Source organism: Amycolatopsis sp. 505, assembly GCF_031625235.1.
GTDB lineage: Bacteria > Actinomycetota > Actinomycetes > Mycobacteriales > Pseudonocardiaceae > Amycolatopsis.
This window is the reverse complement of the sequence record NZ_JACKQP010000005.1, coordinates 1-56,599: the sequence shown is the minus strand read 5'-3', so window position 1 is coordinate 56,599 and position 56,599 is coordinate 1. Positions and strand designations below refer to the sequence as shown.

Genomic DNA, 56,599 nt, shown 5'->3' with positions numbered 1-56,599 from the left:
GCTGACGCACGACGAGATCGAAGCGCTGATGCCGCCGACGCTGACCGCGCTGACCCCGAACACCATCACCACGCTCGAGGGCCTGCACGCCGAGTGCGCCGCGACGCGCGAGCGCGGATACGCCGCCGAGGTCGAGGAAGGCACGCTGGGCGTCCGGTGCGTCGCCGCGGTGATCCCCTACCGCATCCCGGGCACCGACGCGATCAGCTGCTCGATGCCCATCGCCCAGGTGAGCGACGACGACGCCCGCCGCGTCGGCGAGCTGCTCGCCGAGACCACCGCCGAGCTCGGCCAGCAGCTGCGCCGGGCCGGCATCCGTTAACCCTTCTGTGTGAGAGGAACCCCATGACGGACCAGCGTGTGCTCATCACCGGGTCGGCGGGTGTCGTCGGCACCCTGATGCGCCCCCGCCTGCGGCGCCCGGGCCGGGTGCTGCGCCTGCTCGACCTGGCCCCGCAGACGGCTTCGGACGAGTCCGAAGAGGTCGTGACGGCGTCGGTGACCGACCCGACGGCGATGGCGGCGGCGTGCGAAGGCGTCGACGCGCTGATCCACCTGGGCGGGCACAGCCGCGAGAACTCGTGGGAGGCCACCCTCGACGTCAACATCAACGGGACCCAGACGGTCCTGGAGACGGCGCGCGCGGCCGGGATCACCCGCGTGATCCTGGCGTCGAGCAACCACGCGGTCGGCTTCCGCAGGGTGGATTCCGACCTCCCGGCGGACTCGTCCCCGCGCCCGGACACGTATTACGGCGTCTCGAAGGCGGCGATCGAGGCACTGGGGAGCCTGTACCACTCCCGGTTCGGCATGGACGTGATCGTGATCCGCATCGGCTCGTGCTTCGAGACGCCGTTGCCGCTGGGTCCCCGAGGCTTGACGACCTGGCTGTCCCCGGACGACGGCGCGCGCCTGTTCGAGGCCTGCCTCTCGGCGCCTTCCCCGGGCTACCGCCTGATCTGGGGCGTCTCGGACAACACGCGTCGCATTTACTCGCTCGAGGAGGCGGAAGCCTTGGGCTACAAGTCGTTGGACGACGCGGAGGTGTACGCGGACCAGCTGGCGGACAAGCCGGCACCGACCGGCCCGGCGGCCGAGTACGTCGGAGGCCCGTTCTGCACGGCGCCCCTGGGAGTGTTCAACCCGCTCTGACACCCGCTCTCAATGCACCAGCGTGGCCGGCACCGACGGCGCCATCGCCATCCGGCCCGTCGTGTGCTGGTACCGGCGCACGATGTCACGACACCGGGATCGGCACCCGACCCGCCGTTCGGCCTGCAACAGCCGGTTGCGCCGCGGCGGCGGGAACGCGGCGGCGAGGCGGGCTAGCATCACCGAGCCCCGGCGGCGAACCTTCGGTGAGTTCCGACGGCCGACCTTCGGTGAGCCCCGACGGCCCACCTTCGGCGAGTCCCGACGGCCAACCCCCGGCGAGTTCCGACGGCGGCCCCTCCGCGAGCCCGAGCAGCGAGTGTTCGCCGGCGCCACCGGGCCCCGGCCGCGCCCCTTCGGCGAGCGCGAGCCGCAAGTGCTCACCGCCGGGCCCTTCGGTGAGCGCGAGCAGCAGGTGTTCGCTGCCGACCCGCGCGTGCCCGAACTCCCGGGCCAGCGCGCACGCCCGGTTCATCGCCCGCCCCACTGCGGGGTGGTCCCCCTGGAACATCAGTCCTCCCGGCCGCGGTGCTTGCGGTGCACGGTCTGCTTGGTGACGCCGAGCCGCTCGGCGATGTCCTGCCACGACCAGCCGGCCCGCCTCCAGTTGCTCGGCCAGGCGCCGCAGCCGGGCGACCGCCCGCAACGCGATGTCGGGGTCGGCGCTGCGCACCGTGTGCCGCCCCTTGGTACTAGTACCTTCGCGGCTTCCCCCACCTCGAAACCGCCGCCAGGGTTACCGCATGATCTTGAAATCCCGCCGCGCCCGGAAGTGGGCGATCGTCGTGGCGAGCGTGCTGGTCGTCGTGCTCGCCGGGGCGGTCACGCTGTTCGAGGTGTCGAAGTCGCCGACCTTCCAGTTCTTCGGCACCCTCGTGGACCGCGTCGACACCACCGAGAAGGTCGTCGCCCTCACCTTCGACGACGGACCCGATCCCGCGGGGACGAAGACGATCCTCGACACGCTGCACAGCCGTCAGGTGCCCGCGACCTTCTTCCTCATCGGCCGGGACATGGCCGCGCACCCGGACCTCGCCCGGGACATCGCCGCCGCCGGGCACGAGCTCGGCAACCACAGCTTCCGCCACGACCGGATGATCGGCGTGACGCCGTCATGGGTCGCCGACGAGGTCGAAGCCACCGACGCCCTCATCCGCGCGGCCGGGTACTCCGGCGAGATCCTCTTCCGGCCCCCGAACGGCAAGAAGCTCTTCGCCCTGCCGCACTACCTGTCCGAGCACCACCGCACGACGATCACCTGGGACGTCGCACCGGACTCCGACGGCACCCCGGACACCGCCACCGTGGAACGGGCCGTCGTCGACCAGGTCCGGCTGGGCTCGATCGTGCTGCTGCACGCCATGTACGCCTCGCGTGAGCAGACGCGCCGGGCCATCGGGCCGATCCTCGACCAGCTCAAGCAGCGCGGCTTCCGGTTCGTGACCGTGTCGCAGCTGCTGGCAGCCCGACACTGACCACCCACTCGCCGTCCCGCGGGCCGTGGGCCAGCGCTCCCCCGGCCGCCGCGGCCTGCTCGGCGAGCCCGGCCAGCCCGTAGCCGGCACCCACCCGAGGCGTCCCCTTCAGCGCGTTGCGCGCGGTGATCGTCACCCGCGCCCCCACCTCGACGTCGAACCGCAGCCGGACGCCGGGACCGTTGTGGCGCAGGGCGTTCACCGCGGTTTCGGCGATGAACCGCTCGGCGAGCTCCCGCACCGGGGGCGGCAGCGCGGGCAGCACCGGGTCGCGGTCGAGGACCAGCCCCGCGGTGCGCAGGCGGGCCAGCACCTCGGCGAGGTCGGGGGCGCGTTCGGCGTCGTCGCGCAGGTCGTCCAGGGTGCGGCGGACGAGCGTCAGCGCGCCACGGCCGGCGGCCAGGAGCGTGTCGAGGCGGGCTCGGTCGGCGTCGGTCAGGTCGCCGACGGCGCGCAGCGTCTCGGCCTGCACGAGCATGACGGCGGTGGTCTGGGCGAGCGTGTCGTGCAGCCGCCGGGCCGCGCGCTCGGCCCGGTCGGCGAGCGCGCGACGGCGTTCGGCACCCAGCAGCCAGGCCACCGCGCTGATCGTGACGACGAGGAGCGTGCCGTCGAGCGGGCCCTTCGCCGGGTACACCGCCGCGCCGGTGGCGAGCGCCGCCGCGGCCGCGAGCCACCGCTGCGGTGTGCTGTGGAGGGCGAGCAGCACCGGCACGTACATCGTGTTGCGCGGCTGCTCGAGCAGCAGGTGCCCGGCCGTCGCGAGGGTCACCACCACGAGCACGAGGGCCGGCGCGCGGCGCGACCACAGCAGCGGGACGAGCTGGGCGGCGCTGAGCCCGGCGGCGAGCCACCCCTGCTGCGGCGTCCACGCCCCGCTGGCGAAGAACACCGCGGCGACGGCCGCCGTCGTGACAAGAGACTGACGCATGGGCCGACAGTAGAGTGCGGGCATGATCCGGGTGCAGGTCGTCGACGACCACGCGCTGGTGCGCGAGGGCATCGCGCTGATCCTGGACGCGCAGCCGGACCTCGAGGTGGTCGCACGGTACGCGAGCGGCCCGGAGCTGCTGGCGTCGGCGGTACCCGCCGACGTCGTGCTGCTCGACCTGTACCTGCCGGGGATGGACGGCCTCGAAGTCCTGCGCCGGCTCGGTCCCGCGGCGCCTCGGGTCCTGATGCTGACGACGGTCGGCCGGCCACGGGAGATCCGCGAAGCCCTGAGTTCGGGCGCGGCGGGCTTCGTGCTGAAGGACGCTTCGGGCGACGAGCTCGCGGCGGCCGTCCGGGCCGCCCACCACGGCGTGACGGCTTTGAGCCCGGCGGCGGCATCGGCGTTGAGCGGCGGCGGTGCGCTGACACCGCGGGAGCGCGACGTGCTGGAGCTGCTCGGCGAGGGACTGTCCAACAAGGACATAGCGGCCCGGCTGCGGCTGGCGGAGCGGACGGTGAAGGTCCACGTCGGCAACGTGCTGGCCAAGCTCGGCGTGACCAGCCGCACCCAGGCGGCGCTGGTGGCCAGGGATCGCTGAGTGGGCTGCCGGACGTCTCCGCCGGGCGAACGCCTGACTTGTACGGCCCGTGTACGGGCCCGGCCTAGCGTCGCGGGCCATGTCGAACCAGTGGAAACTGCTTTCGCTCGGCGTGTTCGCCGTCCTCACGGCCGGCACGGTCACCCCCACCGCCGCCGCAGCGGCGCCGGCCACCTACTACATCGACCAGGCCCTCGGCAACGACAACGCCGCCGGGACGCAGGCCGCGCCCTGGAAGTCGCTCGCCAAGGTCGCCGCCACCGAGCTGAAACCCGGCGAAACCGTGCTGCTGCGCCGCGGCCGGACCTGGACCGGCGGGCTCAGCGTCTTCGGCAAGGGGTCGGCCACCGCGCCCGTGACCATCGGGGCCTACGGGGACGGCGCCCGCCCGATCGTCCAGGGCAACGAAGAAGCCTGCATCAACCTGCCCGGCGACTACCTCACCGTGCGGGACCTCCAGATCGGGGTCGCGGCCGACGCCGGGCGCTGCTCGTGGGCCGGCGTCGAGGTCGGCGGTGACCACGACAAGGTCCTCTCGAACTACATCACCGGTGCCGGCGCGGGCGTCTACATCGCGCCGAGCGCCGACGCTACCGAGGTCACCCAGAACGACCTCGTCGACAACAACCACATGACCGTCGTGACCCCCGGCGGCAACGACGACTCCGGCGCGTTCGCGATCCTGGTGCAGGGCAACGGTTCCGACATCGGCTGGAACCGGATCAGCGGGTCCATCGCGGTGAGCGACGACTTCGGTGGCCTCGACGGCGCCGCGGTCGAGGTCTTCTGGGGCTCCGGCAACGTCATCCACCACAACATTTCCGAAGACAACGAGTCCTTCACCGAGCTCGGCACCGACGCGGACGACCCGGACGGCGTGTCCCGCAACAACGTCTACGAGTACAACGCCGTCTTCGGCGCCAAGACGCGCGGCGGCATCGTGACGCGCGGCGCCCAGGACGGCAACGGCCCGGTGACCGGCACGGTCTTCCGCAACAACTCCGTCCGGCTGAGCAACGCCGAATCCGAAGGGTTCGTCTGCTACGGCGGCTGCACCGACCAGACGCTGAAGCTGACCCAGAACGTCATCCAGGCCGCCATGAAGATCGGGTACGCCGACACCGGCTGGACCGCGACCGACCACAACGTCTTCTTCGGCGGACAGCGGCAGTTCACCCCCGGCGCCACGGACAAGGTCGCCGACCCGAAGTTCACCTCCGCGACGAACCTGGCCCTCAAGACCGGCAGCCCGGCCATCGGGCTCGGCGTCGAGAAGTACGCGGACATCGACGTCGACGGCACCGCGATCGGCACCCGGATCGACGCGGGCGCCTACCAGTTCACCCCGTGACGTACCGGGTCAGCATCGCGACCATCTCGTCCTCCAGCCGCCGGGCGTCGACCGGGTCGGGCTCGGCCAAAAGGTCGTGGACGGCCAGCTCGACCGTCGCGATGACCAGGCGGGCCGCCGTGGCGGTGTCGGCGACGCGGACCTCGGGGTGGCCCTCGAGCAGGGCCTGGGTGTGGCCGACCATGTCCTGCTTCACCCGGCCGATCCGCTCCAGCAGCTCGTTGGACCGCGGGGCGTGCTCCAGCAGCATGCGCAGCAGGTGGGGGTCGTCGCGGTGGGCCTCGACGGCGAGCCGGACGAAGACGCGGAAGACCTCCTCGATCGGCTCGGGCAGCGGGCCGGTCAGCACCTTCGCCGCGGCCGCCGTGCCGCCGTCGAGGTGCCGGGTCAGCAGCTCGGCGAGGATCGCGTCCTTGTTCGGGAAGTACTGGTACAGCGAGCCGATCGAGATGCCGGCGCGCTCGGCGATGCGGTTGGTGGTGCCGGCGGCGTAGCCGTGGTCGCCGAAAACGTGAGCAGCCGCGGTCAGGATCCGCTGCCGGGTCAGCTCGGCGCGCACCTGCCGCGGCTGTTTACGTGGCTGGATGCGGCGCTGGTCCGACGGCACGGAATCCTCCGGGAAAGCGAGTAGTCAAGATCTGAACATTTGCTCATAATTGTGCCATGACCAGCACAAACACGCTGCCCCGCGTCTCCGGCGCCGAGGTGCGGGCCCGGCTGGGCGAGCCCGAGGCGATGATCAAGGCCAAGATCGGCGGCCACATCGACCGGCACGCCCGCCGCTTCATCGCGCACTCGCCGTTCCTGACGCTGGCCACCGCGGACGCCGCGGGCCGCGCCGACTGCTCGCCCCGCGGCGACTACCCCGGCTTCGTCAAAGTCCTCGACGAGCACACCCTGGCCCTGCCCGACCGGCCCGGCAACAAGATCGCCGACTCCTTCCGCAACATCGCCGAGAACGACGGCGTCGGCCTGCTGTTCTTCGTCCCGGGCATGCGGGAAACCCTGCGGGTCAACGGAAGCGCGTACGTCACCGACGACCCGGACGTCCTCGCCCGGATGCGCACCGAGGCCAAGGCGCCGGAGCTGGCGATCGTCGTCGACGTCGCCGAGGTGTACTTCCACTGCGGCCGCGCGCTGATCCGGTCGCGCCTGTGGGACCCGGCGAGCCAGGCGCTCGCGGCGGAGCTGCCGTCGGCGGGCGAGATCGCCGGCGAGAAGATGAACGTCGACCCGGCGCTGCTCGACCAGCTCCTCGAAGCGGGATACCGGAAGCTGTACTGACATGCAGAAGACGACCCTGGAGCGCATCGAGCGCGTGACCGAAGACGTCGTTTCGCTGGTCCTGCGCGGCGACGAAGGCCCACTGGCGCCGTGGGAACCGGGCGCGCACATCGACCTGGAGCTGCCGAACTGGCTGACGCGGCAGTACTCGCTGTGCGGCGACCCCGGTGACCTCTCGGCCTACCGCATCGCCGTCCGCCACGACCCGCTGAGCCGCGGCGGCTCGGAGTACGTCCACCTGTTCCTGCAACCGGGGCGGACGCTGACGGTTTCCCTGCCCCGCAACCACTTCCCGCTGCGGCCCGCGCCGGAGTACCTGTTCGTGGCGGGCGGGATCGGGATCACGCCGATCCTGCCGATGCTGCGGTCCGCCGTCGCCTCCGGGGCCGCGGTGACGCTGGCGTACGCGGGCCGTCCGTTCGCCGCCGAACTCTCGTCGCGGTACGGAGACCGCGTACGGCTCGGCCGTCCGGACCTCGCGGCGCTGGCCGAGGAGTTCCCGGCGGCGGAGGTGTACTGCTGCGGCCCGGCGTCGATGGTGGACGCGGCCGAGGCGGTGTTCCCCGCGGTGCACACCGAGCGGTTCGAGCCCACCCGGCGGGCGTTCGGGCCGGACACCCCGTTCGAGGTCGGGTGCGCCCGGTCCGGGGGCACGATCCAGGTCCCGGCGGACGAATCGCTGCTGGACGCGCTGAACCACGCCGGGCGGCCGGTGCCGTCCGCGTGCCGGGAGGGCGTCTGCGGCAGTTGCGAAGTGCGGGTCGTGGCGGGCGAACCCGAGCACCGCGACGACATCGGCGCGGCGGCGGGCCGGATGTACCCGTGCGTGTCCCGCGCGCTGTCCCCGCGGCTCGTGCTGGACGTCTGATGATCCCGAAGGTGCGCCGCCCCCGGACGCGGCGGATGATCACCCTGGAAGTCCGTGCGACCGCCGCACCCAGCCCGGCGTTCCGCACCATCACCCTCGGCGGTCCCGGGCTGGCGGAGTTCGAGCCGGCCGGCGACGACCAGGCGGTGCGGCTGTTCTTCCCGCGCGTGGGTCAGGATCGGCTCCGCATGCCCACGCTGGACAACGAGGGCTGGATGGCCGAACTGCTCGTGCTGCCGAAGTCCCGCCGCCCATGGGTCCGCAACTACACGATCCGGCGGGCCAGGCTCGGCGAGATCGACATCGAGTTCGCCCTCCACGACGGCGACGCTCCCGCGGCCGACTGGGCGCGCCGGGTGCGCCCGGGCGATCCGGCCGGCGTCTTCGACCTCGGCGTCAGCTACCTGCCGCCGCCCGGGGTGCCGTGGCAGCTGCTGGCCGGGGACGAGAGCGCGCTGCCCGCGATCCTGGCGATCCTCGAGCACGCCGGGGACGACCTCGTGGCGGAGGTGTTCCTGGAAGTGCCCTCCCCGGCGGACGTGCGCGAGATCGAGGCACCGCCCGGGGTGCGGGTGCACTGGCTGCCCCGCGCGGAGCCCGGCCGGCGTCCGGGCGCGCTCGCCCTGGAGACGATCCGGGACGCCGTCCTGCCGTCCGGGCCCGCCTACGCGTGGGTCGCCGGGGAGGCCGAGCTGGCCACGGGCGTGCGCCGCCACCTGGTACGGGACCGCGGCTGGCCGAAGGCGGACATCGCATTCCTCGGTTACTGGCGCCACGGCCGCGCGGCGCCCGGCTGAGCCACCGGCCACACGACACGCGTGATTCAAGGGTCAGCACGCGTGATTCAAAAGTCAGCACGCGTGATTGGAGGGTCGACACGGCGAACCGGCCGGCGCAGCTCGTGTCGACCCTTCAATCACGCGTGTCGACCTCCTGATCACGCGTGTCGACCTCCTGATCACGCGTGTCGGCTGTTCCGTCACGGGGTGGTGGTCACCTTGGTGAGGGTCACCGGGGTCCGGGGCGGGCCGCTGCCGTCGCCGATGCCGGGTTTGGCCGGGTCGATTCCGGCTCGGGCGATGGTGTCGAGGGTTTCCAGGCCCACGTCGTCGATGCTGCCGAAGACCGTGTACTCGGGCGGGATGTCGATGTCGCCGAAGACCAAGAAGAACTGGGAGCCGCCGGAGTCCGGGGCCGCGGTCTTCGCCATCGCGAGGACGCCGCGGCCGTACGTCAGGCCGGGGAACAGCTCGTCGCGGATCGTGTAGCCCGGGCCGCCGGTGCCGTCGCCGACCGGGTCGCCGCACTGCAGCATCTGCAGCCCGGTGGTGACCGACAGGCGGTGGCACGACGTGCCGTCGTAGAAGCCCTGCCGGGCCAGGCTCAGGAAGTTGACCACCGTGCACGGCGCCAGCGCGCGGTCCAGCGTGAGCCCGATGTCGCCCGCGGTCGTCGCCAGCCGCACGTCGACCGTGCCCGAAGACGGCGCCGGGCCGTCGGGCGGCAGCGCCACCTTCCTCGGGGCCGGTGAGCCGGTGTCCGGGGTGAACGCGCAGGTCACCGGGTCGGCCAGCGGCTTGACCCGCTTCGGCATCGGCGCCCGGCCGCCGGGGATCGCGCCCGGCGTCCCGGGCGCGGCCGCCGAAGTCGAAGTCGACGGCGACGGCGACGGCGACGGCGACGGCGTCGTGGTCCGGAACGCGCCGCCGGCCTGGCCGTCCGGCTCGCGCAGGAACCCCGGGTAGCCCCAGGCCAGGAAGGCCAGCGCCATCACCACGACGATCACGACCGACCCGGTGATCACCACGATCGCCAACGTCGACGACCGCTTCGGCGGCACCGGGGGCTGCCACGGCGGACAACCGTACGGCGGCCCGGGTCTGCCGTCCGGCTCGCTCATCCACGCTCCCCTCGTCGGAGAGCACACCCTACTGCCGTCGGGACCGGGCGGAACGCCGATCAGGGCAGGCCCCACGGCGCGCTCGGCCCGCCCGGCGCCACCGGCCGGACGCCGAAGTCGGGCCGATCCCCCTTCCGGTACACGAACGCGTCCTCACCGCGCCCGAGCTCGACCTGGACGTCCCCGCCGGCCAGCCGCCGCCAGCGACGCGCCCGGCCGCGCGCGTCGGTCACCACGAGCTCGCCGTCGATGCCCGGCCGCAGCACGCACGGCGCCCCGGCCTCGCTGTGCACCTTCAGCCAGCGCGTCTTCCCGCCGGTGCGGGACGCGCTGAGCAGGAACGCGCCTTCGGTGCGGAAGTCGCGCAGGGCGACGTCGCCCCAGGCCGCCGGCACCGCCGGGAACAGCCGCAGCACGCCACCCCAGCTCTGCACCAGCATGTCCTGGAGGGACTTCGCCGCCGACAGCGGCGTCTCGATGACCGGCCCGGACTCCTTGTACATCGTGTTCGGCTGGATGTACCGCCGCTGCAGCTCGCCGAGGTAGAATGCAGCCTGCTCGCCGCGCAGCATCTGCGCCGAGATCGACGCCGCCCCGGTGAACGTGTAGCCCTGCAGCGCGCCCTCGAAGCCGACCCAGTGGTTCAGCGACGTCTCGATGATCGCCCGGTGCTCCGGCTGCTCCCAGGTGACGTCGTAGAGCGGGTAGATCTGCAGGAGGTGCGAGTAGTGCCGGTGCGACTTCGCGAACGGCACCCCGGCGCCGATCATGTAGCCGTTGCCGTCGGCCGGGTAGCCGACGAGGTTCGCCAGCACGTCCCGCCAGCGCGGCGCCAGCGGATCGCCGGGCACGTGCTGCAGCAGCGTCTTGCAGCCCCAGCGGATCAGCGAGAGGTCGTAGTTGCAGTCGGGGGCGTTGACGCCGTACTCGGGCGAGAACGTGGGCGGCAGGTGGAGCTTGCCGTCCGGCCCGGGCGCGAGGAAGTGCAGGTAGTAGTTGATCGCCCTGCGCAGCAACGGAATCAGGGTCTCCCGGAGCAGGGCATGATCGAGAGTGTGCCGGTAGGACAGCCACACGTTGTGCAGCGCCCAGGTGAGGTTGCCGACCTCCGGCGTCGGCGTGTCCTGCCCGGGGATCCCGACCGGGAACCCGCTGGTCGCGTTCGAAACGCCGTTGAGCAGCGTCATGTCCGTCGTCCGCGGGATCCCGGCCGAGTCGGCTTGATACGGAGAAGCGACCTGCGAAGTCAGGTTGGCCCGGTACTTGTCCAGCGCGTAGCTGACGGCGTCGAGCTCCAGGTGGTTGGAGCCGTGGATCAGCCAGTACTCGAGCTGGACGTTCAGGTTCCACCACGTCGCCGGCCACGGCGTGTTCTCCAGCCACGGCCCGGACGTCGCCATCACCGGCGCCTCCCGCCGCGCCGCCGAAGCCACCTTGTACAACTGGATCCAGTAGAAGCTCTGGAGCCGGGTGTCCGGAATGGACAGGAAACTCCGCCGGTAGTAGTCGTGCCACCAGCGCCGGTGGTCCTGGGTCAGCGCGGCGAACGGAAGCGCCCGGCGGACCGTGCCCAGCGCCCGCGCGGCCGACGTCTTTTCGGGGTGCGACCACGCCACCGACGTGTACAGCGTGCGGGCGCCGCCGCGCGTGACCTCCCGCCAGGCCGTCACGTGCTCGCCGCCGGCCAGCAGCGGCTGGACGGCCAGCCGCGCGTCGCCGCTGCCCGACAGCTGCACCGGCGGGTTCGCGGTGTACCCGGCGGGCGGGGGCTTGTTCCACACCGGATCGGCCCGCGGGCTGACCGCGGCCGCCGGGTGGAACACCCACTTGAACCCGCGCTCCCCTTCCGACGGGCGGATTTCGACGGCCAGCAGTGACTGTCCGGTGTGGACGATCGCCCGCAGGCTCAGGCTGCCGGCGGACGTCGTGATCGTGCCGGTCAGCTCGGCGTTCCACAGGTCCATCCGCCAGTCGATCGCGGTGATCGCGCCGGCCGGTTCGAGCGTGAAGTACCCGATCGGCAGCCGGGCCAGGCCGAACAGCGAGCCGAACTCCGGGCGGTGGTCCTGCACCTGGCTGTGCTGGACGTTGAACCGGATCGCGTTCTGCCCCGGCTCGGCGTAGATGCCGGAGCCGAGAAAGCCGTTGCCCAGGAACGGGCCCTCGTACCAGGTCTTCGGCAGCCGCCGCCAGTACAGGTCCGCGGTGCCCAGGAACCCGGCCCAGCCGAAGTCGTCGCCGCCGGGTGCCGCGTCGGCGAATCCCGGGGTCAAGCCGGCGGCGGCGATCCCGGCGAGCGCCCCACCGAGCACAGTCCTGCGGGTGATGTCCATTCGACCTCCTCGTCGAAGAGCGGTTCAGCTCGGCAGGCCCCACGCGGGTGCGGGGCCGAGCGCGGGGACGTCCCGCGGCCCGGAGTCCGGCCGCCCGCCCCGCGGGGTGACGACGGCGGTGCCGCCGCGGCGCAGCCCGATCGCGATCCGCCCGGGCCCGGCCGCGCGCCACGGCAGCCGGCGCCCGCGCTCGTCGCGGACGTCGACGTCCCCGGCGACGCCGTGCTGCAGGACCAGGGGCTCGCCGGCTTCGCTGTGCACGCGGACGAATTCGGTCGTGCCGTCACGGCGGGAAGCGTCCACGAGGAACGCGCCTTCCGCGCGCAGGCCGGCGATCGAGGCGTCCCGCCAGGTCGCCGAAACCGACGGGAAGACCTTCAGCACCCCGCCGGAGCCCTGCATCAGCATGTCCACCACGGACTGTGCGGCGGTGATCGGGCTTTCGATCGCGAAGTTGGAGCCCTCGCGGTACATCGTGTTCGCGGTCAGCTCGGTGTCGGCGACGATGTTCCGGTCGAGGAAGAACTTCAGGTACCGCAAGGCTTCCTCGGGCGCGTCCATCACCGACTTCATCGACGACGCGGCCGCGTAGCTGTAGCCGTGCCAGGCGGATTGGTCGGCCGCCCAGTGGGTGAAGGTGCGCGTCATGAGGTCGCGGTCGCCGGGTGCGTCCCAGACCTTCTCGCGCAGCGGGTACAGCCACAACAGGTGCGAGAAGTGCCGGTGGGACGCGGCCAGCGGGACGCCGTCACCGATCAGCACGCCGTCGGCCGGATCTTCGTGGTACGGCACGAGCTTCGCGCTGATCTCCCGCCAGATCGGCACGCGCGGTTCGTCGAGGCACAGGATCCGGGCGGTGTCGACGAGCGTCCGGGCCGCCCACCGGATGAGCGACAGGTCGTAGGTGCAGTCGGGCGCGTCGGCGTACTCCGGCGAGCGGGTCAGCGGCAGGTGCAGCGCCCCGTCCGGGCCGGTGACCAGGAAGTGGCGGTAGAAGTTCAGCGCCTTGGCCAGCGTCGGGTACAGGACGTCGCGCAGCACGCGCTTGTCCATGTGGTGCCGGTAGGCCAGCCAGACGTTGTGCAGGCCCCACAACAGGTTCCCGGTCTGGTCGGTCTTGGACGTCGTCCCGGGGACGCCGACCGAGCGCGTGCCGCCGGGCCGCAGCCGCCAGTCGCCCGGGTGCGAAAGAGCGTAGGTGTCGCCGTCGCGGTACGCGGGCGGGACGGACACCTCGAGGTTCGCGTGGTCGCGCCGGAACGTCTCGGTCACGGCGTCGAGTTCGGGGTGGTTGGTGCTGTTGACGATCGGGTAGGTGACCTGGACGTTGAGGTTCCACCAGACGGCGGTCCAGCTGTTGCCGACCTCGGGGAACCACGGCCCCCACTCGGAGACGACCGGCCCGCCGGCCCGGGTGGCGGCGGCGATCTTGTACAGCTGGATCCAGTAGAACCGCTGCACCTGCTTGTCCGGCACCGAAACGAAGCTGCGCCGGTGGTAGTCGTTCCACCAGCGGCGATGGCGGGCGAGCAGCGCGTCCGGGCGGGCGGCAAGCGCTTTCTGCACGGCGTTGCGCGCGTCCGCGGTGTGCGTGGTGCCCGGGAAGCTGTAGGCGACCGTGGCGGCGAGGAGCCGTTTCGTGCCGATCGCGCGTTCCTGCCACGCGGTGGTGTACCCGCCCCCGGCCAGCATGGGCTGCGCGCAGAAGCCGGCACCGAGCTCGGGCGCGGGGTTGGCGACGTACTCGGGCGGCTTGCGGACGGTCCGGGTGGTGGCGGATTCGAGCGGCTGGAACGCCCAGGCGGCGGCGGCTTCCCCGGCGCTGGGCGTCAGCGAGACGAGCAGCACGCCGAGGTCGTTGTGCACGACGGCGGAGAAGGCGACCGAGCCCTGAGTGGTGGTGATGGTGCCGCCGAGCTCGGCGTTGTAGAGGTCGAGCGTCCAGTCGACGGCGGTGATCGCGCCGGCGAGGGTCAGCGTGAGGTACCCGATGGGCAGGCGGGACAGCCCGATGCCGGCCTCCCACTGGATGCGCTGGTCCTGCACCTGGGTGTGGCTCAGCATGAACTTGAGGACCTGCGGGGTCTTGCCGGCGTAGACCTGGACGCCGAGGTAACCGTTGGCGAGGAACGGGCCTTCCTGCCAGTTCTTCGGCAGCCGCCGCCAGACCATCCGCGCATCCCGGGCGACGTCCCGGTACGGGTCGCCGCCGGCGGCGAGCGCGGGCGGGGCCGCGCTCGCCCACAACCCCCCGAAAGCGGTTGCCCCGGCGAGGACCGAGGCAGACCGGAGCACCGTCCGCCTGGACACAGAGTCCATGAAGCATCCTCCGAATTCATACTACGTTTCGGCGAGATCAAGCGGCGGCGTGCGGTCATACTTGCAGAGGGGTGCCCAAAACGCCAGAGGAGTTCACCCGGAAAGCGGCAGAGACATCCGATGAATCAGGGAAGCGGAGGTAGCGCCGGCGTGTACAGCCAGCGGGTGAAGAACGCGCCCAGCGACCGCCCGGCGTGGGCCTCGGCCGCCGCCACGAAGGCTTCCGTCGTGACCAGGCCGTGGCGGTGCTCCTCGGCCCACGACTTCAGCAGCGCGAAGAACGCCGGGTCCCCGATCTCCGCCCGCAGCGCGTGCAGCGTCAGGCCGCCGCGCTTGTAGACGCGCTCGTCGAACATCCGGGCCACGCCGGGGTCGGCGATCCGGACGTCCGCGGGCTTGGCCTTGATCCGCGCGTGCCAGCTGCGGGCCAGCGCCGCAGCGGACTGGCCGCCGATCTCCTCCGACCACAGCCACTCCGCGTACGTAGCGAAGCCCTCGTTCAGCCAGATGTGGCGCCAATCCGCCACCGTCAGGCTGTTGCCGAACCACTGGTGGGCCAGCTCGTGCAGCACGAGCCGCTCGTGGGTGCGGCGGCCGTCGACGTGGTTGGCGCCGAAGATGGCCATGCCCTGGGCCTCGATCGGGTCGTCGAGGTCGTCGTCGGTGATCACGATGACGTACTCGGCGAACGGGTACGCGCCGAACAGCCGCTGCAGGAACTCCATCATCCGGCCCTGGCGCGCGAAGTCGCGGTCGAACAGGCGACGCAGCCGCGGGGGTACGGCCGCCCGCTGCGGCACCGTCTCGAAGATCGACTCGACCTGGCCGGTCGCGCGCCCGAGGCCGAGGCTGAGCCGGCGCAGCCCGACCCCCGTGTGGGGGAACCAGCCGCGGCCGGACAGCTCGACCTCGTCGTAGCGGCCGATCTGGACGCTCATCAGGTAGGTCGCCGTCGGCTCGCGCCGCTCGAACACCCACCTCGTCGTGCTCGCCGACGTCGTCCGCTCGGCCAGGGTGCCGGTGACCGCGACCAGGTACGGCGACGCCGTCGTCACGCTCACCCGGTAGGTCGCCTTGTCCGACGGGTGGTCGTTGCACGGGAACCACGACGGCGCGCCGACCGGCTGGCTCGCGACCAGCGCGCCGTCGGTCAGCTCGTCCCAGCCGACGTCGCCCCAGCGGCTGCGCACCGGGCGCGGGTTGCCGACGTAGTGCACCTCCACCGTGAACGTGGTGCCCGCCGGGATCGGCTTCGCCGGCTTGACGTGCAGCTTCGCCCCGCGCTTGAGGTACTTCGCGGCCTTGCCGTCGACCAGCACGCGGTTGATCCGGAACTCGCCGAAGTCGAGGCTGACGCGGGAAAGCGCCTGCGTCGCCTCCGCGGTGATCATCGCCGACGCCGAAAGCCGGTTCGGCGCGACCTTGTAGTCGAGGCTCAGGTCGTAGTGCCGGGTCCGGTACCCGCCGTTGCCGTGGGCGGGAAGGTAGGGGTCACCCGAGGTGTCCGCGCCGGGAGCCGGTGCCGGAGCCTTCGAAATCACCCGTCGCGAACCTTTCGTCGTGCGTGCTGGAACCAGGCTCGCACGGACGGGTGAGTCCGGCGCGCCTGGACCTGCTTTCGTTACTTACCGGGCCACGCGGAGATCGGGTTGCCCAGCCAGCGGGTGTCGGCCGGCACCTCGTCGCCGCGGGTCACCAGCGAACCGGGGCCCACCGTCGTCCGGGCGCCGATGCCCGCGCCCGGCAGCACGATGCCGTGCGGGCCGAGCGTGGCGCCCTCGCCGAGGGTCACCCGGGACATGCTCATGATCCGGTCGTGGAACAGGTGCGTCTGGACGACGCAGCCGCGGTTGATCGTCGCGCCGTCGCCGAGCTCCACGAGGTCGGCCTCGGGCAGCCAGTACGTCTCCAGCCAGACGCCGCGGCCGATCTTGACGCCCATCGTGCGCAGCCACGCGGTCAGCAGGGGGGTGCCGCCGACCGAGCCGATCAGCCACGGCACCGCGAACGCCTCGACGAAGGTGTCGGCCAGCTCGTTGCGCCAGACGAAGGAGCTCCACAGCGGGTGGTCGACCTCGCGGAACTTGCCGACCAGCAGCCACTTCATCACCGTCGCGGTCAACGCCGCCACGATCCCGGCGGCCAGCAGGGCGGGCCCGGCCAGCAGCGCGGCGACGCCGAAGCCGAACGCCGACGCCGTCCACAGGAGGCCGAAGGCGACCACGACGGTCAGCGCGACACCGCACATGACCGGGATGATCCGGCACAGCTCGACCAGCGCCCGCGCCGCCTTGAGGTGCAGCGCCGGGGTGTAGGTGCGGCTCGTGTCGGCCTCGCCGACCGCGCGGCGCACCGGCAGCGGCGGCATCCCGAGGTACGACGAGCCCTTCTTGGCCTTCAACGGTGTCGACGACAGGACGCCGACCAGGCCGCGCTTCGGCACCGAGCGGCCGGGCGCGGTCATTCCCGAGTTGCCGAGGAAGGCCTGCTTGCCGATCCGCGCCGGGGCGACGTGCAGCCAGCCGTGGTTGAGCTCGTAGGTGGCGACCATCGTGTCGTCGGCGAGGAACGCGCCGCTGTCGACCTTGGTCATCTTCGGCAGCGCGAGCACGGTCGACGCCTCGACGTTGCGGCCCACCTTCGCGCCGAGCAGCCGCAGCCACACCGGCGTGAACAGGCTGGCGTACAACGGGAACAGGCCTTCGCGGGCCATGCTCATCAGGCGTTCGGTGGCCCAGACCTGCCAGGCGACGCGGCCGTGCACCGGGTGGTAGCCCTCGACCATGCCGATGCTCAGCGCCCGGACGCCGACAAGCACGAGCAGCATGTAGGCGAGGAAGTACGCGGCCGTCGCGGCCGGCACGAAGACCAGCGCGCGGGTGAACGCGTCGACCAGCGTCGGCGCACCGGCGATCCCGTAGCCGAGCACGGCGACCCCGGCGAGCGCGGCCACGCCGGGCAGGAAGCCCAGCGCCAGGGAGGTCGCGCCGTAGACCGCGGCCCAGAAGTGCGAGCGCGGCGGACGGCTCGACGGCCACTTCAGCGCGTCCCGCTCGTCCTTGCCGACGCGGGTGGCGGGCGAACCGGCCCAGCGCTGCCCGGCCGGCACGGCGCCGCGGACGGTCGACCCGGCCGCGATCTCCGCGCCCTTGCCGATGCGGGCACCCGGGAAGAGCGTGCTGCGCGCACCGACGCGGGCTTCCGCGCCGACGCGGACCTTGCCGATGTGCACGACGTCGCCGTCGACCCAGTGGCCGGACAGGTCGACCTCGGGCTCGATCGCGGCACCGCGGCCGAGCTTGAGGAAGCCGGTGACCGGCGGCGGCGAGTGCAGGTCGACGTCCTTGCCGATCCGTGCGCCGAGCGCCTTCGCGTACGTCGTCATCCAGGACGCGCCGGCGACGCTGTCCGCGCCGGAGAACTCGGCGAGCTTCTCGGCCGTCCACAGTCGCAAGTGGACACTCCCGCCGCGCGGGTAGGTGCCGGGGCGGACCCCGGACAGCAGCACGCGCGCGCCGCCCGCGGCGATCGCGATCCGGCCCGCCGGGCTGAACAGCACCACCCAGGCCAGGCCGAGCCACGCCCAGCTCAGCGTCGGCGCCCAGGCGAACCCGAGCAGCGACAGGACGTTCGACAGCGCGGCGGACAGGGTCACCCAGCGCAGCCCGACCAGGCCCATCAGCGGGACCATCAGCAGCGTCTGGACGACCCCGGCGCGGCGCTTCGTCGGCGCGATGTCCCGGCGTTCGGTGGCCTGCCCGCTGAGCGCGTCCAGCATCGCGGCCAGCGCGCCCAGCCTGGGGTGGGCGTAGATGTCGGCGACCGACACCTGCGGGTGCCGGGTGCGGATGCGGGCGACCACCTGGGCGGCGGTCAGGCTGCCGCCGCCGTGGGTGAAGAAGTCGGCCTTCGGGCTGTCGACCGACACGCCGAGGATCTCGGCCCAGCCTTCGGCCAGCCACGTCTCGGTCGGGGTCAGCCCGGAAGCCTCCACGGTGGACAGCGGCCACGGGAGGGCGTTGCGGTCGACCTTGCCGGAGGTGCGGGTCGGCAGGTCGTCGACGACGGCGAGCAACGGGACCAGCGCGGCGGGCAGGTGCTCTCGCAGGCGGCTCGCGGCCTGGTCGTGGTCGAAGTCCCCGCCCGCGGGGACGACGTACCCGACGAGGACCTGGTTGCCGGCCTTGGTGCGGCGGATCGCGGCGGCCGCGCCCTGCACACCCGGCAGGGCCTGCAGCGCGGCGTCGACCTCGCCCAGCTCGATGCGGCGGCCGCCGAGCTTGACCTGCTCGTCGAGGCGGCCGAGGAACAGCAGGCCCTCCTCTTCGGCGCGGACCATGTCACCGGAGCGGTAGGCGCGCTGCCAGCCCAGCGACGGCAGCGGCGCGAACTTCTCGGCGTCCTTGGCCGCGTCGAGGTAGCGGGCCAGGCCGACGCCGCCGATGACGAGCTCGCCGGTTTCGCCCATGGCGACCGGCTCGCCCTCGTCGTTGACGACGGCGAGCTGCCAGCCGACGAGCGGCAGGCCGATCCGGACCGGGCCCTCGCCGGTCAGCTGCGCGGCGCACGCGACGACGGTGGCCTCGGTCGGGCCGTAGGTGTTCCAGACTTCGCGGCCTTCGACGGCGACGCGCTCGGCGAGCTCCGGCGGGCACGCCTCGCCGCCGAAGATGAGCAGGCGGACGTCTTCGAGGGCGTCGGCGGGCCACAGCGCAGCCAGCGTCGGCACGGTCGAGACGACGGTGATGCGCTGCGCGACCAGCCACGGGCCGAGGTCGACGCCGGTGCGGACCAGCGCGCGGGGTGCCGGGACCAGGCAGGCGCCGTGGCGCCAGGCCAGCCACATCTCTTCGCAGGAGGCGTCGAAGGCGACGCTCAGGCCGGCCAGGACGCGGTCGCCGGGGCCGATCGGCTCGTCGGTGAGGAAGAGCTCGGCCTCGGCGTCGACGAACGCGGCGGCGGAGGCGTGCGTGACCGCGACACCCTTGGGCTTGCCGGTGGAGCCGGAGGTGAAGATGATCCAGGCGTCGTCGGCCGGGCCGGGACGGCCTTCGCGGCCACCGGGCGTGGAGTGCACGTTGATCGTGCCGTCGGTGGCGACCGCCGCGACCTGGGCTTCTTCGAAGACCAGCTCGGCGCGCTCGTCCGGGTCGTCCGCGTCGACCGGCACGTAGGCGGCGCCGACGGACAGGGTGGCGAGGATGGCGATGTACAGCTCGGCGGTGCCGGAGGAGATCCGGATGCCGACGCGGTCGCCGAGGCCGACGCCGTAGCCGCGGAGCCGGCGCCCGTAGGCGTCGATCTCCTCCAGGAGCCGCCGGTAGGTCAGGGTGGTGGTGCCGTCGTCGATCGCGGCGGCGTTCGGGTGCCGCTCCGCGGTGGCGGCGAGGACGTCGAGGAGGGTGCGCTCACCGGCGCCGAGACCGGACCAGAAGAGGGCGCGGTCGGCGACCGGGGCGAGCGTCACCTCGGGGGTGGTACCGGTGGGTTCGATCGTGACGGTCATCGGGCGTTCACCCCGGGCAGGACAAAACCATGGGCGCGCAAGCCCACCACTCACCTTTCGGGAGCCTCAATCGGGCTTGCTCTCCCATTGAGGCGCCCGCAACGACCTTCCACTGTAACGCAAGATGAACGAAAGATATCTGCCGGATCACGCAAGGGTGTCGGACCTCACCCCACCCCGGACGACACGCGCACCCGGCCGGACGACACGCGTACCTGTCCGGACGACACGCCGGATCGCCGAAGATTCGTCGTGTCGTCCATCCAGGTACGCGTGTCGTCCAATCAGGTACGCGTGTCGTCCGAAACGGGTCAGGAAATCACCGGGTTCGGGCGGCTTTTCCGCCGACCTTCGGCTTCGCCTTTTTTTCCCGCACCCGGACATTCACCCGGACGGGGCTGCCGGTGAAGCCGAACTGCTCACGGAACTTGCGTTCGATGAAGCGGCGGTAGCCCGCCTCGAGGAAGCCGGTGGTGAACAGCACCAGCGTCGGCGGGCGGATGCCGGCCTGGGTCGCGAACAGGACCTTCGGCTGCTTGCCCGAGCGGACCGGCGGCGGGGTGGCCGCGATCAGGTCGGACAGCCACGCGTTGAGCTGGCCGGTCGGCACCCGCTGGTCCCACGACTTCAGCGCGGTCCGCAGGGCCGGCGCGAGCTTGCGCACCGAACGGCCGGTCAGCGCCGAGATGTTGACCTTCTCCGCCCACGGCACGCGGACCAGGCCGCGGTCGAGCTCGCGGACCATCGCGTGCCGGCGGTCCTCGTCGACCAGGTCCCACTTGTTGAACGCCAGCACGCAGGCGCGGCCGGCCTCGACGACCATGGTCAGCACCCGCAGGTCCTGCTCCGACAGCGGCTCGGCCGCGTCCAGCAGCACGATCGCGACCTCGGCCGCGTCGATCGCGGTCTTGGTGCGCAGCGACGCGTAGTACTCGGCGCCCGCGGCGAAGTTGACGCGCTTGCGCAGACCCGCCGTGTCGACGAACCGCCAGGTCTCGCCGTCCAGCTCGACCAGCGAGTCGACCGGGTCGACCGTGGTGCCGGCCACCGAGTCGACGACCGACCGCTGCTCCCCGGACAGCTTGTTGAGCAGGCTCGACTTGCCGACGTTCGGCTTGCCGACCAGCGCGACGCGCCGCGGCCCCGACGTCGGGACGCCGCCCTCGCGCGGCGACTCGGGCAGGGCCTTGAGGATGGCGTCGAGCAGGTCGCCGGAGCTGCGGCCGTGCAGCGCGCTGACCGGGTGCGGCTCGCCGAGGCCGAGCGACCAGAGCGACGCGGTGTCGGCGAGCAGCCGGTCGTCGTCGACCTTGTTGGCGGCCAGCAGGACCGGCTTCTTCGAGCGGCGCAGCACCTTGGAGACGGCTTCGTCGGTCGCGGTCGCGCCGACCGAGGCGTCGATGACCAGCAGCACCGCGTCCGCGGTCTGCATGGCCAGCTCGGCCTGGGCGGCGACGGAGGCCTGCAGCCCGGTCGCGTCCGGCTCCCAGCCGCCGGTGTCGACCAGGGTGAACCGGCGGCCACCCCAGTAGGCGTCGTAGGCGACGCGGTCGCGGGTCACGCCCGGCACGTCCTGCACGACGGCTTCGCGCCGGCCGAGGATGCGGTTGACCAGCGTCGACTTGCCCACGTTGGGCCGGCCGACGACGGCGAGCACCGGCTGCCCGAGCGCGGCCTCCTCGGCCGCTTCCGCCGCCTCGATCTGCGCGTCGAGCGCGGCGAATTCGGTCTCGTCGGACCAGGTGCCGTCGACTTCGCCGACGCCGTCGTACTCTTCCATCACTACCCGATTTCCCTTATACCGCGCCGAATCCGTGTTCGGCACGCCAGTCGTCCAAAGTCTTCACGAGCGCCGCGAGCTCACCGCGCAGCTCTTCGGTGCCCTGGTCGAGCCCGGTCTTCCCGGGGCCGACCTTCGGCGTGAACGGCTCGCCCACGAGGATGTCCACCCGTGGCCGGAACCGCCGCTTGCCGTCGGCCGGCTTGAGCGTGCCCCGCGTCGCGACCGGGAGCACGGTCGCGCCGGAGGCCCGGACCAGCCAGGCCGCGCCGCGTTCGGCCGCGCCGACGTCTCCGGCCCCGCGGGTGCCTTCGGGGAAGATCCCGACGACCCCGCCGTCCTTCAGGACGCCGACCGCGGTCAGCAGCGGCTTGCGGTCGATCTCCCCGCGCTTGAGCGGGATCTGCCCGATCGCCAGCAGGAACTTGCCGACGATCCCGCCGAACATCTCCGCCTTGACCAGGAACGCCGAACGCCGCGGAAGCATTCCGAAGATCAGCTGCGGCTCGATCATGGAGCTGTGGTTGGCGATCACGAGCAGCGGCCCGGTGGCGGGGACGCGCTCGCGGCCGTGCACCCGGATGCGGAAGGCCGAGCGCAGATAGTACCGGGCGAAGACCCGCCCGGCGTCGTGGAGCCTGCCGACGGATCCCTCGGGGAGTCCGTCACCGCTCATCGAGCGACCTCGGCGCCGCAGCCTTCGAGGATGCCGCGGTGGCTGGCCAGCTCGCTCAGCGCGACGATCACCTGGTCGATCGACAGTTCGGAGGTGTCGACGTGCACGGCGTCGTCGGCCGCGCGCAGCGGCGAGGCGGCGCGGGTCGAGTCGAGGTGGTCGCGGCGCTCGACGCTGGCCAGGGCGTCGGCGACCGACGACTGCCGCCCGGCGGCGGTGTCCTGGGTGCTGCGGCGCGACGCGCGGACGTCGGCCGAGGCGGTCAGGAAGACCTTGAGCGGCGAGTCCGGCGCGACGACGGTGCCGATGTCCCGGCCTTCGACGACGATCCCGCCGCGGTGCCCGACGACGTCATCGATGATCTGCCGCTGCCGCGCGACCAGCAGTTCGCGCACGTGCGGGACGGCCGAGACCGGCGACACGGCCTTGGTGACCTCCGGCCCGCGGATGTCGGCGGCGACGTCCGCGCCGGCCAGCCGGATCTCGGGCCGGTCGGGGCTGGTGCCGATGGTGAACTCGGCGCGGTCCGCGACCTCGGCGACCGCTTCCGGGTCGGCCGGGTCGACGCCCGCGCGCAGCACGGCGAGGGTGACCATCCGGTACATGGCACCGGTGTCGAGGTAGCCGGCCCCGAGGCGCTGGGCGAGCTTGCGGGCGACGGTGGTCTTCCCGGTCCCCGATGGGCCATCCAGCGCGACCACACCACGTAGGGCTCCCGTCACCGGCACTCTCCTCGCGTTCTCGTCCCGTTCGGCGTCGTCCCCCATTCTGCCGGTCGGGGTGCGGAGGAGATCAGTCGGCCCGCGTGCCGAAGCGCGCCACCACCAGCGCGAGGCGCTCGTCACGGTGGGCGGGTGAGAGCCGGCGCCCCCGGTCCAGCGTCACCAGGCCGTGCAGGGTGCTCCAGAACACCTCGGTCAACGCGCCCGCGTCCTGGTCCCCCGCCGTCGGCTCGACGACGGCGAGCAGTTCCGCGAAGCACGCCTTCATCACCTCCGGCGTGTCGTCCTCGGCGAACCGCAACTCCGAGGCGTGCGTGAACATCGCGTCGTAGAGGCCCGGTTTGCCCTCCGCGAAGGCCACGTACGCCTCCGTCACGCCGCCGAGGCCACCGGGGCGGGCCGCGCCCAGCGTCGCCGCCAGCTCGGTGAAGCCCTCCAGCGCGGCCGCCGCCATGATCGCGTCCTTGCCGCCCGGGAAGTGGCTGTAGAGCACCGGCTGGCTGTACTCGATCAGGCCCGCGAGCCGCCGGGTGGTGACCGCGTCCCAGCCTTCCGCCTCGGCCAGCTCCCTGGCCGCGGCGACGATCCGCTGGCCTCGCTCGGTCCGGTCGCGCACACGCCGTTGTCGCTGGGTCATGGGTCACATGCTAGCACTGCTAGACAAACTAGCGCCGCTAGATTAGCGTTGCTAGAAATCTTAGCGGCGCTAGAAAACCTGGAGAGAAACCCATGCTCATCACCGGCTACGTCCTCACCGCGCTCGTCTCGCTCGGCATCATCTACGTCGGCCTCAACTACCTCTTCGCGCCGGCGAAGATCGCTGCCGGCTTCGGCTTCCCAACCGTCCCCGAGAACGCCGAGACCTTCTTGAACGTCAAGGGCGGCCGCGACATCGGAGCCGGCCTGATCCCCCTGGCCCTGATGATCTACGGCGACGCGCACGCACTCGGCTGGGTCATCCTCACCGCGGCCCTCTGGCCGGTCTTCGACATGCTGCTGATCCTGCGCCACCGGGGCAAGAAGGCCATCGCGTTCGGCGTCCACGGCGTGACCGCCGCGGTGATGGTCGTCGCCGCCCTGCTCCTGCTGCTCGGCTGAAATCCCGCGAATCGGACACCTGGGTTACGGTGGTTGGGTGAACGTCGAAGTAACTCCTCTGCCCGGCATCGGGGTCCGCAAGGACTTCGCCACCCGTACCGGCCGCCGCATCGGCGTCGTCACCCAGCGGGACGGCCACATCGAGCTGATCGTGTCCAAATCGGACGATCCCGATGCCTGCGCCGCCTCGATCCCGCTCACCGCGGACGAGGCCGGCGCGCTGGCCAACCTGCTCGGCGCCCCGCAGCTGGTCGCGCAGCTGACCGAGGAGCACCGCGACCTGCCGGGGATCAGCACCCGGCAGCTGCCGATCAAGCCGTCCGGCCCGTTCGACGGCCGGACGCTCGGCGACACCGCGATGCGCACCCGCACCGGCGTCTCGGTGGTCGCGGTGGCGCGGGCCGGCCAGGTGCACCCGTCGCCGACGCCGGACTTCACGTTCACCGGCGGCGATCTGCTGGTCGCGGTCGGCACGAGCGAGGGCCTGGAAGCCGCCGCCAAGATCCTCAAGTACGGCTGAGCGGCCGATGGACCACACCGCGCTGTCCCTGATCGAACTGGGGGCGGTCTTCTTCGGGCTGGGCGTGCTCGGGCGCCTGGCCGCGAAGATCGGCCTCTCCCCCATCCCGCTCTACCTGCTCGGCGGCCTCTGCTTCGGCCAGGGCGGCCTGATCCCGCTGGGCGACATCGGCGGCTTCACGCACCTGGCCGGCGAAATCGGCGTCGTGCTCCTGCTCCTCCTGCTCGGCCTGGAGTACTCCGCGGCCGAGCTGTTCACCGGGCTCCGCCGGTCCTGGACGGCCGGCCTGCTCGACATCGTCCTCAACGCGGCCCCCGGCGCGGCCGTCGCGCTGCTGCTGGGCTGGGGCCCGGTCGGCGCGATGGTGATGGCGGGCGTCACGTACATCTCGTCGTCCGGGATCGTCGCGAAGGTCCTCGGCGACCTCGGCCGGCTCGGCAACCGCGAGACGCCGGTGGTGCTGTCGATCCTCGTGTTCGAGGACCTCGCGATGGCGCTCTACCTGCCGATCCTCACCGCCGTGCTGGGCGGGGTGTCGCTGCTCGGCGGCCTCGAGGCGGTCGGCATCTCGCTGCTGGTGATCACCGTGGTGCTGGTGGTCGCGCTGAAGTTCGGCCGGTACGTCTCGGCCGCGGTGGACAGCCCGGACCGCGAGGTGTTCCTGCTCAAGGTGCTCGGCGCGGCCCTGCTGGTCGCCGGCCTGGCGTCGGCGATGCAGGTGTCGGCGGCGGTCGGGGCGTTCCTGCTCGGCATCGCGATCTCGGGGTCGACGGCGGAGAACGCGACACGCATGCTGGAGCCGCTGCGCGACCTGTTCGCCGCGGTGTTCTTCGTGGTCTTCGGCCTCAACACGAACCCGGCGTCGATCCCGCCGGTGCTGGGCTGGGCGATCGTGCTGGCGGTGGTGACGACGCTGACGAAGGTCGCCACGGGCTGGTGGGCGGCGCGCCGCCAGGGCATCGGCAAGATGGGCCGGGCCCGGGCCGGGGCGGCGCTGGTCGCCCGGGGCGAGTTCTCGATCGTCATCGCGGGCCTGGCGGTGACGGCGGGAGCGGTCACGGGCGAACTGGCGGCGCTGGCCACGGCGTACGTCCTCCTGATGGCCATCCTCGGCCCGACGGCGGCCCGGGTGGTGGAGCCGATCGTCCGCGCCCTGCAACGCAAAGCGGCCACCAAGGCGGCCCCTGCGGAAGCGAACTGACACCGATGACCGGTCGCGCGAACCGGGGCCGGACCGGCACGCTCACCGGATGGACGAACAAGGCCAGGTCGCGGAAGCTCTCGCTGCCGAGCGGGAATCCCTCCGGCCCGGCTGCCGTGCCGACACGGCCCGGTTCGCGGCTGCTCGCCCCGGACTTCCACGAGTTCGGCAAGTCCGGCGGCGAGTTCGGCCACGAGGAGGCGCTCCGGCTGGTGGCGAACTCGACGGATGCACCGATCACCGTGGAGAACCTGCGGGGATCGCTCGTCGCGGACGGCGTCGTGCTGGTGAAGTACACCTCGGAGCACGCCGGGCGGCGCGCGAACCGCACGTCCCTGTGGCGTCGCGTCGCCGACGGGCACTGGCAGATCTTCCACCACCAGGGCACTCCGGCCGCAGGCTAGCGCAGGTCGGCCCGGCCCGCCGACGGCACGTGCTCGCCACCGCCGGCGGCCGGGTGGGTCGTCGCCGGCGGGACGACGCCCGCCAGCGGCACCGAAGCCGACGTGCGGGCCAGGTCCAGCGTGACGCGGCCCGGCTGGGCGGGTCCGCGGATGAAGCTGCCGTCCGTGCCGCCGATGATCAACGCCAGCGCGTGCCCGCGCGGCACCACATGGTCCGTCGAGGCCAGCCGGAAGGTCATCGTGTAGGCCGTGCCCGGGGTCAGCGGCCGTTCCTGCGAAAGCGATGCGTAGTTCGCCAGGTCCGCCCAGCCGCGGCTGAGGATCGTGTAGTTCACCTTCTTCACGTCCGCGGAAGCGATCCGGTAGCAGGCGTCGTCGCCCGTCGTCGAGGAACCCCAGCAGTTCTCCGCGGTGCCGGTCTTGATCCCCTCGCCGCTGCCGGCGAAGTTGCGGATCGTCGCCGCGCCGAGGTCCACCAGCAGCGCCGACACCCGCGCCGACGACGTGCTCGGCGTTGCCGTCACGGTCACCGAAGTCGTCCCCGACACCTGCACGTCGGACGTCAGCGCCCCGGTCGAGTACGTCAACGCCGCGCTGCCCGGGTTCGTCACCCAGGTGTCCTCGCCCAGGCTCGGGTTGTCGGTGAACGACGCCGTCCCGGACGACGGGGACGTGCCGAGCGTGCCGGACGCCCCCGGCCGCAACGTCGTCGCCACCGCACCGGCCGCCGGGTACGCGCTCTGGTCCGCCCACTGGTCCGGCTGCCGCTCGACGCTGGCCTGCGGCCCGTTCTGGACGCCGTTGTCGATCCCCAGCAGGTAGTGGTCGAACCACCGGTGCAGCAGGTCGACCCAGTCCGCGCGCCGGTAGTCGAACGGGTCGACGTGCCCGGTCTGCGACAGCCAGATCTTCTTCTCGACGTTCAGCCCGGCCCACCACTGTCCGAAGTGGATGGTCTTGACGTTGAGGTCGTTGACGCCGTGGGACAGCAGCACGCTCGCCCGCACGTTGCCCGCCCGCCGCACGTAGTCCCGGTCCGCCCAGAGCGGCCCGTAGTCGCCGTTCGCGGTGGCGCCGGAGGCCAGCGCCTGGTTCTGCGCCGAGCAGTTCTGCCCGCCGTTGCGCGCTTCGACCGTGCGCGCGAGCCCGTCCGGGTTGAAGCCGAAGGTCGCGCCGTCCGAGCGGTAGTAGTCGTACCAGGAGCTGATCGCCGAGATCGGGACGATCGTCTTCAGGCCCGCCACCCCGGTCGCCGCGACGCCGTTGGCGATCGTGCCGTCGTAGGACTTGCCGATCATCCCGACGTTCCCGGTGCTCCAGCTCGCCGGCACCGCGCTGCCGCCGGACTTCGCGCTGTAACCGGTCGCGCGGCCGTTCAGCCAGTCGACGACCTTGCGCGCGGAATCGACGTCCGAAGCGCCGCCGACGTCCGCGCAGCCGGCCGAGCGGTTCGTCCCGGCCAGGTCGACCAGCACGATCGCGTACCCGCGCGGGACGAAGTAGTTGTCGTAGAACAGCGGGAACTTCACCGGCTTCCCGGCGCTGTCGTAGGACTTCAGCTCGCTCTCGTTGCCGCGGCCGCAGCACGAGTAGTACGGGCTGGCGTCCATGATCACCGGAACGCGTGACGTCGCTTCACCCGGCCGGACGATGTCGGCGGCGACCCGATCGGAGCGGCCGTCCCCGTCGCCGTCGCGGCCGATGTCGACCCAGACGGTTTCGCGGATCGCCTTCGCGTAGTCGTAGACCGGCTCGCTCCCCTGCGTGGCCGCGGCGGCGGGCACCACCGCACCGGACAGGAGTACCGCGAGCACCCCGCACACCACTCCGAGTCGCATACCCGTCACGCTAGCGAGTGACCGCGACCGCCCACCACGGCGGAAAGTCGGGCGTACGTTGGAAATCATGACGGAGTCCCTACCCGCCGTGAGCGTCACCGCCGTCGGTGTCGCCGCGCTGCGCGCGTACGAAAGCCGCCGCCCGGACCGCCTGTTCGACGATCCGTACGCGGCCGCGTTCCACGCTGCGGGCAGCGCCCTGCTGCCCGTCGCGCCGGGCGAAACCCCGCAGGGTGGCCTCGGCGCGGTCTTCGCCCGGCAGGTGGCGATCCGCACCCGGTTCTACGACGACTACCTGCTGGCCGCCGGGTGCTCGCAGGTCGTGGTGCTCGCCGCGGGCCTCGACGCCCGCGCTTTCCGGCTCGCCTGGCCGCCGGGGCTGCGGATGTTCGAGCTCGACCTGCCCGAGGTCCTCGCCTTCAAGGACGAGGTGCTGGCCGCCCAGGGCGCCGAACCGTCGTGCGAGCGCGTCGTGGTCCCGGCCGATCTGCGTGGCGACTGGGCGGATGCCCTGCGGACAGCCGGGTTCGACGCGAGCGTTCCGACCGCGTGGCTGGCCGAGGGCCTCCTGGTCTACCTGTCCCGCGAAGACGCCGAAGCGATGCTCTCGACCGTGACCGAGCTGTCCGCGCCGGGCAGCCGGGTGTCGTTCGAGCACCGGTCGGCCGAGACGCGGGACGGCCTGCTCGCCCGGGCCAAGGCGACCCCGGGCGCCGAGCGCGTCACCCGGCTGTGGCACGGCGGCCTCGGCGGTACGGCGCCGGAGTGGCTGCGCGGCCACGGCTGGGAACCGGTCGTCGTCTCCCACGCTGACCTGGCCGCGGAGTACGACCGTCCGGGCGACGAAACACTCGACGGGTTCGTGACCGCCGAATATCAGAGTTCGACGTTGCGGTAGAGCGCCCCGACCTCGGTCTTCGTCAGCCGGCGGATCGAGCCGACGCGCTGGTTGCCGAGCTGGACGTCGCCGACCGCGGTGCGCACCAGCTTCAGCACCGGGTGCCCGGTGTCCTTGAGCAGGCGGCGCACGATGTGCTTCTTGCCCTCGTGGATGACGAGCTCGACCAGCGACTTGCCGGAGTGCATGTCCTTCACGCGGAACTGGTCGACCTTGACGATGCCGTCCGGCAGTTCCCAGCCGCGGCGCAGCTCCTTGCCGAGCCCGCGCGGCACGAGGCCGTCGACCTCGGCGAGGTAGGTCTTGAGCACCCGGTACGACGGGTGCATCAGCCGGTGCCCGAGGTCGCCGTCGTTGGTGAGCAGCAGCAGGCCCTCGGTGTTCTCGTCGAGCCGTCCGACGTGCACGACGCCCGGCGTCTCCTCGTAGCGGCCGCGCAGGTAGTCGCCGACGCAGGGGCGGCCGCGGTCGTCCGACATCGTCGAGTGCACGCCCTTGGGCTTGTTCAGGGCGAGGTAGATGAGGTCGTCGCGCAGGTTCACCCGGGTGCCGTCGACGTGGATGATCGCGTTGTCCGGGTCGACGCGGCGGCCCAGCTCGGTGACGACCTCGCCGTCCACCTCGACCCGGCCGGCGACGATCAGGTCCTCCGCCGCGCGCCGGGAGGCGACCCCGGCCTGCGACAGCACCTTCTGCAGCCGGACGCCGTCGGGGTGTTCACTGGATGTCATCGATGGTGTCCACTTCGGGTAGCAACGGAGCGATCGGCGGCAGGTCGTTCAGTGACGACAGCCCCAGTCGCTCCAGGAACAGCTCGGTCGTCACGTACAGCGTGCCGGTCGTCTCGGGATCGGTCCCCATCTCTTCGATGAGGCCGCGCGCGAGCAGCGTCCGGATCACGCCGTCCACGTTCACGCCGCGCACCGCGGCAACCCGCGCGCGGGTCACCGGCTGCCGGTACGCGATCACGGCGAGGCTCTCCAGCGCGGCCCGGGTCAGCTTCGACCGCTGGCCGTCCAGCAGGAGCTTCTCCACGAACGGGGCATAGACGTCCCTAGTGTAGAACCGCCAGCCTTCGCCGACGCGCCGCAGGTCGATCCCGGACGTCCGGTCGGTGAACTTCTGCGCCATGGTCCGCAGGGCGACGACGATCCGCGCCTTGGGCTGGCCGAGGGTATCGGCGAGAAGCTCTTCGCTGGCCGGCGAGTCGACGATGAGGAGAAGCGCCTCGAGGGCGGCTTCGAGGTCCTCGTCGGAGGTGACGTCCGGCATGGCGTCGGCGTCACCGGCGGCGACGAGGTCGGATTCCGGATCGGCCGGATCGGGCTCGGCGGCCGCTTCGGTCTCGGCGGACGCGGTCCCGGGCTCGGCGGCCGCTTCGGCCTCGGCGGGCGCAGGCTCGCCCGGTTCAGCGGCAGCTTCGGCCTCGGCAGGCGACTCCCCGGCAGGCGCTTCCTCGCGCGGCGCTTCCTCGCGCGGCGCTTCCTCGTGCGGCGCTTCCTCGCGCGGCGCTTCCTCGTGCGGCGCTTCCTCGTGCGGCGCTTCCTCATCGGCGCTCTCCGCGACCAGCGGCTCCACCGGCTCGCCGTCCTCGGTCACCGGCTCGCCGGACAACGCCTCGTCGAGCGCGAGCTCGGCCGCGGCCTGTTCGGGTTCTTCGGCCGCCGGTGGCTGTGGGGCCTCGGCCTGCTCGTTGTTCTCCGGGCTCACCCGTACTCCTCTTCGTCTCCGAACGCGCGGTCCAGCTCGGCCGCCGCGGAGGCTTCTTCCTTCGAGCCGCCCGTCCAGCGGACGTGCAGCTCGGCCAAGGCCTCGCTCTGCTCGAACTGGACCGTCGCCTCGCGGTAGAGCTCCAGCAGCGCCAGGAAGCGCGCCACGATCTCCACCGTGTGGTCGCAGTCGTCGACCAGCTCGCCGAACGTCGCCTGCCCGCGTTCGGCCAGCATCACCCGCAGGATCGCCGCGTGCTCGCGCACCGAGATGCGACCCATGTGGATGTGGGCGATCGACACCGTCGGCGGCGGCTTCGGGCGGAACACCGCCACCGCGATGTCGGCGAACTTCTGCGGCGTCACGCCCAGCATCACCTCGGGCAGCAGCCCGACGAACCGCTCCTCCAGGGCCACCGACCGCGGGTACCGCCGCAGCGCGCCCTGTTCCAGCTCGCCGAACAGCGCCGCCACCTGCTTGTACGCGCGGTACTGCAGCACCCGCGCGAACAGCAGGTCGCGGGCCTCCAGCAGCGCCAGGTCGTCCTCGCTCTCGACCTCGGCCGCGGGCAGCAGCCGCGCCGCCTTCAGGTCCAGCAGCGTGGCCGCGATGACCAGGAACTCCGTGGTCTCGTCGAGGTTCCAGTCGGTCCCCAGCGCGCGCGTGTACGCGATGAAGTCGTCGGTGACCTGGTGCAGCGCCACTTCGGTGACGTCGAGCTGGTGCTGCGAGATCAGCTGCAGCAGCAGGTCGAACGGTCCCTCGAAGTTGGCCAGCCGCACCTTGAACTTCGACGTGCTCAGCTCTTCGGTGTTGACGCCTTCGGGGATCATCCCGCCGTGCACGGTCTGGTGCTCTTCGGGGACCTCCGGAGCCGGTTCCGGCTCGTCCATCAGCCCTCGGTTTCGCCGCCGTCTGATCCGACCACCCGCAGCCGCTGGACCAGCACCGATTCGTCGCCGTTCTGGTCGAAGTCGGCCAGCAGTACCGCCACGGCCTCGCGGACCAGCCGGCCGCGGTCGACGACCAGGTCGTGCTTCGCGCGCAGCGTCAGGCGGGCCTGCTCCATGGCCACCAGCTCGTCCCCGGAGACGTACACGGTGATCTTCGCGTCGTGCTTGGTCCGGCCGGAGCCGTGCGGGGCCGCGCTGCGGGCGAGCTGGTCGGCCCGGCCGTTGCCCGAAGGCTTCGGCTGGGGTTTCTCGACGGGCTCGGGGGGTGCCTGGGCAGGGGGGAGATCGAGGGCGGGACTGGAGGTGATCCTGAAGAGTTCCGACGCTCCGGGCAGGGAGGCGCGCCTGCTCACCGAGCGATCACCTCGCGGGCCAGCTGGCGGTACGCCGCCGCGCCGGCCGACTTGGGCGCCCAGGTCGTGATCGGCTCACCCGCGACCGTCGTCTCGGGGAACCGCACGGTGCGGTTGATGACCGTGTCGAACACGGTCTCGCCGAATGCCTCCACCACGCGAGCCATGACCTCCTTCGAATGCAGGGTTCTCGGGTCGTACATGGTGGCGAGAATCCCGACGATGTCCAGTTTGGGGTTGAGGCGTTCCTGCACCTTCTCGATGGTGTCGATCAGGAGGGCGACGCCTCGCAGACTGAAGAACTCGCACTCCAGCGGGATGATCACGCCGTCCGCGGCGGTCAGCGCGTTCACCGTGAGCAGGCCGAGCGAGGGCTGGCAGTCGACAAGAACATAGTCGTAGTCGTTCATGACCGGACGAAGGACCCGTAACAACGTGTGCTCGCGCCCTACCTCGGCGACGAGCTGGACCTCCGCCGCGGACAGGTCGATGTTGCTCGGCAGCAGGTCAACGCCGTCGACGCGGGTTTTCATCAGCACGTCGGTCGCGCTGACCGAGCGCTCCATGATGGCGTTGTAGACCGTCTGGTCCAGCTCGTGCGGCTGGATGCCGAGGCCGACGGCGAGCGCGCCCTGCGGGTCGAAGTCGACGAGCAGCACCTTCCGCCCGTACTCGGCGAGGGCGGCACCCAGGTTGATGGTCGACGTCGTCTTGCCGACGCCGCCCTTCTGGTTGCACATCGCCATGATCTTGGCCGGGCCGTGCTTGTCCAGCGGCGCCGGATCGGGGTGCTCGCGGATCGGGCGGCCGGTCGGCCCGATGCCCTCGAGCTTGACCTTCTTGCCGTTGCGCTCGGCGGAATCGTCGCCGTCGTGGTCGGTGGGCGTCGCGATGGTGACCTGGCTGAGGTTCGCCGCCGCCGACCCGGCGGACTCGGCCGGGACGGCCGGCTGGTTCGGTGTCGACATGGCGCGAAAGCTCCTTGTTCGTCAGCGTCCGCCGCAGCCTATGCGCGGAGTCGGAGCCCCGGCAAAGCAACGCGCCGGACTCGACGGGGCAATGTCACTCGACCGTCGGTGCAGGCTACGAAGGCTGTTGCCGCTCTATAGGGCCGTCTAGCCCAGTGCCCGCGGGTGCGCGGTCGCGTACACCTCGCGCAGGGTGTTGACCGTGACCAGCGTGTACACCTGGGTCGTCGTCACCGACGCGTGGCCGAGGAGTTCCTGGACGACGCGGACGTCCGCGCCGCCCTCGAGCAGGTGCGTGGCGAAGGAGTGGCGGAGCGTGTGCGGCGAAACCGCGGCCTTGATGCCCGCCCGCTCGGCGGTGTCCTTGAGGACCTGCCACGCGCTCTGCCGCGACAGCCGGCTGCCGCGGGCGTTGAGGAACAGTGCCGCCGTGCCCCGGCCGTGCGCGGCGAGCGCCGGGCGGGCGCGGACGGTGTAGGCGTGCAGCGCGGCGAGCGCGGGACGGCCGATCGGCACCAGCCGCTGCTTGCCGCCCTTGCCGTCGAGCAGCACGGTGCGCTCGGCGGCGTCGACGTCGTCGAGGTCGAGGCCGACCGCCTCGGAAATCCGGGCTCCGGTGGAGTAGAGGACTTCGAGCAGCGCGCGGTCGCGCAGCGGGCGCTCGCCGTCGGGCTGCGGGGTCTCGAGCAGCCGCAGCACGTCGTCGACCGGCAACGCCTTGGGCAGCCGCTTCGCCGGCGTCGGCGGCCGGACCTCGCGGGCCGGGTTGTGCTCGGTGAGTCCTTCGGCGTGCGCGAACTTGTGCAGGCCCCGCACCGCGACCAGGGCCCGGGCGGCCGACGACGCGGCCAGGGGCTGGTGCTCGTCGTCGCCTTCGCGCAGCGCGGCGCCGAAGGCCGTGACGTGGGCGGAGGTGACGTCGGCGATCTTCGCGACGCCCAGTCCGTCCAGGTGCGCGGCGTACCGGCGCAGGTCACGGGCGTAGCTGTCCAGGGTGTTGCGCGCGGTCCCGCGTTCGACGACCAGGTGGTCGAGGTACGCGGCGATCACGCCGTCGGTGCTGCCCGCGGCTGCCACGCCGTCACCTTAGGCCGCCGGGCGCTCGTGACCCGGCAGAAACCCCGTTCGGTTACCTTGGATCCATGGGGTCCGAGGAGCTGCGCATCGGCACCGCCGAGCGTGAGGAAGCAGCGAGACTGCTCGCCGATCACTTCGGCATGGGCCGCATCACGCCGGACGAGTACGAGACGCGCGTGACCGACGCCTACGCGGCGACGACCCTGGGCGAGCTGCGGCCGCTGTTCCGCGACCTGCCGCACCCGCACCCCGGCTTCTTCGGGCCGCCACCGGGCCCCATGCCGATGCCGACGCAGCAGGTGTACGCGCCGCCGCCCTCGATGCCCATGGCGATGCCCTACGGGCCGCCGCCCGTCGTGTACTCGCACCGGTCGAAGACGGTGGCCGGGGTGCTGCAGATCGTGCTGCCCTTCGGCGTCGGCCGGTTCTACACCGGCCAGACCGGCCTGGGCATCGCCCAGCTCTTCGCCACCTTCTGCACCGGCGTCGGCATCTTCTGGCCGATCATCGACGGCATCGTGCTGCTGGTCAACGGCGGGACGGACGCCGAAGGCCGCCGGCTGCGCCCCTGACATGCCGCGAATGACTCATTCGGGACGCGGGAGGTCCCGAATGAGTCATTCGCGACGTCAGGACTGCTTGCGCTTGGCGAACGCCGTCGGGCGGTCCTCCCACGGGGCGTCCGCGGGCCGCGCCGACGCCGCACCGGAGACCACCGCGTGCGCGGCCAGCACCCCGGACACCGTGGCGCCGTTGATCAGCTCGCCCGCCAGGGCCATCCGCACGGCCTCGGCGAGCGGGAACTTGCGGATGACCAGGTCCGCTTCCTCCTCGCCGAGCACCTCACGGTCCACTTCGGACAGTCCACGGGCCAGGAAGACTCGCACGACCTCGTCGGTGAAGCCGGGCGACGCGGCGACATCGACCAGGGTCACCCAGTCGTCCGCGGCCAGGCCGACCTCTTCGACCAGCTCGCGCTTGGCCGTGCCGACCGGGTCCTCGCCGAGGTGGTCGATCAGGCCCGCGGGCAGCTCCCACAGCCGGTGCCCGATCGGGTGCCGGTACTGGTGGATCAGCGTGACCTGCTGGTCCTCGTCCAGCGCGACGATCGCCACCGCGCCGAGGTGCTCGATCACCTCGCGGACCGCGGTGCCGCCGCCCGGCATCACGACGTCGTCGATCCGCAGGCCGACGACGCGTCCGATGTGGACGTCCCGGCTGGAGGCGACGCTGAACTCGTGCTCGCCCGGCGCGGTCACCGGGCCGCCACCGGAGCTTCGGGCAGCTCGACCGGGAGCCGCTCGGCGACCTTGCGGTCCACCACGGCCTTGACGAACGCGCTGAACAGCGGGTGCGGCCGGGTCGGGCGGCTCTTGAGCTCGGGGTGGGCCTGCGTGCCGACGAAGAACGGGTGCTTGTCGGCCGGCAGCTCGACGAACTCGACCAGGTGGTCGTCCGGCGAGGTGCCCGAGAACACCAGACCCGCGTCCGAGAGCTGCTTGCGGTAGGCGTTGTTGACCTCGTAGCGGTGCCGGTGCCGCTCGGAGACCTCGGTGCTGCCGTAGGCCTTCGCGACCTGCGAACCCGGCTTGAGCTTCGCCGGGTAGGCGCCCAGGCGCATGGTGCCGCCCATGTCCCGCTCCCCCGCGACGACGTCGCGCTGGTCGGCCATGGTCGAGATCACCGGGTGCTTGGTGTTTTCGTCGAACTCCGACGACCCGGCGTCGGTGATGCCGGCCAGGTGGCGGGCGGCCTCGATGACCATGCACTGCAGGCCGAGGCACAGGCCGAGCAGCGGGACACCGCGGGTGCGCGCGTACTCGATCGCGCCGACCTTGCCCTCGATGCCGCGGATGCCGAACCCGCCCGGGATCAGCACACCGTCCACATCGGACAGCACGGAGGCGGCGCCGGACGCGGTCTGCGCGTCGTCGGAGGCGACCCAGACGATCTCGACCTTGGCGCGGTGGGCGAACCCGCCCGCACGCAGGGCCTCGGTGACCGACAGGTAGGCGTCCGGCAGGTCGATGTACTTGCCGACGACGGCGATCCGCACGATCTCGCTCGGGTTGTGCACGCGGTCGAGCAGGTCGCCCCACACCGTCCAGTCGACGTCGCGGAACGGCAGGCCGAGGCGGCGGACGACGTAGGCGTCGAGCGCCTCGCCGTGCAGCACCTTCGGGATGTCGTAGATGGACCGCGCGTCCGGGCAGGCGATGACGGCCTCGGTGTCGACGTCGCACATCAGGCCGATCTTGCGCTTGAGGTCCTCGGGGATCTCCCGGTCGGCCCGGCAGACCAGCGCGTCGGGCTGGATACCGATGTTGCGCAGCGCGGCGACCGAGTGTTGGGTCGGCTTCGTCTTCAGCTCACCCGACGGCGCCAGGTACGGCACCAGCGAGACGTGCAGGAAGAAGCAGTGGTCGCGGCCGACGTCGTGGCGGACCTGGCGGCAGGCCTCCAGGAACGGCAGGGACTCGATGTCGCCGACCGTGCCGCCGACCTCGGTGATGACGACGTCCGGCGCCTGGCCGGTCTCGTCGGGCCCGGCGGCCGCGGTGATCCGCGCCTTGATCTCGTCGGTGATGTGCGGGATGACCTGCACGGTGTCGCCGAGGTACTCGCCGCGGCGCTCCTTGGCGATCACCTCGGAGTAGACCTGGCCGGTGGTGACGTTGGCCTTGCCGTCGAGGTCGCGGTCGAGGAACCGCTCGTAGTGCCCGATGTCGAGGTCGGTCTCGGCACCGTCGTCGGTGACGAACACCTCACCGTGCTGGAACGGGTTCATCGTCCCGGGGTCGACGTTGAGATAGGGGTCGAGCTTCTGCATCGTGACGCGAAGCCCGCGCGCGGTAAGGAGCTGACCGAGGCTGGAAGCCGTGAGTCCCTTACCCAGAGAGGAGGCGACGCCTCCGGTGACAAAGACGTACTTGGTTGCCCGTGACTGAAGTCCCACGGGCCGCCAGCATATCCCACCGGTGCGGATCCGCGCGCTGTGACATGCCCGGGACGCCGGATATGACGCCCGCCACCCGCACGGGTGACCACGGGGATCGGCCCGCGGGACCCGGCCGGCGAGCCGTCCGCCGTGGACGGTGAGCCGGCCCCGGAGACCTCGGCCGGGGTGCCCGCGCTCAGCCGGGACCACCCTGGGCGTCGTCGCCGTCGTCGTTCTGGTGGCCACGGCGGGCGTCCCGGTCGAAGATGCCCAAGATCTCGCACGGTCCGCCCTCGGCGCCGATCGCGTGCGGCAGCATCGTGGGGAATTCGGCGGCCTGGTTGGTCTCGAGGCGGAAGCGGCGGTGGCCGAGCATCAGGGTCGCCGTGCCGGACAGGACGACGAGCCATTCGCGGCCCGGGTGGGCGCGCATGCGGGCCGGGTTCTCCGGGGGCGGTTCGGTCATGCGCTGGCGCACCACGCTCATCCCGGGGTCGGCCTTGACGGTCCAGCGCATCCGGCCGTGGGCGCCGTCGATCGTCGGACTGGTGACGACGTCGTCGGTGGCCGTCTCGACGAGCTGGTCCAGGGTGGTGTCCAGGGCGCGGGCGAGGGTGACCAGCTGGTCCAGCGCGAGGCGGCGCTGACCGTTTTCGATGCGGCTCAGCGAGGACTGGCTGAGGTGGGCGCGGGAGGCCAGTTCCTCCAGGGACCAGCCCTGCGCCACCCGCAGGGCACGGATGCGTTTGCGCACGAGGCTGTCCAGGTCGCCATCTTCTTGCGTCATACGCAAGATCGTATGCCTCCGCAGCAAGTGGCGCCTAACGTCGTGGGCGGCTGGTCCGCAACGTCCGGGCCGGCGCACGAGAAAGGCAGGAGGCCTTGGCTGTGACAATTGCTCCACACGCGAGTGACGCCCCCGATGCGCGCCGGCTGCGCTCGATCCTGATCACCGTCTCGATCGCCCTGATGGCGGTGATCGCCTCGGCGACCGGGCTGAACGTCGCGCAGACTCACCTGGCCGTGGAATTCGACGCTTCCCAGAGCACGGTCCTGTGGATCATCAACAGCTACACCCTCGCCCTGGCCGCGCTGCTGCTGCCGCTCGGCGCCCTGGGCGACCGGCTGGGCCGCAAGCCCGTGCTCGTCGCCGGGCTCGGCCTGTTCGGTGTCGCCACCGTGGTCGCCGCCCTGGCCCCGACCGCGGAGGTGCTGCTCGCCGCGCGCGTGGCCGGCGGGATCGGCGCCGCGATGATCATGCCGATCACGCTGGCCGTCATCACCTCCACCTTCCCCGAGGCCCAGCGCGGCAAGGCGATCGGCGTGTGGACCGGCGTCGCCGGGGGCGGCGGCATCCTGGGCATGTTCCTCGCCGCGCTCCTCGTCGACGTCGCCGACTGGCGCTGGCTGTTCGCCCTGCCGGTGGCCTTGATCCTGGTGGCGCTGGCCATGACGGTGCGGTCGGTGCCCGACTCCCGCGAGACCTCGGCCCACCGGTTCGACACCGTCGGCGCCCTCGTCTCCGCGATCGCCGTGACCGGCCTCATCTTCGTCCTGCAGGAGGGCCCCGAACGCGGCTGGACCGCGCCCGCGACCCTGATCAGCCTGACCGCCGGCCTCGTCGCCGCCGTCGGCTTCGTGGCCTGGGAGCTGCGCCGCCGCGACGCCTCGCTGCTGGACGTGCGCCTGTTCCGGGAGCGCGGGCTGTCGGGCGGCTCGCTCACCCTGCTGGTGGTCTTCGGGGTCCAGGCGGGCATCGGCGTGGTCCTCTTCCCGTTCTTCCAGGCCGTGCTCGGCTGGCCGGGCCTGCTGTCGACGGCCGCGATGATGCCCATGGCGCTCGCGATGATGATCGCCTCCGGCCTGGCCGCCAAGCTGGCCGCCGGGATCGGCGCACGCTCGACCATGGTCGTGGGCGTCGCACTGGCCGGCGTCGGGATGGCGCTCATGGCGCTGTTCGTCTCCGTCGGCGGCGGCTACCTCTCCGTCCTGCCCGGCCTGCTCGCCATGGGCGTCGGCATGGGGCTGTCGATGACCCCGTCCACCGAGGCCATCACCGCCTCCCTGCCGCGCGAGAAGCAGGGTGTCGCGTCCGCCCTCAACGACGTCACCCGCGAGTTCGGCACCGCACTCGGCGTCGCCCTGCTCGGCGCGCTCGTGTCCGCCGGCTACCGCAGCGCCATCGACGACCGGCTGCAGGGCATCCCCCGGGAAGCGGCGGACACCGCCCGGGCCGGCGTCGCCAACGCCGTCGAGGCGGCCGGCCGCGCCGGCCCGCACGCACCGGACCTGCTCCGCGCCGCCCACCAGTCCTTCGTCGACGGCTGGCAGCAGGCGATGTGGGCCGGCGCCGCCATCATGGGCGCCCTATTGCTCTACATCGCCTTCCTCGGCCCCAGGAAGACCCCGGTCGCGGACGAGACCGGCCCCGCCGAGGCGGTCGCCGCCGGCGCGCGTGGTCAGGACACCTGAGCCGGCACCTTCGCCGGGCGCAGCCGCGGGCGCCCGGTGAGGGCCCGGCTGCCGGGCAGCCGCCGCAGGGCCTCCACGATCAGCACGGTCAGGACGATCGTCGCCAAGTAGATGATCACGCTCAGCCACGGCGCCCCGAACCGCTCGGCGACGTGCGGGATCGCCGGCCCGAGCAGCGCCAGCGCGAGCGGGTGCACCAGGAAGATGCTGAACGACCGGTTCGCCGCCCACGAGACCACCCGGGCCCCACGGCTGCCCTCCCGGCGGCGCGCCGCCCACCGCGTCGCGAACGCGTAGATCGCCGCGATCACCGTGAGGAACCACGGGATCAGGTACGGCTGGAACGGATCGCTGGCCACCTGCGGGAAGGTTCCATTGTGGACGGTGCGGAAGTAGAACCACTCGGTGCCCGCCAGCACCGCGACGAGCGCGCCGCCGAGCAGCAGCCGGTGCCGGCCCGCCCAGGCGTGCACGGCCTCGAAGTGCATGGCCACCACGGCACCGAACAGCGTGTAGAACTGGTACGGCAGGATCGTGCCGTAGAGGTGGGTGATCGTCTCGTAGCTCACGCCGAACGGCTGGTAGGTCATGAACAGCGTGACGCCGACCTGCACCAGGCCACTGCCGAGCAGCAGCCACTTGTGCTTGCCCTCGGTCGCCCGCAGCAGCTTCATCAGCAGCGGGAACAGCAGGTAGACCTGCATCGTCACCAGCAGGAAGTACAGGTGGTACCAGGCCCCGCCGGTGAGCAGGTCCTCGAGCAGCAGGCGCATCGACGCCTCGAGCGAGCCCGGCTGCTGTTCGCCGGTCACCAGGCCGTACGCCCAGAAGAACATCGACCACGCGAGGTAGGGCGTCGCGACCAGCGGGAGCCGCCGTCGCCAGAAGTCGCCCGCGGTGAACTCGCGGCGGCGGTTCTGGAACACCAGCACGAACCCGGTGAGGGCGAAGAAGGCCTCGCGGGTGAAGTGCAGCGGCGTCTCGACGGCGTTGGCGCCGACGTCCTGCGCGAAGTTCGTCGCGCCCACCACGTGGATGAGGATGACGCAGGCGAACGTGATCAACCGGAACAGGTCGATCTGGTGGAGGTAGGGCGCTTTGCCGCCCGGTCTCGTGGCGCGGGCGGGGGCCTCGAGCGTGGCCTGGGCAGTCGTCATCGTGCCGCCGATCCGGCACCGTCGTCGGCGTGGTTCACGTTGTCAGACTTGCCACCCATTCTGTGAATTTCCCATGAAGGCGCTGGGAAGCGCCTGTTGGCCGGGGCCTCGCGGGATGTCGGATATGCCACTTCGACTCAAGGAGCGAAGGCTCCGCGATCATGTTAATGGGTGAGCTGACTGGTACGCAGCGTGACCTTCGTCATCAAGCTGTGACCTGCGGAAAGAGCGACCGGAGCGTGACTTCCCGGTTGACCCGCACGTGCTCGATCGCGGACGCCTTCGCCCGCTCCGCGTCCCCCGAAGCAATCGCCTCGTACAGCCGGCGGTGTTCGTCGAGCAGCTCGGCCCAGTGCTCGTTCTGGCTCGTGAGCCAGCGCAGCCGGCCCTCCAGGGGCTGCAGCATGGTGGAGAGCAGCGCGTTGCCCGCGATGGCGACGATCTCGTCGTGGAAGCGCGAGTTCAGCACGGTGATCCGGGCCGCGTCGCCACGGGCCGTGGCGCGGGCGGCGTCGGCGAGGACGCGGTCGAGGCGCTTGAGCTCCGCCGCGCCGGCGCGAGCCGCCGCCAGCCCGGCGGCCAATCCCTCGAGGGCCTCGCGGACGTCGAACAGCTCCTCGACGTCGACCCGCGCCAGCTGCCGGACGACCACCCGCCGCGGCGACTGGACGACGAGGAACCCCTCGGCCTCCAGGCTGCGGATGGCCTCGCGCACCGGCACCCTCGACACGCCGAGGTCTTCGGCCAGCTCGCGTTCGACCAGCCTGTCGCCCGGGCGGAGCCGGCCGGTCAGGATCCGTTCGCGCAGCTCCTCGCGCACCCGCTGCCGGGTGGCCGCGAGGGGTTGCCGCTCGTTCACCGCGCCCCTCCTTCAACACCGCCGTAACCGGCCGTAACACGAGTTTATCGGCCGGAGGGTTGACTCGGGCGGACGCCGGGGTGATATTTGGGATTCCAAAGTTTGGTATCCCAAATCGCCGTCGCCGCGCTGTGTCAAACGGGGCTTCGCCCCGGCCGGGGGCTCCGCCACCCGGAACCCCCGAAAGATGCGTAGATCGGAGGGCCCGCATGACCGCCGCCCCACTCACCGAACCTTCACAAGAGACGACCACGCCGCCCGATCCCCGCCTCTGGAACGAAGACCTCGCCCCCGCGAAGGAACGCCGGTGGAAGGTCTACGACATCTTCGCGCTGTGGATGTCCGACGTGCACAACCTCGGCAACTACACCTTCGCGGCCGGTCTGTTCGTGCTCGGCCTGTCGGCCTGGCAGGTGTTCACCGCCCTGCTGTTCGGGTTCATCATCATCTACGTCGGCATGAACCTGATGGGCCGGATCGGCCAGCGCACCGGCGTGCCGTTCCCGGTCGTCGCGCGGATCAGCTTCGGCACCTTCGGCGCCAACCTGCCCGCGCTGATCCGCGCGATCATCGCGATCTTCTGGTACGGCATCCAGACCTACCTCGCGAGCGTGGCCATCACGCTGCTCGTGCTGGCCATCGACCCGGGCCTGAAACCGCTGACCGAACACGGGTTCCTCGGCCTGCACGCGCTCGGCTGGATCTGCTTCGTCGCGCTGTGGGCGGTCCAGGCGCTGATCCTGACCCGCGGCATGGAGTCGGTGCGCAAGTTCCAGGACTGGTGCGGCCCGGCGATCTGGGTCGTGATGATCGCCCTCGCCGTCTGGATCCTCGCCGCCGGGCACTGGAACATCTCCTTCACCAGCAGCCCGAAGCAGCTGTCCACCGGGGAGCAGATCCGGCAGTGGTTCGGCGCGGCCGGGCTCATCCTGGCCACCTACGGCACGCTGATGCTCAACTTCTGCGACTTCTCGCGGTTCGCCCCGGACCAGAAGACGGTGAAGCGCGGCAACTTCTGGGGCCTGCCGATCAACTCGACGGCGTTCGCGCTCCTGTCGGTGATCGTCACCGCGGGCAGCATGCAGGTGTTCGGCGAGGCGATCACCGACCCGGCCGAACTGCTGGCCAAGGTGCACAACACCCCGGTGCTCATCGTCGGCGCGCTGACCTTCGCCGTCGCCACCATGGGCGTCAACATCGTCGCCAACTTCGTCTCCCCCGCCTACGACCTCGCCAACATCTGGCCGAAGCGGATCACCTTCACCATCGGCGGGATGATCAGCGCGGTCGCGGCCCTGTGCGTGCTGCCGTGGAAGCTGTACTCCTCACCGGCCGTGGTCAACTACTTCCTCGGCGGGCTCGGCGCGTTCCTCGGCCCGCTGTTCGGGATCATGATCGTCGACTACTACCTGATCCGGCGCGGCAAGGTCGACGTCGCCCAGCTGTTCGTCGACGGCGGGACCTACCCGCGCGTGAACCCGCGTGCCCTCGTGACGTTCTTCCCGACCGCCGCGCTGGCCGCGGTGATCGCGCTGGTGCCGTACTTCGCGCCGGCCGCGCCGTACTCGTGGTTCATCGGCACGGCGTCGTCGGCGGCGCTGTACTACGCGGTGTCGAGGAAGCATCGATGAGGATCGTCGTCACCAACTGCAACACCACCGAGGCGATGACCAAGGAGATCGAAGCCGGCGCCCGCGCGGCCGCGAGCCCCGGCACCGAGATCCTCGCCAGGACCCCGCGCTGGGGCCCGGAGTCGGCCGAGGGCTGGCTGGACAGCTTCCTGTCCGCCGCGGCCGTGCTGGACCTGTTGCGGGGGCTGGACGAACCGTTCGATGCCGTCGTGCTCGCCGGGTTCGGCGAGCACGGCCGCGAGGGCGCGCGCGAGCTGCTGGACGTCCCGGTCGTCGACATCACCGAGGCGGCCGCGCACCTGGCCTGCCTGCTCGGCCGCCGCTACGGCGTGGTGACCACTTTGGACCGGACGTGCGGGCTGATCGAGGACAGCCTGCACGCCGCCGGGGTCGCGCAGAACTGCGTCACGGTCACCGGCGCCGGGCTCGGCGTGCTGGAGCTGACCGACGAGCGCCGGACGGAGTCGGCGTTGCTCACCGCCGGCCGCCGCGCGCGGGACGCCGGGGCGGAGGTGCTGGTGCTCGGGTGCGCCGGGATGACCGGGCTGGACCGGAAGATCGCGACGATGCTGGACATTCCCGTCATCGACGGCGTCGCCGCCGCGGTCCGGCTCGCGGAATCCCTGGTGGCGCTGGGGTTGCGGACGAGCCGCGCGGGTTCGTACGCGCGGCCGCTGGACAAGCGCCGCACCTGGCCCACGGATTGACACCCGCCTTCCGCGGCCGTCAGAATCCCTGCAGCCGTACCGCCGCCCGGTGACGAGTTGGGGATTTTGCCGTCCCCGGAAGGCGGTCGACGTGCGAAGGGTTCTGTGCGTACTGGCGTTGTCGGTGAGCGTGGTGGTCCCGGTGAGCGGGACGGCGGTGGCCGCGTCGCCGCCGCGTACCATCGTCACCGACGGCGCCAAGCTCGCGAACATCAAGCAGGCGCTCCGCGGCGGCCACGCGACCAAGGCCCAGCGGGACGCGCTGAAGGCCGTGCTGGCCAAGGCGGACACCGCGCTCACCGACGGGCCGTGGTCGGTCATGGACAAGCCGTCCGCGCCGCCGAGCGGTGACAAGCACGACTACATGAGCCAAGCGCCCTACTGGTGGGCGAGCCAGCCGAAGACGCCGGAGAACCCGCAGGGCTGCCCGTACGTCAGCAAGGACGGCCAGCGCAACCCGGAAGCCGACGCGATCACCGACCACACCTACCGGATGTGGGCGTGGGACGCGATGTACTACCTCTCGCTGGCCTGGTACTACACCGGCGACGCCAAGTACGCGAAGCGGGCGGCGCTGGACATCCGGACGTGGTTCCTCGACCCGGCCACGAAGATGAACCCGAACATGACCTACAGCCAGATCGTGCCCTGCCGGAACACCGTCAGCGGCACCGGGATCATCGACTCGACGCAGTCGTTCAGCCAGCTGATGGACGCGTTCGCGCTGCTCGACGGCGGCGCGCCGGGCTGGACCGGAAAGGACCGCTCGGGGATCAAGGCGTGGCTGACGCAGTACCTGAACTGGATGCAGACCAGCCCGCAGGCCAAGCTGGAACTGGCCGCCACCAACAACCACGGCACGTTCCTCGACATGCAGAACGCGACGATCTCGGCGTACCTGGGTCACCCCGACGCGGCACGCAAGATCGTGCTCGACGCCGAGCAGAAGCGATTCGGAGTCCAGTTCGCCGCGGACGGCAGCCAGCCCCTGGAGCTGTCGCGGACGATGTCGTGGCACTACGTCAACTTCAACCTCACGGCGTGGGGCCGGATGGCCGAGGTCGGGAAGAACCTGGGTGTCGACGTCTGGAAGTACCGGGCGGCGAACGGCGTGACCCTGCGGAAGGTGGTCGACCAGCTGATCCCGGGCGCCCTTCAGGGTGCCGCGGCCTGGCCGCACCAGCAGATCGGCGTGTTCGACCAGTCAATCGCGGCGGACATCTTCCACGCGGCGGCCGAGGAGGCCCATGACCCCGACGCGGCGGCGGCGCTCAAGCGGATGCCGTTGCCGGCCGGCGGCGACACGTGGCCGGTGCGGGTGTCCTGCTTCCCGCTGGACCCGCCGCTGCGCTGAGCGTCAGTTGCCGGCCCGTGCGGTGACGCCGGGTGCGGGCGCCTGGGCGTTGCCCGCGACGCCGTAGCGGCCGGCACCGCCGTCGAGCTGTTCCTTCAACGCCAGGATGGTGCTCACCCGCCCGGCCGACGTGTCCGCGTTGTCCACTGTGGACAGGATCGACGTGGCCGAGGTGTCCGCCCGGACCACGCCCAGCGCGCCGGTGCCGTCGGCCGAACCGGCGTCACCGGCGAGCACCGCGCCGGCACCGCTGCGGTCGAGCTGGGTCGCGAACCGGGCGATCGTCGCCGCGCGGTCGCCCGCGCCGTCGCCGGTCGCCTGGGCGCCGGTGAGCACGATCGCCAGCTGGGCGGGCTTGACGTCCGGCCCGGCCTTGACGAACCCGCCGTCGGTGAGCCCGCTCAGCGCCGCCGCCAGTTCCTCGGGCGAGGACTGCGGTTTCGCCGTCGTCTTGTCCAGCAGCAGCACCGAGCCGAGCAGCGCGCCGGCCAGGGTGCCCGAGTCGCCGGCCGTCGGGAACTTCGAGCCGGCCGGCTGCAGCCGCGTGACGACGTCGCGGAGCTGGTCGGCCTTCTCCGGGTCGGCGAACGCCGACGTCAGCTGGATCTCGCCGGTCACCGCGGCGCCGGCCTGGCCGACCAGCTGCTTGAGCGCGTCCCGGTCGGTCGGGCGCGCGTCTTCGGTGGTCACCAGCACCACCGACCGCTTGTCCAGCGTGCCGGCGACGACCTTCGGGCCCATCGAGCCGGCGAAGGCGTCGGCGTCGGTCAGCCGGGCGTTGAGCGCGTTGCGCTGGGCCTCCAGGTCGGCGACCTGGCTGCCGAGGTCCTTCTTCTCCCCCGCGAGCCCCGACAGCAGCGTGCCGTTGAGCGCGGTCGAGCCGAGCACGACGCCGACGGCCAGCGCGAGGAAGCAGGCGGCGATGGAAACGACGTGGTAGCGCAGCGAAATCACGTGAACAATCCCTTGACCCAGGCGTAGAACGAATTCCAGGTGCCCTTGAGCCAGTCGAGGTAGACCGAGCCCACATCGGACACCAGCAGGGCCGCGGCGACCACCACGACCGCGGCGAGCACGAGCAGGACGACCGCCCCGATCGACACCCGGTTGCGGTGCAGCGTGGCCACCGCCTTGCCGTCGACGAGCTTCGTGCCCAGCTTCAGCCGCGTCAGGAACGTCGACGGGTTCGAGCCGGACCGGCCGTGGTCGAGGAATTCGCGCAGGGTGGCCTGGAAGCCGACGGTGACGACCAGGCTGGCGCCGTGCGCGTCGGCCAGCAGCAGTGCGAGGTCTTCGGCGTTGCCGGACGCGGGGAACGTCACCGCGCCGATGCCGAGGTCCTGGATGCGTTCGACCCCGGGCGCGTGGCCGTCCGGCGCGGCGGGCACGACGACCTCGCCGCCGCCGCGCAGGGTCGCGGTGCCGATGCCGGTGGGGTCGCCGACGACGACGTCCGGCCGGTAGCCCTGCACGCGCAGGGTGTCCGCGCCGGCGTCGACGCCGATCAGCACCGGGCGGTGCTCGGCGATGTACTTCTTGAGCTTCTTGAGGTCCTCGGCGTGCCCGTTGCCGCCCGCGACGACCAGCACGTGCCGGTCCCGCAGCGGCACCTTCAGCTCGGGGACGCCGACGCCGTCGAGGATCAGGGTGCGCTCGCGGCGCAGGAACTCGATGGTGTTCGCCGAGAACGCCTCCAGCTGCGTCGACATCCCGGCCTTGGCCTCGATCATCTGGTCGGCGACGCTCTCGGCGGTCTGCTCGATGCCGGAGGCGATCTGCCGCTCTCCGATGTAGACGATGCCGTCGAGCAGGCGCAGCTTCGTGCCGTCCTTGATCGAGCGCAGCAGCTCGCCGCCGACCGAGTCGACGAGCGGGATGCCGGCCGCGACGAGGATCTCGGGGCCCATGTTCGGGAACCGGCCGGAGATCGACGGCGACGCGTTGACCACACCGGCGACCTCGGCGTCGACCAGGGCGTCGGCCGTCGCGCGATCGAGGTCCAGCTGGTCGAGCACGACGATGTCGCCGGGACTGATCCGGCGCAGCAGCTCCCGGGTGCGGCGGTCGACCCGGGCGACCCCGGTGATCCCCGGCAGGGGTTCTTGATTCCGCGTGAGCAGACCCGTGAGCTTCATGTGGCCGATGGTGACAAATTTGCTCGTGGGACGAGGTACGCCACGCCGTAGCTGCTGTGACTCGTTGTGGTGAGCCCGGTCGCCCTCCCCCGCGCGGGTCAGGCCTCGGACTCCTCCGACAGCGAGCCGAAATCGAGGTTCAGCCAGGGGCTCGCCGGGTCCTGAAGGAGCTGGTGGTGGACGCGCACCGCCGCCGGGTACCACTCGCCGAAGTCGTCTTCGCCGGCGTGCAGCACCCGGCCCATGACGTACCCCGCCGACAGGTCGGCCCATGACTGGTGGTAACGACGGGCGAGCGAGCCGGCTTCGAGCACCATCAGCTCGGCGCTCAGCGCGTCGCAGTACCCCGCCGCCAGCCCGGCGCGGGCGATGGTGACCGCGCGGCCGACGTCCCAGGACAGCGCCGTCGTCACGCAGCCGTCCGCGTCGACCAGGCCGTCGGCGCGCAGCCGCCGCTCGTACCGGGACACCCGGCGCACGGTCTCCCGCAGCTCGTCGGCCTGGTCCGCGGCGTCGTTCTCGGTGCACCACCGGTCCACCAGCTGCGCCCAGGTCAGCGGGTCGAACTCGGCGCCGGGCAGCCCGTACTCGGCGGCGAACCGCAGGCGCAGCATGAGCACCAGGTTGCCGGGGGTCAGCGCGTAGCCGTCGCCGATCAGGTCGGTCATGGTGGCGCGCCAGCCGGGCGGGTCGGCCACGCCCCACCAGTCCCGCAGGCTGCGCACTTCGGCGACGTAGTCGTGGTAGCGGCCGTCGAGGAGGTTCCAGGGCGCCGCGTTGAGCACGGCCAGGTGCGCACCGCAGGCGAGCGCGTGCGCGATGGGCCCTTCGAGGTGCCCGTACGGCGCGGTGATCAGCCGCTCGACCTGCTCTTCCAGCGGCGTGACGTCGTCGGGGTGCGCGTCGAGCCACGGCTGCAGCGTCGCCCCGGCCAGCCGCCACTCGCCGCGGGTGCCGCGGTTGAACACGACGCGCTCGTGCCGGCCGACGCCGTCGACCGCCCAGTCGAGCGCGCCGCTCATGGCCACGACGTCCGGGCCGAAGTCCGGCAGCGCGCCACGGGTGAAGACCTGCAGGAACTCGTCGCCGCCGGTCTCGAAGTAGACGTTCGGGAAGGTCTCCGCCCGCTCGTCGAGGATGCTCCGGGCGTCCACGCGCCGGATCGGCACGAACAGCTCCTCGCCGGCGAGCAGGCCGAGGTAGCGGTCGAGGTCGCCGTCCCGCCGCGCGGCGGCGAGCTGGGCTTCGACATCGGCGGGCGGCGGCAGGATCACGGTGCGGCTCCCTCCGCTCGGCCGGTCAGCACGACGAGCTTGCCCGCCGTCCGGTTGTGCTCCAGGTCGTCGTGCGCCTGCCGGATCTCCGCCATCGGGTACACCTTGACCGGGCCGAGGCTCGCTTCGCCGCGGGCGATCCGGTCGAGGTGACGCTGGAGCACGGAGGCCGGCAGGTCGTCCGCCTCACCACCATAAGCGGTCAACCGGACCCCAGCGGGAAGGTAGCCGATCGGATAGAAGTTCGAGATCGTCCATTCGTTGGACAACATGCCGGCGAAGCAGACCGTCCCGTGCACGCGGGTGGCGTTCAGGGTGTCCGGCAGGGTCGGCGTCCCGACCAGTTCGAGGGCGGCGTCGACGCCTTCGGGGACGATCTCGCGGACCTGCGCCGCGACGTCGCCGTCGTCGAGGAGCGGGTGGTCGACGCCGTGTTCGCGCAGGGTTTCGAGCCGTCCGGGCTGCCGGGTGGTCGCGAAGACGGTGGCGCCGAGGTCTTTCGCCAGGGTCGCGGTGGCGAACCCGAGCGCGGACGTGCCGCCGCGGATCAGCAGCGTCTGGCCCTTCCGGAGGTCGAGGCCGGTGGTGAGCGAGCCGTACGCGGTCTGCAGCGTCTCCGGCACCTGGCCGATGACCTCCCACGGCAGGTCGCTGTGGAACGGGATGACCTGGTTCTCGGGCACGAGCGTGTATTCGGCGTAGCCGCCGTCGAAGGTGCGGCCCATGCCGCCCATCATGGTGGCGACCTGCTGCCCGGACGGGAAGCCGCCACCGGCGTCGACGACCCCGACGGCCTCGATGCCGGGCACACGCGGGAAAGTGACGCCTTCGGCCAGCCCGAGCCGGGTGTGCAGCTCCGAGCGGTTGAGGCCGAACGCCTTGACGGCGATCCGGACCCAGCCGGGTTTCACCTCCGGCAGCGGCAGCTCGGTGAGCTCGAGGTTTTCGACCGGACCGGGTTCTCGGAGTACCACCGCACGCATCGGGATCCTTTCGCCACCTGCAGTCGTCACGACAACTGCGGGGAGGCGGCGAGTATTTCCCCGGCGGCTACTTCTTCTTCGCCGCGCGCTTCTTCTTCGGCTCGAACTCCGTCTTGTCCTTCTCGGCCGTGGCCAGCAGTTCCTCGGCGTGCGCCCGGCCGGTCTCGTTGTCCATGCCCGCGAGCATCCGGGCCAGCTCGCTGACCCGCTCGGTCTGGCTCAGGTTCTTCACGCCGCTGCGCGTGACCCCGCCGGTGTGGCCCTTGTCCACCACCAGGTGCTGGTCCGCGAACGCCGCCACCTGCGGCAGGTGCGTCACCACCAGGACCTGGTGCGTGCGCGCCAGCCGGGCCAGCCGCCGGCCGATTTCGACCGCCGCGCGGCCGCCCACCCCGGCGTCTACCTCGTCGAACACCAGCGTCTGGACGGTGTCCGCGTGCGCCAGGACCACCTCGATGGCCAGCATCACACGCGACAGCTCACCGCCCGAAGCGGCCTTGTGGACCGGCAGCGGCGGGGCACCGTCGTGCGCGCGCAGCAGCAGCTCGACGTCGTCGACGCCGTCCGCGCCCGCGTGCACCGCGCGGCCGTCGATGGTCAGCGCGTGCGTGTCGCCGTGTTCGGCCGGACGCTGCTCGACCGTCACCTCGATCGCCGCCTGGCCCATCGCCAGCCCGGACAGCTCCCGGGTGATCTCCGCGGCCAGCTCGGCCGCCGCCTTCTCCCGCGCCGCCGACACCTCGGCCGCGTGCGCGGAGAGCTGGATCGCCAGCTGGTCGCGCCGCAGGGCCAGCTCCGCGAGCGCCTCCTCCGAGGTGTCCATCGACTCCAGGCGGCGCCGGGCGTCGTCGGCCCAGGCCAGCACGCCGTCGACGTCCGCCGCGTACTTGCGCGTCAGCCGCTTGAGGTCGGCCTGGCGGGCCAGCACCTTCTCCAGCAGCGCCGGGTCGGCGTCCAGCGTCTCGACGTAGGTGCCCAGCTCGGCCCCGACGTCGGAGAGCAGCACCGACGCCTCCTCCAGCCGCGGGGCCAGCTCGCGCAGCACGGCGTCTTCCGCCGTCGAAAGCCGCCGCAGCGCCTCCCCGACCAGCCCCAGTGCCCCCGGCGCGTCCGGGTCGCCGTCCGGGGAGCCGGACACCGCGACGTGCGCCTCGGTCGCGGCGGCACGCAGCTCGTCGACCGCGGCGAGCCGCTTGATCTGCGCGGTGAGCTCGTCGTCCTCGCCCGGCTCCGGCGCGACGGCGTCGATCTCGGTCAGGCCGTGCTTGAGCAGATCGGCCTGCTGGGCCATCTCCCGCGAGCGCGTCGACCGCTCGGTCAGCTCGGCGATCACCGCCAGCCACTCCGCCCGGACCTCCCGGTAGGCCTGCAGCGGCTTCGCGACGGCGTCCCCGGCGAACCGGTCGATCACCGCGCGCTGCTCGGCCGGCCGCAGCAGCCGCAGCTGGTCGTTCTGCCCGTGCACCGCGATCAGCTGCTCCGACAGCTCCGCGAGCACGCCGACCGGCACGGACCGGCCGCCGAGGTGGGCGCGGGACCGCCCGTCGACGGCGACCGCGCGCAGCGCGATCACGCTGCCGTCCTCGTCCACGTCCGCACCCGAGTCGGTGACGATCCGCTCGGCGCCTTCGACGCCGGCGTAGGTGAACCGCCCTTCGACGAACGCCTTGAGCATCCCCGTCCGGACCTTGGACACCTCGGCCCGGCCACCGGACAGCAGGTGCAGCCCGGTGACGACCATGGTCTTGCCCGCACCCGTCTCACCGGTCACGACGGTGAAGCCCGCGTGCAGTTCCAGCAGGGCGTCCTCGATGACTCCGAGGCCCTGGATGCGCATCTCGGCCAGCACGCCGCCTACGGTAGCGGCCACCACCGACACTCTGCGCGCCCGGGACCCCGGCGCGTCGCCGATATGTTCGAACGAATCGCTGAACGGTGCATTACTCGCAGGGGCGCGCGTGCCGTTCGCGCCAGCTCTTCACCGGCAGCGAGAACTTCTGGACCAGGCGATCGGTGAACGGCCCGTCCCACAGCCGGACCAGCCGCACCGGCGTCTTGCCGCAGGTGACGCGCACCCGCGCACCCGGCGGCAGGTCGATCGGGCGGGTCCCGTCGCAGGTCAGCACCGCGGAGGAGCCGTCCGGGTCGATCCCTACGGTGATCACCGAGTCCCGGGAGACGACCAGCGGCCGCGCGAACATCGCGTGCGCGTTGCTCGGCACCACCAGCAGCGCCTGGACGTCCGGCCAGATGATCGGGCCGCCGGCCGAAAACGCGTACGCGGTCGAGCCGGTCGGTGTGGCGCACAGCACACCGTCGCAGCCGAAGGCGGACACCGGACGGCCGTCGACCTCGATCAGCGCGTCCAGCACCCGCTCCCGGGTGCTCTTCTCGACACTGGCCTCGTTGAGCGCCCAGGTGCGGGCGACTTCCGCACCGTCGTGGGTGACGGTGACGTCGATGGTCATCCGCTCTTCGACCTGGTAGTCGCCGTCGACGACCCGCTGGACGGTGTCGGCGAGGGCGTCGGAGTCGGCTTCGGCGAGGAAGCCGACGCGCCCGAGGTTCACGCCGAGCACCGGCACGCCGGCCGGTCGGGCCAGCTCGGCCGCGCGCAGCAGCGTGCCGTCGCCGCCGAGGACGAACACCAGCTCGACGCCGTCGGCGGGGTTGTCGTCCGGGTCGACGACCGTGCAGGTCGCGCCGACGCCGTGCTGTTCGGGGTTGATCAGCGCGCAGACGTCGTGCTCGGTCACCCGGATCCGGATGCCGGCCTTGGCGAAGCGCGCCGAAACCTCGCGCGCGGCCTCGCCCGTCGCGTCGCGATCGGGGTGCACCATGAGGAGCACTTCACGTTCGGTGGTCATGCGGGCCCTTCCTCGACGGCGGTCCGGACGAGCCGCTCGGCCTCAGACCTGTTTACCGCGTCCACAGTGGACTCGGCCACGTGTTCTTTCTTCAGCCACACGAAATATTCGACGTTCCCGGACGGTCCGGGCAGCGGGCTGGCGGTCACCCCGCGCAGCGCGAGCCCGAGTTTCGCGGCCTCGTCGATGACGGTGAGCACGGACCCGGCGCGCAGCTCGGGGTCGCGGACGACACCGCCGCTGCCGAGACGGTCCTTGCCCACCTCGAACTGCGGTTTCACCATCGGCACCAGGTCGGCGCCTTCGCGCGCGCAGGCCGTGAGGGCGGGCAGCACGAGCTTGAGGGAGATGAAGCTCAGGTCCCCGACGATCAGGTCGACCTGCCCGCCGAGGTCGTCGGGCGTGAGGTTGCGGACGTTCGTGCGATCCATGACCACTACACGTTCGTCGGTGCGGATCCGCCAGTCGAGCAGGCCACGACCCACGTCGGCGGCGATCACGGTGGCGGCGCCGTGGCGCAGGAGGACGTCGGTGAAGCCGCCGGTGGACGCGCCGGCGTCGAGGCAGCGCTTGCCTTCGACGCTCAGTTCCGTGAACGCTTCGAGGGCGCCGAGCAGCTTGTGGGCACCGCGCGAGGCCCATCCGGGGTCGTCCTCGTCCTTGACGACGATGGGGGCGTCGGACTCCACCCCGGTAGCCGGTTTGGTGGCGACCATCCCGCGGACGGTGACCTTGCCGCCGGTGATCAGGGCCGAGGCTTGGTCGCGCGACCGTGCGAGGCCGCGCCGAACCAGTTCCGCGTCGAGGCGGGCCCGCTTGGGCACGCCGATCAGACCTTGTCGATGCTGGACAGGGCGACCGTCAGCTCGGTGTGCACGGCGTCGAAGCGCTCGACGTGCTCCGCGAGCGGCAGCGCGTCCAGGTCGTCCAGCCCGGCGACGGCTTCGTCGATGCCGGCCCGCGGGTCGGTCGCTTGCGAGAACGAACCGGGCGGCGGGCCCGGGACGGGGAAGGGGTGGTCCTGCACAGTGCAAACGGTATCAGTCAGGACAGGTTCGCCTTGGCGCGCTCGCCGAGTTCGGTGACACCGGTCTCCCACGCCACATGGCAGAGCGCGCGGAGCAGGTCCAGCTCGTCGCCGTCACCTTCCGCCGTCAGAGTCTGGTTCTCGACGGTCACGGTCCAGCCCGGCCGCGGTCCGATCTTCAGGTCTTCGGCCCGCTCGGTGAGTGCGGTGAGGTCCTTCGCGAGGTAGGTGCCGCGCTCGGCCGGGATGGCCTCGATCAGCTGCTTCGGCGTCGCGACCCCGGAGAGGACAACGAGGGAGTCGATGCCCGCGGCGACCGCACCGGCGATGTCGGTGTCGAGCCGGTCGCCGACGACCAGGGGGTTCCGCGCACCCGCCGACCGAGCGGCGGTCTCGAACAGCAGCGGCTGCGGTTTCCCGGCGACCAGCGGTTCGACGTCGGTGGCGGTGCGCAGCGCGGCGACCATCGAGCCGTTGCCGGGCAGCAGGCCGCGCTCGCTGGGCAGGGTGGCGTCGACGTTGCAGGCCACCCAGAGCGCGCCGGCGCGGATGGCCAGGCAGGCCTCGGCCAGCGCGGCCCAGGTGTTGTCGGGCGAGTGCCCCTGGACGACGGCCTGGACGGTGGGCGTGTTCTTCCGCACCGGCTGGAGCCCCGCCTGCGCCACTTCGGCGGCCAGCGAGCCGGTGCCGACGACGAGGACCTCGGCGCCGGCGTCCAGGCGTTCCTTCAGCAGCTGCACGCCGGCTTGGGCGCTGGTGTGCACCTCATCGGTGCCGGCGGGCATGCCGAGGCCGGTGAGGTGCGCGACGACCTCGTCGGGGGCCTTGGAGGCGTTGTTCGTGACGAACCGGATGGGGGTGCCGTGCTCCCGCGCGGCCCGCACCGTCTCCGGGGCACCCGGGATGACCCGGGTGCCGTGGTAGACGGTGCCGTCGAGGTCGAAGAGGACCGCGTCGTAGGCCGCGAGGAGGGCGTCACTCATCGGTGTCTTTTTCCTCGTTCTCCGCGTTCGACAGATCGGCGGCCCGCTCGGCGGCGTCGGTCTCGTCTTCGGCATCGGCCTCGGAGGCGTTGAGGAACCACTGGATCGCCTCGTCCTTGCGCCCGGCGGCCGCGAGGTTGTCGGCGTAGGCGTAGAAGAGGCGAGCGCTCCACGGGTCGCGCTTCTCGGCCTTGAGGTCATCGCCCTGCAGCGAGACGACGGCGGCATCGAGCTGCCCGAGGTCCCGCCGCGCCCCGGCCGCGACGATCGCCAGCTCGACCTGGGTGGCCTTCGTGAGTTTCGCGGTGTCGACCTCCTTCGCGAGGTCGAGGGCCCGCTCGGGACGCCCGAGAGCCCGCTCGGCGTCGGCGATGATGGCGATGTGGTCGTCGCTGCGCGTCATCCGCCGGACGGCCCGCAGCTCGGAGAGGGCCTCGGACCAGTTGCCGGCGTGGTAGGCGACCAGGCCGAGGGCTTCGCGCACGATCGGGACGCGCGAGGCCTTGGCCTTGGCGTACTTGGCGTGCTCGAGGGCGGCCTCGGGATCGCTGTCGATCAGCCCCCCGGCGGCGACGAGGTGCTTCCCGACGGTCTCGGCCAGCCCCTTCGGCAGCGTCCGCAGCTCACGGCGGGCTTCTTCGTCGAGATCGGAGAACTCGATGTCCTCGGGAAGCTCGGGCGCCTCGAGGAGTTCCTTGGCGAGGGCTTCGTCATCGAGCGGCGCGCCGACCTTGGGCCGCGGGTTCCCCCGGGGACGGTCTTTGCGCTCGCCACGGTTCTCACGGCTGTCGTCCCGCCGCTGGTAACCGCCCCGCTCGCCGTCACGACGGTCCCGGTCGTCGGACCGGCCGCGGTCATCCGAGCGGAACCCACCTGTGCGGGCACCGCGCTCGTCATCGCGGCGCTGGTAGCCGCCGCGCTCGCCGTCACGACGGTCCCGGTTGTCGGACCTGAAGCCACCGCGGTCATCCCGCCGCTGGTAACCACCGCGGGACTCGTCCCGCCGGCCGCCGCCACGGCCCCGGTCCTCGGAACGAGCGCCCCGGTCGTCGTCGCGCCGCTGGTAGCCGCCACGCGAATCCTCGCGCCGGCCCCGATCGTCGGAGCGGAAGCCGCCGCGGTCATCCCGCCGCTGGTAACCACCGCGGGACTCGTCCCGGCGGTCGCCGCCACGGCCCCGGTCCTCGGAACGAGCGCCGCGGTCGTCGTCGCGCCGCTGGTAGCCGCCACGCGAGTCATCCCGCCGGCCCCGATCGTCGGAGCGGAAGCCGCCACGGTCATCCCGCCGCTGGTAACCACCACGCGAATCGTCCCGCCTGCCACGGTCGTCCGAGCGGAAGCCACCCGTGCCGCGCGAATCATCGCGGCGGTCACGGTCATCGGAGCGGAATCCACCGGTCCGAGCACCACGCGAATCATCGCGACGGTCCCGATCGTCGGAGCGGAAACCACCCGTTGGGGTGCCGCGGGAATCGCCGCCGCGGGGGCGGTCGTCCGAACGGAAGCCGCCCGGGCGGCCACCTCGGTCGTCGTCGCGGCGGTTTTCCCAGCGAGGCTTGCGGTCGCCGTACGAGGACTTGCCCTGGGGGCGGCCTCCGCGGTCGTCGAAGCTGCGGCCCGGGCTGTCACTGCGGGTGCCGGAACGGCTGTTGCCCCGGTCCTCGTAGCGGCTGCCCGACCGGCCGGCGCCCCGGTCTTCGTAACGGCCGCCGCCGGAGCGGCTCGGGCCGTCGGAGAAGCGGCCGCCGCCCGACTCGCGGCTGCCGTAGCTGCCGCGGCGGTCGTCGCGGTCGCCGAAGTTGCGGCCGCCGGTGCGGCTCTGACCTGCGTACCCTCCGCGCTGATCGCGGTCGCGGGGACCGTCGCCGCCGCGGAAGGGCTTGCCGCCGCCGCGGACCCCGCGGTCGTCGCGGCGCGGCCGGCCCTGGTAGCCGCCGTCGCGGCCGCCGCGGTCCTGCCGCGCACCGCCCTGGTTCCTCCGGGGTCCGTCCGACCGGCCCCGGGAGCCTTCGTCCCGGCGTGCCGACCGGCCGGACCCATCATCCGCTGAGTCTCGTCGACCGAACTCGGACACCTGGCCTCCTGCCGTGAAAAAATCTTGTCCTGGACATACGCGTACGGCCCGCTAGGGCAGCCAACTGGCTAGCCTAACGGGCCGTACGGAAGGTAAGTTCGGCGGTGTCCTACTCTCCCACAACCCTTCGGTTGCAGTACCATCGGCGCTGTCAGGCTTAGCTTCCGGGTTCGGAATGGGACCGGGCGTTTCCCTGACGCTATAACCACCGAAACACTAC

53 protein-coding genes, 1 rRNA gene and 1 pseudogene (1 of these 55 cut by a window edge) are annotated in these 56,599 nt (G+C 71.9%); 19 read left to right on the top strand and 36 right to left on the bottom strand.

Going from position 1 to position 56,599, the window contains the following annotated elements; translation table 11 throughout:
* Together H5965_RS19335 and H5965_RS19330 are read left to right on the top strand one after the other, a co-directional pair.
* Window positions 1–322, top strand: partial view of an IclR family transcriptional regulator gene (locus H5965_RS19335; RefSeq protein WP_310971425.1) — the end only. 491 nt of this gene lie to the left of the window's left edge; the window shows 322 of its 813 coding nt (coding positions 492–813); its start codon lies beyond the left edge, outside the window; it ends in the stop codon at window positions 320–322.
* Window positions 323–345: 23 nt separating this feature from the next.
* Window positions 346–1,152, top strand: coding sequence for an NAD(P)-dependent oxidoreductase (locus H5965_RS19330; protein ID WP_310971424.1), 807 nt, complete (start codon window positions 346–348; stop codon window positions 1,150–1,152).
* An 85-nt stretch (window positions 1,153–1,237) separates the two neighbouring features.
* On the opposite strand, the gene H5965_RS19325 is transcribed toward H5965_RS19330, so the two are convergent.
* Window positions 1,238–1,663, bottom strand: coding sequence for a Clp protease N-terminal domain-containing protein (locus H5965_RS19325; protein ID WP_310971423.1), 426 nt, complete (start codon window positions 1,661–1,663; stop codon window positions 1,238–1,240).
* Window positions 1,663–1,825: pseudogene (locus H5965_RS19320) on the bottom strand (helix-turn-helix domain-containing protein). Before H5965_RS19320 ends, H5965_RS19325 begins: the two are co-directional and overlap by 1 nt.
* A 70-nt stretch (window positions 1,826–1,895) precedes the next feature.
* Between H5965_RS19320 and H5965_RS19315 the strand changes: the two are divergent.
* On the top strand, window positions 1,896–2,627 hold the full coding sequence (locus H5965_RS19315; protein WP_310971422.1) for a polysaccharide deacetylase family protein: 732 nt from the start codon (window positions 1,896–1,898) through the stop codon (window positions 2,625–2,627).
* Here the strand turns inward: H5965_RS19315 and H5965_RS19310 are convergent.
* The gene (locus H5965_RS19310) at window positions 2,569–3,558 is read right to left on the bottom strand and encodes a histidine kinase dimerization/phosphoacceptor domain-containing protein (RefSeq protein ID WP_310971421.1); all 990 of its coding nucleotides are present in this window, start codon (window positions 3,556–3,558) and stop codon (window positions 2,569–2,571) included. The genes H5965_RS19315 and H5965_RS19310 overlap by 59 nt on opposite strands.
* Window positions 3,559–3,580: 22 nt before the next feature.
* Here H5965_RS19310 and H5965_RS19305 point away from each other — a divergent pair, with 22 nt between their 5' ends.
* Window positions 3,581–4,159, top strand: a complete 579-nt coding sequence (locus H5965_RS19305) for a response regulator transcription factor (RefSeq protein WP_310971420.1) — start codon at window positions 3,581–3,583, stop codon at window positions 4,157–4,159.
* A gap of 79 nt (window positions 4,160–4,238) precedes the next feature.
* A complete protein-coding gene (locus H5965_RS19300) occupies window positions 4,239–5,510 on the top strand; it encodes a right-handed parallel beta-helix repeat-containing protein (RefSeq protein WP_310971419.1) in 1,272 nt (423 codons plus the stop codon).
* On the opposite strand, the gene H5965_RS19295 is transcribed toward H5965_RS19300, so the two are convergent.
* Entirely contained in the window at window positions 5,500–6,117 is a 618-nt protein-coding gene (locus tag H5965_RS19295; RefSeq protein ID WP_310971418.1) for a TetR/AcrR family transcriptional regulator, read from the bottom strand. The genes H5965_RS19300 and H5965_RS19295 overlap by 11 nt on opposite strands.
* A 56-nt stretch (window positions 6,118–6,173) precedes the next feature.
* On the opposite strand from H5965_RS19295, the gene H5965_RS19290 reads away from it, so the two are divergent.
* Genes H5965_RS19290 through H5965_RS19280 form a run of 3 tightly spaced genes read left to right on the top strand, consistent with a single transcriptional unit; the run spans window position 6,174 to window position 8,459 of the window.
* Window positions 6,174–6,794, top strand: coding sequence for an MSMEG_1061 family FMN-dependent PPOX-type flavoprotein (locus H5965_RS19290; protein WP_310971417.1), 621 nt, complete (start codon window positions 6,174–6,176; stop codon window positions 6,792–6,794).
* 1 nt (window position 6,795) lies between these two features.
* On the top strand, window positions 6,796–7,662 hold the full coding sequence (locus H5965_RS19285; protein WP_310971416.1) for a PDR/VanB family oxidoreductase: 867 nt from the start codon (window positions 6,796–6,798) through the stop codon (window positions 7,660–7,662).
* A complete protein-coding gene (locus H5965_RS19280) occupies window positions 7,662–8,459 on the top strand; it encodes a siderophore-interacting protein (RefSeq protein WP_310971415.1) in 798 nt (265 codons plus the stop codon). The genes H5965_RS19285 and H5965_RS19280 overlap by 1 nt, the downstream gene beginning before the upstream one ends.
* Before the next feature lie 182 nt (window positions 8,460–8,641).
* On the opposite strand, the gene H5965_RS19275 is transcribed toward H5965_RS19280, so the two are convergent.
* The 9 genes from H5965_RS19275 to H5965_RS19235 form a co-directional block, all read right to left on the bottom strand.
* Window positions 8,642–9,562, bottom strand: a complete 921-nt coding sequence (locus tag H5965_RS19275; RefSeq protein WP_310971414.1) for a peptidylprolyl isomerase — start codon at window positions 9,560–9,562, stop codon at window positions 8,642–8,644.
* Window positions 9,563–9,621: 59 nt separating this feature from the next.
* The gene (locus tag H5965_RS19270) at window positions 9,622–11,895 is read right to left on the bottom strand and encodes a glycosyl hydrolase family 95 catalytic domain-containing protein (protein ID WP_310971413.1); all 2,274 of its coding nucleotides are present in this window, start codon (window positions 11,893–11,895) and stop codon (window positions 9,622–9,624) included.
* Window positions 11,896–11,919: 24 nt separating this feature from the next.
* A complete protein-coding gene (locus H5965_RS19265) occupies window positions 11,920–14,214 on the bottom strand; it encodes a glycosyl hydrolase family 95 catalytic domain-containing protein (RefSeq protein ID WP_310971412.1) in 2,295 nt (764 codons plus the stop codon).
* 125 nt (window positions 14,215–14,339) lie between these two features.
* Window positions 14,340–15,755, bottom strand: coding sequence for a M1 family metallopeptidase (locus tag H5965_RS19260; RefSeq protein WP_310971411.1), 1,416 nt, complete (start codon window positions 15,753–15,755; stop codon window positions 14,340–14,342).
* An 80-nt stretch (window positions 15,756–15,835) separates the two neighbouring features.
* Window positions 15,836–19,720: a Pls/PosA family non-ribosomal peptide synthetase gene (locus tag H5965_RS19255; RefSeq protein WP_310971410.1), complete on the bottom strand. Its 3,885-nt coding sequence runs from the start codon at window positions 19,718–19,720 to the stop codon at window positions 15,836–15,838.
* Between the two features lie 319 nt (window positions 19,721–20,039).
* Window positions 20,040–21,500 (bottom strand): ribosome biogenesis GTPase Der, encoded by a 1,461-nt coding sequence (der, locus tag H5965_RS19250; RefSeq protein WP_310971409.1) that lies wholly within the window; start codon window positions 21,498–21,500, stop codon window positions 20,040–20,042.
* Between the two features lie 16 nt (window positions 21,501–21,516).
* On the bottom strand, window positions 21,517–22,176 hold the full coding sequence (locus tag H5965_RS19245) for a lysophospholipid acyltransferase family protein (protein ID WP_310971408.1): 660 nt from the start codon (window positions 22,174–22,176) through the stop codon (window positions 21,517–21,519).
* Window positions 22,173–22,877 (bottom strand): (d)CMP kinase, encoded by a 705-nt coding sequence (gene cmk / locus H5965_RS19240; protein WP_310972006.1) that lies wholly within the window; start codon window positions 22,875–22,877, stop codon window positions 22,173–22,175. The genes H5965_RS19245 and cmk overlap by 4 nt, the downstream gene beginning before the upstream one ends.
* A gap of 91 nt (window positions 22,878–22,968) precedes the next feature.
* Window positions 22,969–23,514, bottom strand: a complete 546-nt coding sequence (locus H5965_RS19235) for a TetR-like C-terminal domain-containing protein (protein ID WP_310972005.1) — start codon at window positions 23,512–23,514, stop codon at window positions 22,969–22,971.
* A gap of 113 nt (window positions 23,515–23,627) precedes the next feature.
* On the opposite strand from H5965_RS19235, the gene H5965_RS19230 reads away from it, so the two are divergent.
* The 4 genes from H5965_RS19230 to H5965_RS19215 are packed head-to-tail and all read left to right on the top strand — an operon-like array spanning window position 23,628 to window position 26,121.
* Window positions 23,628–23,996, top strand: a complete 369-nt coding sequence (locus H5965_RS19230; protein WP_310971407.1) for a DUF4267 domain-containing protein — start codon at window positions 23,628–23,630, stop codon at window positions 23,994–23,996.
* 37 nt (window positions 23,997–24,033) lie between these two features.
* A complete protein-coding gene (locus H5965_RS19225) occupies window positions 24,034–24,516 on the top strand; it encodes a cation:proton antiporter regulatory subunit (RefSeq protein WP_167384818.1) in 483 nt (160 codons plus the stop codon).
* Between the two features lie 7 nt (window positions 24,517–24,523).
* A complete protein-coding gene (locus tag H5965_RS19220) occupies window positions 24,524–25,717 on the top strand; it encodes a cation:proton antiporter (protein WP_310971406.1) in 1,194 nt (397 codons plus the stop codon).
* Window positions 25,718–25,722: 5 nt separating this feature from the next.
* A complete protein-coding gene (locus H5965_RS19215; protein ID WP_310971405.1) occupies window positions 25,723–26,121 on the top strand; it encodes a DUF4440 domain-containing protein in 399 nt (132 codons plus the stop codon).
* Here H5965_RS19215 and H5965_RS19210 read toward each other — a convergent pair.
* Window positions 26,118–27,959 carry a Xaa-Pro dipeptidyl-peptidase gene (locus H5965_RS19210; protein ID WP_310971404.1) on the bottom strand — a complete coding sequence of 614 codons (1,842 nt, stop codon included), beginning with the start codon at window positions 27,957–27,959 and terminating at the stop codon, window positions 26,118–26,120. The genes H5965_RS19215 and H5965_RS19210 overlap by 4 nt on opposite strands.
* Before the next feature lie 67 nt (window positions 27,960–28,026).
* Between H5965_RS19210 and H5965_RS19205 the strand changes: the two genes are divergently transcribed.
* Complete coding sequence (locus H5965_RS19205) at window positions 28,027–28,857, top strand: SAM-dependent methyltransferase (RefSeq protein ID WP_310971403.1); 831 nt, start codon at window positions 28,027–28,029, stop codon at window positions 28,855–28,857.
* Here the strand turns inward: H5965_RS19205 and H5965_RS19200 are convergent.
* From H5965_RS19200 to xerD, 6 genes are all read right to left on the bottom strand, one after another.
* A complete protein-coding gene (locus tag H5965_RS19200; RefSeq protein ID WP_310971402.1) occupies window positions 28,836–29,588 on the bottom strand; it encodes a pseudouridine synthase in 753 nt (250 codons plus the stop codon). The genes H5965_RS19205 and H5965_RS19200 overlap by 22 nt on opposite strands.
* Complete coding sequence (gene scpB, locus H5965_RS19195) at window positions 29,575–30,567, bottom strand: SMC-Scp complex subunit ScpB (protein ID WP_310971401.1); 993 nt, start codon at window positions 30,565–30,567, stop codon at window positions 29,575–29,577. Before scpB ends, H5965_RS19200 begins: the two co-directional genes overlap by 14 nt.
* Complete coding sequence (locus H5965_RS19190) at window positions 30,564–31,460, bottom strand: segregation/condensation protein A (RefSeq protein ID WP_310971400.1); 897 nt, start codon at window positions 31,458–31,460, stop codon at window positions 30,564–30,566. Before H5965_RS19190 ends, scpB begins: the two co-directional genes overlap by 4 nt.
* Window positions 31,460–31,873 carry a cobyrinic acid a,c-diamide synthase gene (locus tag H5965_RS19185; protein WP_310971399.1) on the bottom strand — a complete coding sequence of 138 codons (414 nt, stop codon included), beginning with the start codon at window positions 31,871–31,873 and terminating at the stop codon, window positions 31,460–31,462. The genes H5965_RS19190 and H5965_RS19185 overlap by 1 nt, the downstream gene beginning before the upstream one ends.
* Entirely contained in the window at window positions 31,870–32,841 is a 972-nt protein-coding gene (locus tag H5965_RS19180; RefSeq protein ID WP_310971398.1) for a ParA family protein, read from the bottom strand. Before H5965_RS19180 ends, H5965_RS19185 begins: the two co-directional genes overlap by 4 nt.
* Window positions 32,842–32,988: 147 nt before the next feature.
* A complete protein-coding gene (gene xerD, locus H5965_RS19175; protein ID WP_310972004.1) occupies window positions 32,989–33,891 on the bottom strand; it encodes a site-specific tyrosine recombinase XerD in 903 nt (300 codons plus the stop codon).
* 92 nt (window positions 33,892–33,983) lie between these two features.
* Here xerD and H5965_RS19170 point away from each other — a divergent pair, with 92 nt between their 5' ends.
* Complete coding sequence (locus tag H5965_RS19170) at window positions 33,984–34,490, top strand: DUF1707 domain-containing protein (RefSeq protein WP_310971397.1); 507 nt, start codon at window positions 33,984–33,986, stop codon at window positions 34,488–34,490.
* Between the two features lie 57 nt (window positions 34,491–34,547).
* Here H5965_RS19170 and H5965_RS19165 read toward each other — a convergent pair whose 3' ends face one another.
* The 3 genes from H5965_RS19165 to H5965_RS19155 all read right to left on the bottom strand — a co-directional run bounded on the left by H5965_RS19165 (window position 34,548) and on the right by H5965_RS19155 (window position 37,643).
* Complete coding sequence (locus H5965_RS19165) at window positions 34,548–35,177, bottom strand: NUDIX hydrolase (RefSeq protein ID WP_310971396.1); 630 nt, start codon at window positions 35,175–35,177, stop codon at window positions 34,548–34,550.
* Window positions 35,174–36,874, bottom strand: a complete 1,701-nt coding sequence (locus H5965_RS19160) for a CTP synthase (RefSeq protein ID WP_310971395.1) — start codon at window positions 36,872–36,874, stop codon at window positions 35,174–35,176. Before H5965_RS19160 ends, H5965_RS19165 begins: the two co-directional genes overlap by 4 nt.
* Before the next feature lie 178 nt (window positions 36,875–37,052).
* Window positions 37,053–37,643, bottom strand: coding sequence for an XRE family transcriptional regulator (locus H5965_RS19155; RefSeq protein ID WP_310971394.1), 591 nt, complete (start codon window positions 37,641–37,643; stop codon window positions 37,053–37,055).
* Window positions 37,644–37,744: 101 nt separating this feature from the next.
* On the opposite strand from H5965_RS19155, the gene H5965_RS19150 reads away from it, so the two are divergent.
* Window positions 37,745–39,328 carry an MFS transporter gene (locus H5965_RS19150; protein ID WP_310972003.1) on the top strand — a complete coding sequence of 528 codons (1,584 nt, stop codon included), beginning with the start codon at window positions 37,745–37,747 and terminating at the stop codon, window positions 39,326–39,328.
* On the opposite strand, the gene H5965_RS19145 is transcribed toward H5965_RS19150, so the two are convergent.
* Both H5965_RS19145 and H5965_RS19140 read right to left on the bottom strand, forming a co-directional pair.
* On the bottom strand, window positions 39,316–40,485 hold the full coding sequence (locus H5965_RS19145; RefSeq protein ID WP_310971393.1) for an acyltransferase: 1,170 nt from the start codon (window positions 40,483–40,485) through the stop codon (window positions 39,316–39,318). The genes H5965_RS19150 and H5965_RS19145 overlap by 13 nt on opposite strands.
* Before the next feature lie 205 nt (window positions 40,486–40,690).
* Window positions 40,691–41,344 (bottom strand): GntR family transcriptional regulator, encoded by a 654-nt coding sequence (locus H5965_RS19140; protein WP_310971392.1) that lies wholly within the window; start codon window positions 41,342–41,344, stop codon window positions 40,691–40,693.
* Between the two features lie 209 nt (window positions 41,345–41,553).
* Here H5965_RS19140 and H5965_RS19135 point away from each other — a divergent pair, with 209 nt between their 5' ends.
* The 3 genes from H5965_RS19135 (at window position 41,554) to H5965_RS19125 (ending at window position 45,036) form a co-directional block, all read left to right on the top strand.
* Complete coding sequence (locus H5965_RS19135; RefSeq protein ID WP_310971391.1) at window positions 41,554–42,975, top strand: NCS1 family nucleobase:cation symporter-1; 1,422 nt, start codon at window positions 41,554–41,556, stop codon at window positions 42,973–42,975.
* Window positions 42,972–43,682: an aspartate/glutamate racemase family protein gene (locus H5965_RS19130; RefSeq protein ID WP_310971390.1), complete on the top strand. Its 711-nt coding sequence runs from the start codon at window positions 42,972–42,974 to the stop codon at window positions 43,680–43,682. The genes H5965_RS19135 and H5965_RS19130 overlap by 4 nt, the downstream gene beginning before the upstream one ends.
* 91 nt (window positions 43,683–43,773) lie before the next feature.
* Window positions 43,774–45,036, top strand: a complete 1,263-nt coding sequence (locus H5965_RS19125) for an alginate lyase family protein (RefSeq protein WP_310971389.1) — start codon at window positions 43,774–43,776, stop codon at window positions 45,034–45,036.
* Between the two features lie 3 nt (window positions 45,037–45,039).
* Here the strand turns inward: H5965_RS19125 and H5965_RS19120 are convergent, their stop codons facing one another.
* The 10 genes from H5965_RS19120 to H5965_RS19075 form a co-directional block, all read right to left on the bottom strand.
* Window positions 45,040–45,990, bottom strand: coding sequence for a copper transporter (locus H5965_RS19120; RefSeq protein ID WP_310971388.1), 951 nt, complete (start codon window positions 45,988–45,990; stop codon window positions 45,040–45,042).
* Complete coding sequence (steA, locus tag H5965_RS19115) at window positions 45,987–47,171, bottom strand: putative cytokinetic ring protein SteA (RefSeq protein WP_310971387.1); 1,185 nt, start codon at window positions 47,169–47,171, stop codon at window positions 45,987–45,989. Before steA ends, H5965_RS19120 begins: the two co-directional genes overlap by 4 nt.
* Window positions 47,172–47,269: 98 nt before the next feature.
* Window positions 47,270–48,445 carry a DUF1266 domain-containing protein gene (locus H5965_RS19110; RefSeq protein WP_310971386.1) on the bottom strand — a complete coding sequence of 392 codons (1,176 nt, stop codon included), beginning with the start codon at window positions 48,443–48,445 and terminating at the stop codon, window positions 47,270–47,272.
* Window positions 48,442–49,428, bottom strand: a complete 987-nt coding sequence (locus H5965_RS19105; RefSeq protein ID WP_310971385.1) for a zinc-binding alcohol dehydrogenase family protein — start codon at window positions 49,426–49,428, stop codon at window positions 48,442–48,444. Before H5965_RS19105 ends, H5965_RS19110 begins: the two co-directional genes overlap by 4 nt.
* 67 nt (window positions 49,429–49,495) lie before the next feature.
* Window positions 49,496–51,277 carry a DNA repair protein RecN gene (gene recN / locus H5965_RS19100; protein WP_310972002.1) on the bottom strand — a complete coding sequence of 594 codons (1,782 nt, stop codon included), beginning with the start codon at window positions 51,275–51,277 and terminating at the stop codon, window positions 49,496–49,498.
* Window positions 51,278–51,368: 91 nt separating this feature from the next.
* Window positions 51,369–52,295, bottom strand: coding sequence for an NAD kinase (locus H5965_RS19095; RefSeq protein ID WP_310971384.1), 927 nt, complete (start codon window positions 52,293–52,295; stop codon window positions 51,369–51,371).
* Window positions 52,292–53,119: a TlyA family RNA methyltransferase gene (locus H5965_RS19090; protein ID WP_310971383.1), complete on the bottom strand. Its 828-nt coding sequence runs from the start codon at window positions 53,117–53,119 to the stop codon at window positions 52,292–52,294. Before H5965_RS19090 ends, H5965_RS19095 begins: the two co-directional genes overlap by 4 nt.
* 5 nt (window positions 53,120–53,124) lie before the next feature.
* The gene (locus tag H5965_RS19085) at window positions 53,125–53,322 is read right to left on the bottom strand and encodes a hypothetical protein (RefSeq protein ID WP_103347425.1); all 198 of its coding nucleotides are present in this window, start codon (window positions 53,320–53,322) and stop codon (window positions 53,125–53,127) included.
* A 17-nt stretch (window positions 53,323–53,339) separates the two neighbouring features.
* Window positions 53,340–54,305 carry an HAD-IIA family hydrolase gene (locus H5965_RS19080; RefSeq protein ID WP_310971382.1) on the bottom strand — a complete coding sequence of 322 codons (966 nt, stop codon included), beginning with the start codon at window positions 54,303–54,305 and terminating at the stop codon, window positions 53,340–53,342.
* Entirely contained in the window at window positions 54,298–54,789 is a 492-nt protein-coding gene (locus H5965_RS19075; protein WP_310971381.1) for a tetratricopeptide repeat protein, read from the bottom strand. Before H5965_RS19075 ends, H5965_RS19080 begins: the two co-directional genes overlap by 8 nt.
* A 39-nt stretch (window positions 54,790–54,828) precedes the next feature.
* Between H5965_RS19075 and H5965_RS19070 the strand changes: the two genes are divergently transcribed.
* Window positions 54,829–56,355: a hypothetical protein gene (locus tag H5965_RS19070; protein WP_310971380.1), complete on the top strand. Its 1,527-nt coding sequence runs from the start codon at window positions 54,829–54,831 to the stop codon at window positions 56,353–56,355.
* Window positions 56,356–56,475: 120 nt separating this feature from the next.
* Here H5965_RS19070 and rrf read toward each other — a convergent pair.
* Window positions 56,476–56,592: ribosomal RNA gene (gene rrf / locus H5965_RS19065) — 5S ribosomal RNA — on the bottom strand.
* Between the last annotated feature and the right edge of the window lie 7 nt (window positions 56,593–56,599).

Coding starts and splice junctions, on each gene's coding strand:
- steA (WP_310971387.1), bottom strand. CDS start 47,171: ATGAAGCTCACGGGTCTGCTCACGCGGAATCAAGAACCCCTGCCGGGG.
- H5965_RS19095 (WP_310971384.1), bottom strand. CDS start 52,295: ATGACCACCGAACGTGAAGTGCTCCTCATGGTGCACCCCGATCGCGAC.
- H5965_RS19300 (WP_310971419.1), top strand. CDS start 4,239: ATGTCGAACCAGTGGAAACTGCTTTCGCTCGGCGTGTTCGCCGTCCTC.
- H5965_RS19130 (WP_310971390.1), top strand. CDS start 42,972: ATGAGGATCGTCGTCACCAACTGCAACACCACCGAGGCGATGACCAAG.
- H5965_RS19190 (WP_310971400.1), bottom strand. CDS start 31,460: ATGGACGAGCCGGAACCGGCTCCGGAGGTCCCCGAAGAGCACCAGACC.
- H5965_RS19135 (WP_310971391.1), top strand. CDS start 41,554: ATGACCGCCGCCCCACTCACCGAACCTTCACAAGAGACGACCACGCCG.
- H5965_RS19105 (WP_310971385.1), bottom strand. CDS start 49,428: ATGCGTGCGGTGGTACTCCGAGAACCCGGTCCGGTCGAAAACCTCGAG.
- H5965_RS19270 (WP_310971413.1), bottom strand. CDS start 11,895: ATGGACATCACCCGCAGGACTGTGCTCGGTGGGGCGCTCGCCGGGATC.
- H5965_RS19145 (WP_310971393.1), bottom strand. CDS start 40,485: ATGACGACTGCCCAGGCCACGCTCGAGGCCCCCGCCCGCGCCACGAGA.
- H5965_RS19245 (WP_310971408.1), bottom strand. CDS start 22,176: ATGAGCGGTGACGGACTCCCCGAGGGATCCGTCGGCAGGCTCCACGAC.
- H5965_RS19180 (WP_310971398.1), bottom strand. CDS start 32,841: ATGTCGACACCGAACCAGCCGGCCGTCCCGGCCGAGTCCGCCGGGTCG.
- H5965_RS19325 (WP_310971423.1), bottom strand. CDS start 1,663: ATGTTCCAGGGGGACCACCCCGCAGTGGGGCGGGCGATGAACCGGGCG.
- H5965_RS19155 (WP_310971394.1), bottom strand. CDS start 37,643: ATGACGCAAGAAGATGGCGACCTGGACAGCCTCGTGCGCAAACGCATC.
- H5965_RS19170 (WP_310971397.1), top strand. CDS start 33,984: ATGGGGTCCGAGGAGCTGCGCATCGGCACCGCCGAGCGTGAGGAAGCA.
- H5965_RS19280 (WP_310971415.1), top strand. CDS start 7,662: ATGATCCCGAAGGTGCGCCGCCCCCGGACGCGGCGGATGATCACCCTG.
- H5965_RS19265 (WP_310971412.1), bottom strand. CDS start 14,214: ATGGACTCTGTGTCCAGGCGGACGGTGCTCCGGTCTGCCTCGGTCCTC.
- H5965_RS19205 (WP_310971403.1), top strand. CDS start 28,027: ATGACGGAGTCCCTACCCGCCGTGAGCGTCACCGCCGTCGGTGTCGCC.
- H5965_RS19230 (WP_310971407.1), top strand. CDS start 23,628: ATGCTCATCACCGGCTACGTCCTCACCGCGCTCGTCTCGCTCGGCATC.
- H5965_RS19275 (WP_310971414.1), bottom strand. CDS start 9,562: ATGAGCGAGCCGGACGGCAGACCCGGGCCGCCGTACGGTTGTCCGCCG.
- H5965_RS19315 (WP_310971422.1), top strand. CDS start 1,896: ATGATCTTGAAATCCCGCCGCGCCCGGAAGTGGGCGATCGTCGTGGCG.
- H5965_RS19080 (WP_310971382.1), bottom strand. CDS start 54,305: ATGAGTGACGCCCTCCTCGCGGCCTACGACGCGGTCCTCTTCGACCTC.
- H5965_RS19255 (WP_310971410.1), bottom strand. CDS start 19,720: ATGACCGTCACGATCGAACCCACCGGTACCACCCCCGAGGTGACGCTC.
- H5965_RS19285 (WP_310971416.1), top strand. CDS start 6,796: ATGCAGAAGACGACCCTGGAGCGCATCGAGCGCGTGACCGAAGACGTC.
- H5965_RS19305 (WP_310971420.1), top strand. CDS start 3,581: ATGATCCGGGTGCAGGTCGTCGACGACCACGCGCTGGTGCGCGAGGGC.
- H5965_RS19290 (WP_310971417.1), top strand. CDS start 6,174: ATGACCAGCACAAACACGCTGCCCCGCGTCTCCGGCGCCGAGGTGCGG.
- H5965_RS19330 (WP_310971424.1), top strand. CDS start 346: ATGACGGACCAGCGTGTGCTCATCACCGGGTCGGCGGGTGTCGTCGGC.
- H5965_RS19200 (WP_310971402.1), bottom strand. CDS start 29,588: ATGACATCCAGTGAACACCCCGACGGCGTCCGGCTGCAGAAGGTGCTG.
- der (WP_310971409.1), bottom strand. CDS start 21,500: ATGGAAGAGTACGACGGCGTCGGCGAAGTCGACGGCACCTGGTCCGAC.
- H5965_RS19215 (WP_310971405.1), top strand. CDS start 25,723: ATGACCGGTCGCGCGAACCGGGGCCGGACCGGCACGCTCACCGGATGG.
- H5965_RS19310 (WP_310971421.1), bottom strand. CDS start 3,558: ATGCGTCAGTCTCTTGTCACGACGGCGGCCGTCGCCGCGGTGTTCTTC.
- H5965_RS19220 (WP_310971406.1), top strand. CDS start 24,524: ATGGACCACACCGCGCTGTCCCTGATCGAACTGGGGGCGGTCTTCTTC.
- H5965_RS19210 (WP_310971404.1), bottom strand. CDS start 27,959: ATGCGACTCGGAGTGGTGTGCGGGGTGCTCGCGGTACTCCTGTCCGGT.